Here is a 57671-nt window from a genome sequence, read left to right on the forward strand (position 1 = left end):
CCAGCGCGACGAGACTGTAGGCGCTGATGTCATGGGCGATGCGGAAGCCGTCACGTGTAGTGACCTCGGTGAAGTCGCCGTCGAGCTGATCGCCCGGAGCAAAGCCGACTGAGTGAACGATACCGTCCAGACCGTCCCACTTTTTGCCGAGCTCTTCGAATACCTTGACGATCTCGTCGTCGCTGGCGACATCACAAGGAAAGCACAACTCCGGCCCCGAGCCCCAGCCAGCAGCGAACTCCTCGACGCGGCCCTTGAGCTTTTCATTTTGATAGGTGAAAGCCAGCTCGGCGCCCTCACGATGCATGGCCGCGGCGATTCCGGAGGCAATCGACAGCTTGCTGGCGACGCCGACGATCAATACGCGCTTACCGGTTAGAAAACCCATGTGCTTGTCCCTCTTCTGGTTGTTCATCAGTAGCTGGGACCATGAACGCTGATTCCAGTAACTGTTGTGTATATGGATGTTGGGGAGCAGCGAAGATTGCTTCTGCCATTCCCTGCTCAACGACCTTACCTTGCTTGACCACCATCATCTGATGGCTCAGCGCCCGAACCACTGCCAAGTCGTGGCTTATGAACAGGTAGGTCAGGTTGTACTTGGCCTGAAGTGAGCGCAGTAGCTCGACTACTTGCCGCTGTACGGTTCGATCCAATGCCGAGGTTGGTTCATCAAGCAGGATCAGATCAGGCTTGAGGACCAAGGCCCTGGCAATGGCGATTCGCTGCCGTTGGCCTCCCGAAAACTCATGGGGGTAACGGTGCCGACTTTCTGGGTCGAGTCCAACCTCGACCAGTGCATCGATGATTGCTTGCGCTTGCTCCTCGGCCGAACCCAAGCCATGGATACTGAGCCCCTCTCCAACGATCTGCCCCACCGACATGCGAGGGCTCAGACTGCCGAAAGGATCCTGAAACACGACCTGCATTTGCCGGCGCAATGGACGTACTGCCCGTTGTGACATCGCCTCAAGCGCATGGCCCTGGAAGCGGATTTCGCCGCTGCTCGAAAGCAGACGCAGAATAGCCAAACCCAGCGTGGATTTCCCCGAGCCGCTTTCGCCGACAATGCCCAGCGTCTGACCTTTCGGCAGGTTGAACGTGACGCCATCGACTGCCTTGATATGGTCCACGGTGTGCCTGAAAAGCCCCTTTTTGATTGGGAACCAGACCCGCAGATCATTCACTTCCAGCAGTGTTGGCGACGAGGACTCAACCGGCACCGGTCCGCCGCTAGGTTCTGCCCCGAGCAGTTCCCGTGTATAGGGATGCTGCGGTGATCGGAACAATTCCTCGCAAGGTGCCTGTTCGACGACACAACCGCTCTTCATGACACATACATGGTGAGCGATTCGGCGAACCAGGTTCAGGTCGTGACTGATCAGCAGCAGAGCCATGCCTAGTCGGGCCTGCAGCTCTTTGAGCAGCTCGAGTATTTTCAGTTGCACTGTGACGTCCAGCGCAGTGGTGGGTTCGTCGGCGATCAGCAACTCGGGTTCGTTTGCCAGAGCCATGGCGATTACCACGCGCTGGCGCTGGCCGCCCGAAAGTTCGTGAGGGTAGGCTCGGATTCGCTTGGTAGGCTCGGGTATTCCAACCAGCTCAAGCAGCTCAAGGGTACGTGCTGTAGCTGCCTTGCCGTTGAGCCCCTTGTGAATCTGCAGCACCTCATTGATCTGCTTGCCAATGGTGTGCAGTGGGTTCAGCGAGGTCATCGGCTCTTGGAACACCATGGCGATGCGGTCGCCGCGTATGCCGCGCATGCGTTTCTCGCTCGCTTTGAGCAAGTCCTCACCACCGTAGCGAATTTCTCCTACCGGATGCTGTGCGAGGGGGTAGGGCAGCAGCCGCAGGATCGAGTGCGCCGTGACGGATTTACCGGATCCGCTTTCGCCAACCAGCGCAAGCGTCTCGCCTTTGCGGATATCGAAGCTCACGCCCGTCACCACGCGCTGGGCCTGACCATTTGTGACGAACTCGACGGCCAGATCGCGGACCTCGATAAGGTTCTCGGTCATGCTATTTCCTTGGGTCGAAAGCATCGCGAGCAGCCTCTCCGATAAACACCAGGAGGGTCAGCATGACGGCTAGCACCATGAATGCGCTGATGCCCAGCCACGGCGCCTGCAGATTCGCCTTGCCTTGTGCGACCAGCTCACCCAGCGAAGGGGCGCCAGGCGGCAAGCCGAAGCCGAGGAAATCCAAGGCGGTCAGGGTGCCGATCGCTCCTGTAAGGATGAATGGCATGAAGGTCATGGTCGACACCATTGCGTTGGGCAGAATGTGGCGGAACATGATTGCGCCGTTGCGCATGCCCAGGGCGCGTGCTGCCCGTACGTATTCGAGATTACGGCCGCGTAGGAACTCAGCCCGAACTACATCGACCAGGCTCATCCAGGAGAACAACAGCATGATGCCGAGCAGCCACCAGAAGTTCGGCTGCACAAAGCTTGCAAGGATGATCAGCAGATAGAGCACCGGCAGGCCGGACCATATTTCCAGGACTCGCTGACCAACGAGGTCGACCCAGCCGCCGTAGAAACCCTGCAGCGCGCCGGCAATTACGCCGATCACCGAGCTGATAAGTGTCAGGGTCAGCGCAAACAAAACCGAGATCCGAAAGCCGTAGATGACTCTTGCGAGCACGTCGCGCCCCTGGTCATCGGTGCCTAGCCAGTTCTCCCAGGATGGCGGGGCGGGAGCGGGTACCTGCAGATCGTAGTTGATACTGGAATGATGAAAGGGAATCGGCGGCCAGACCATCCAGCCACCTTTCTTCTCGATCAGTTCCTGAATGTAAGGTCCTTTGTAGTTGGCCTGCAGTGGAAACTCGCCCCCGAAGACGGTCTCTGGATAGCGCTTGAACACGGGCACATACCAGTCGCCATCGAAACGAACCACGATCGGCTTGTCGTTGGCAATCAGCTCGGCGCCTAGGCTAAGTACGAACAGGGTCAGAAAGATCCACAGTGACCACCAGCCGCGCTTGTGGGCCTTGAACAGGGCGAACCGGCGCTGGTTCAGCGGCGACAGCTTCATCTCAAGCCTCCCTGCTTTCGAAGTCGATTCGAGGATCGACGAGCGTGTAGGTCAGGTCGCCGATGAGCTTGACCACCAGACCGAGCAAGGTGAAGAGGAACAGCGTGCCGAACACGACGGGATAATCCCGATTGATGGCTGCCTCGAAACTAAGCAGGCCAAGGCCGTCTAACGAGAAAATGACCTCGATCAGCAGTGAACCGGTGAAAAACATGCCGATAAATGCCGAGGGGAAGCCAGCAATGATGATCAGCATTGCGTTACGGAATACGTGTCCGTACAGCACGCGATTTTTGCTCAAGCCTTTAGCGCGTGCTGTGATGACGTACTGCTTGTTTATTTCATCGAGGAAGCTGTTTTTCGTCAGCAAGGTGAGCGTCGCGAAATTTCCGATCACCAATGCCGTAACGGGAAGCGCAAGATGCCAGAAGTAGTCGATGATCTTGCCGGTGAGCGAAAGCTCTTCGAAGTTTCCGGAGGTCAGCCCCCTCAGTGGGAACCAGTTCCAATAACTACCTCCGGCGAACAGCACGATCAGCAGGATGGCGAACAGGAACGCAGGTATTGCATAGCCAATGATGATGGCCGAACTGGTCCAGACGTCGAATGCACTGCCATGTCGAGTTGCCTTGGCAATCCCCAGTGGGATCGATGCCAAGTACATGATGAGCGTGCTCCATAGCCCCAGCGAGATCGACACCGGCATTTTTTCGATAATCAGATCGGTCACGCTGGCATCGCGGAAAAAGCTTTCACCGAAATCCAGCCGCAGGTAGTTGCTGAGCATGATCCAGAAACGTTCTGGTGCCGGCTTGTCGAAGCCGTACAGGCGTTCGATTTCGGCAATCAGGTCAGGGTCCAGGCCTTGCCCGCCTCGATAGCTGTTGCTCCCAGTCGCGACTTCGGATCCTCCGCCTGCGATCCGGCTGGTTGCGCCTTCGAAGCCCTCAAGCTTGGCAATCGCCTGTTCGACGGGGCCGCCAGGTGCGGCCTGAATGATGATGAAATTGATCAGCAAGATGCCGAACAGAGTTGGGATGATCAGTAGTAGGCGCCGGAAAATGTACGCGAGCATGCCTATTGTTCCGTCGCACGGGTGACGCTGGTATCCGTTTCGGTCGCTGGCCTGTCTTCAAGCGGTTCCGGCTCGGGCTTGTCTACGTCTGGCTTGTTCCACCAGGTCATCAGGGCGACATCGTAACGTGGCGTTATTTCTGGGTGTGCGAGATGGTTCCAGTACGCGACACGCCAGGTTTTGATGTGCCAGTTCGGAATTACGTAGTGACCTGCGAGCAATACACGGTCCAGCGCACGAGTACGTGTAATCAACTCGTCCCGCGAGTCAGCGGCAATCAGCTTTTCGACTAGCACATCGATGGCGGGGTCTTTCAGCCCGATGTAATTGCGGCTTCCTGGATTATCGGCACTCGCCGAATGCCAGTATTCACGTTGCTCATTGCCTGGCGAGCTCGACTGGCCGAACCCGCTGACAATCATGTCGTAGTCACGAGAACGCAGCCGGTTGATATATTGCGATACGTCGACGCGGCGGAGCTCAAGGTCGATGCCCAGGCTGGCGAGGTTACGCTTGTAGGGCAGCAGCACGCGCTCGAAGTCTGCTTGCACTAACAGAAACTCGAGTTTGACCGGCTTGCCCTTGGCGTCCACCATCTGGTCGTTTTCAATCTTCCAGCCGGCTGCCGTAAGCAGCTCGTAGGCCCGGCGCTGCTGTGCTCGGATGATGCCATCGGCGTTGGTTTGTGGCAGTTCGAAAGGTTTTTCGAATACCTGATCCGGAATTTTGCCGCGTAGTGGTTCGAGGATGCTCAACTCCTGCTCACTGGGCAGGCCCGAGGACGCCAGCTCGGAGTTATCGAAATAGCTGGTGGTGCGTGAGTAGGCACCATTGAATAGTTGGCGATTTGTCCATTCGAAATCGAAGAGCAGCGCCAGGGCTTCTCGAACCCTCGGATCCTGCAATCGGTCTCTGCGGGTGTTGTATATGAATCCCTGCATGCCTTGGGGATTGTGATTGGCGATCTCCTCTTTGAGGATCCGCCCGTCTTTGACGGCCTCGATATCATAGGCAGTGGCCCAGTTCTTCGCGCTCGTCTCCAGCCAGTAATCGAAGTGACCAGCCTTGAAAGCCTGGAGCGCTACGGTGTTATCGCGGTAGTAATCGATGTTGACGTGATCAAAGTTATAGAAACCTCGGTTCACCGCGAGGTTTTTGCCCCAGTAATCTTCGACGCGGGCATAACGGACTGAGCGACCCGCTTCTGCTCGCTCGATGCGATAGGGCCCGCTGCCCAACGGGGCTTCCATACTGCCGGCGGCGAAGTCTTTGTCTGCCCACCAATGCTTCGGCAGGACGGGCAGCTGGCCGAGGATCAGCGGCAGCTCTCGATTCCCAGCGTGCTTGAAATCGAACCGGACGCGACGCGGGCCTTCGATCACGGCTTTTTCGACGTCAGCGTAGTAGCCACGGTAATGCGGCGCGCCCTTGCTGATCAGCGTTTCGAAAGTGAACACAACGTCCTCAGCTTCAACCGGCTCGCCGTCATGAAACTTCGCTTCGGGCCGCAGGTAGAAACGCACCCACTCATTGTTTGGCCCTTTCTCGATCTTTTCTGCGAGCAGGCCATAAACCGTGAAGGGCTCGTCAAGGCTGTTAGTCGTCAGCGTGTCATAGACGAGGCCTATATCATCGGCAGCTACGCCTTTGTTGATGAACGGGTTGAGCGAATCAAAACTGCCGAAACCTGCCTGGCGCAGCGTTCCCCCTTTGGGGGCGTCCGGATTGACATACTCAAAATGAGAAAAGTCAGACGGATATTTGGGCTGCTCACCATACAAGGTCAGCGCATGCTGCGGTGCCGCTTCGGCCAGGCCCGTGAGGGAGAGTAGGGCGAAGGTGCCCGCTTGTAGAAACACCCGACGTATCTTGCTTGTCATTGAGCCTTCTCCTCCAGGTCCTTCAACCACCACGCGCGCAATCCCAGCGTGTAGGGCGGTGTGGTGACGTGAGCAAACCGATTACGGTATGCCAGACGGTGGTAACTGATGTACCAATTGGGGATGGTGTAGTGATTCCAGAGCAGAACGCGGTCGATAGCGCGTGTGGCGGCTATCTGCTCGTCACGGGTCTTCGCCGCAAGCAGCTTCTCGATCATTGTGTCGACGATGGGGTTGGCGACGCCGGCGTAGTTGCGACCGCCCTTTACGTTCACCTGGCTTGAATGGAAATACAGCCACTGTTCCAGCCCAGGGCTGAGACTCTGCCCGAGTGTGGTCAAGATCATGTCGTAGTCATACTGATCAAGCCGCTGCTTGTACTGAGCGCCATCGACAGTTCGCAGGCGGGCTGATATGCCGATCCGCGACAGGTTTTCCACATAGGGCTGAAGTATCCGCTCGAGCCCCGGATTGACCAGCAGAATCTCGAACCTAAATGGACGCCCCGCCTTGTCGCGAAGGCCGTCGGGGGTCAGCTTCCAGCCGGCATCCCCGAGCAAAGCCAGCGCCTTGCGCAAAGTGTCGCGTGGAATTCCGCGCCCGTCCGTTTTCGGTAATTTGAACGGCTCGGTGAAGAGCTGCGCTGGGAGTTGCTCCCTGAATGGCGAGAGCAGGAGCCATTCCCCACCTTCTGGTGTGCCGGTCGCGGAGAACACGCTGTTCGGATAGTAGCTTTCGCTGCGCTGGTAGGCCCCATAGAACAGGGCGCGGTTAGTCCACTCGAAGTCGAACATCATGCCCAAAGCCTGCCGCACCCTGATGTCGGCAAAGGTCGAACGACGCGCGTTCATGAACATTGCCTGGGTCTGGGTAGGGATTTCGTGCGGAATCTCTGCGCGAATCACGTCACCGCGCAGAACCGCCAGGAATTGATAGCCATTGGCCCAGTTTTTTGCCTGGTGCTCGATGTAGTAGTCGAACTCACCGACCTTGAAGGCTTCGAAGGCGACGGTCGTGTCGCGATAGAACTCCACGTCGACCCGATTGAAGTTGTACTTACCGCGATTGGCCGGGAGATCGCTACCCCACCAGCTCTTCACTTTCTCGAAGGTGACGCGCCGTCCTGGCTGAACATCGCTGATTCTGTAAGGGCCACTGCCCAATGGTGGCTCGAACGTGGTTGCGCGGAAATCCCGGTCCTTCCAATAGTGTTGCGGCAGCACCGGCAATTCACCCAGGCGCATAATCAGCAACGGCTGGCCCGGTTTGTCGAACACGAAACGAATGCGATGGCGATTGAGTATGTCGACGCGATCAACGCCCTGCAGATCGGTGCGGTAGCGTGGGTGACCATCTTTGATCAACAGCCGATAAGAAAATGCAACGTCGTAAGCCGTGATCGGGCGACCGTCGTGAAAGTGCGCCGAGTCACGCAGGTTGAAAACCACCCAACTATGGTTGTCGCTGTACTCGATGGTCTCGGCGATCAGGCCGTACGCTGAAGCGGGTTCGTCGCCTGATGGATCATAGACGCCTGTCCCAACCATCAGCGGCTCGTTCAGTTCAGAGACGCCATACTGGAAGAAGCCAGGTGTTGCGGTTGGGCTGGTTCCCTTGAATGTGTAAGGATTCAGCGTGTCAAACGTGCCGGAAGCCATCAGCCGCACGTTGCCACCCTTAGGCGCATCGGGGTTCACCCAATCGAAATGAGTAAAGTCTTCCGCATATTTAAGGGTGCCGAACTGCGCATAACCGTGGCTTTCGCTGATGGTGGCGAACGACGGAAAGCTCAGTCCCAGACAGCTCAACAGTATTAGGATGGGTCGCATCAAACGGTGAATCCGATCCATGGCGCTTTCGGTCTTTTCGGCCGGCTACAGTAACAGCTTGTATCCGCTGGAAAAAGGCCGGCCATCTGGGCAAACTGCCTTTCCCTTCAGCCGCCCGATCCTTGGGTGAGGTCTCAAATTTTGAGTGAAACCAGTTACGGTCTGCAGGTGTGGATAGACCGCCTGAACCAATCCGAACTGCCTGCATTGGCAGCGGTCGTGCAGGATCTTCAGCGGATTACCGAGCAAGAGCATGCGTCCGTCCAGCAGCTGGCAGACGTACTCTTGCGCGATGCAGCCCTGACGTCGAAGGTGCTTCGGGTTGGCAATAGCAGTTACTACAACCCGTCCCAGGAAACGATCAAGACCATCTCTCGTGCCATCGTCATGATCGGCTTTGATAACGTTCGGTTGATCAGTCTTTCGGTCAGCCTGATCGATGGTTTGCTGGATCGTACGCCGCGACAACAGCTGCAGGAATTGCTCGCCCGGTCCTTTCATGCGGCGGTGCAGGCACGCAACATTGCCGGCTACGTTCTGACTAAGCATGAGGAAGAGGTTTTCATTGCCGCGTTGCTGCACGAAGTGGGCGAGCTCGCGTTCTGGGGCTGCGGTGGCCAGCAGGCCGATGAGCTGGGTGATGCCTTGGCGGCCGGCACGGACCACGATCAAGCCGTCGAACAGGTGCTTGGCACCAGTTTTCGCCAGCTTAACCTGGGGCTGATCAAGAGCTGGAATATCGGTGAGTTGGCCAGTTTCGCTCATGGGGCTGGGAATCTGCGGGACCCCGCAGTGCACTCCGTAAGCCTGGGGGTTCGCATTGGCGCAGCGGCCTTGAATGGGTGGGGCTGCCCGGAAATGGAAGGGCTGGTCAAGGAGTTGGCCGATTTCAGCGGCATCTCTGAAGCGGATGCGATGCAGCAAGTCCTTGCTAGCGCGGACGAGGCGGTGAACGTAGCGGCTACTTTCGGCGCCAGTCGACTGTGCAAGCTGATACCGTCCACTGACCCGGAACAGGTTCAATTGCAGCAGGCACAGCGCGCCGCGAGCCTCTTGCAGCCTGACCTGCTACTGATGCAGCAGGCCATGCAGGACCTCGGCATGATGGCCACCAGTCGGGGTGATGTCGGTTTGATACTCGATACGTTGCTCAAGGGGCTGCACCAAGGCGCAGGGCTGGAGCGCGTTATGCTCACCGTACTTGCCGATCAGCAGCGGTCGTTCCGTGCTAAGTGTGCAGTGGGTGATCAAACTCAGTCCTGGCTTGAGCAATTCGTGCTGCCCGTTGATCCGTCAGGCCAGTCGCATATCTTCAGTTATGTGCTGCGCCAGCGCCAGCCACTGTGGATGGGCATTCCGGCAAGCTATAACCTCGACGAGCTGGTGAGCTTGCCGCTTCGCCAACAGTTGGGAAAAGGCATGTTTTTTATTGCGCCATTAGTGGCGGGCACGCGTGAGATCGGCGTGCTCTATGCCGACAATCGCGTATCTGGAAGAGCGCTCAAACACGAGCAGTTTGTCGCCTTTCAGCGATTTACCCAGCTGGCCGGGCGCTGTCTCGATGCACTGAGCAAGCGCAATTGAGCAGGGCCGCCTAAACCTTTGCGCGCCGCAGCTCAGTGTGGAATGTACAGCGTAAGGGTCTGGCCCGGTTTGAGCATCGCGCTGTCTCTGGGGTTCCAGGTCTTCAAGTTGTTGATTTGAACATTGAAGCGTTTGGCGATCACATAAAGCGAATCACCTTTCTTGACCTTGTAATAGGTCGGCGCGGGTTTGGTCTGCTGGTTATTGCCGGCAGCCTGGAGAAAGAGTGCCTGGCCGACCTTGAGATTGCTGCCTGACAGGTTGTTCCAGCGCTGCAGATCACGGACCGAAACCTTCTGTGCTTTGGCGATATCCCAGAGGCTGTCACCTTGGCGCACGCGGTAGCTACGCGGTGCCGGCTGGCTTCTCGCAACCGCGTGGAGCAATTCCTGAGACTGTGACGCGCCGGCTGATTGCGGAATGCTCAGCACTTGCCCGATCTGCAGGTGATCGCTGCGCAGGCGATTGATATCACGAATGATGTTGACTGATAGGCGATGCCGGTTGGCGATTGCGCCCAGCGTGTCACCAGGACGTACCTTGTATTGCTGCCAGTCAACCATATCCTGCGGTTTCATCAGCGCAAGGTTTGCCGCAAACATCTCGGCTTTGTCGCTTGGGACCAGCAGGTGCTGCGGGCCGTCCAGTGTAATTCGCCGAGTAAACGCAGGGTTCAGCTGGTAGATCTCGTCTTCGTCCAGGTCCACCATGTCTGCGACCCTGGCGAGCTCCATGCGCTGTTTCAACGCGACTACTTCAAAATAGGGCTCGTTAGCGATGGGGTTCAGATTCAGTCCGTATGCATCAGGGCTTTGCACCATCTGCGAAAGTGCCAACAGCTTTGGTACGTAATCGCGAGTTTCTCGAGGAAGGGGCAGATTCCAATAATCGGTCGGCAGGCCGAGCTTCTGGTTTCGCTCGATGGCGCGGCTGACGGTTCCCTCGCCGGCATTATAGGCAGCCAGCGCAAGCAACCAATCGTCGCTAAACAGGCCGTGCAGATAGGTCAGATAGCGCAGCGCTGCGGTGGTAGACGCGGTGATGTCGCGTCTGCCGTCATACCAGCTGGTCTGTTGCAGATTAAAGTGGCGGCCTGTCGAAGGAATGAACTGCCAAAGGCCGACTGCCTGAGCTGGAGAATAAGCAAACGGGTTGTACGCGCTCTCGATAATGGGCAGCAGTGCCAGCTCGAGGGGCATGTCGCGTTCTTCGAGCTGTTCCACGATGTAATGGATGTAAGGGCTGCCTCGCTCGCTTGCCATCTCGATGGAATTCGGTCGGCTGGAAAAAAGGAGGCGCTGTTGCTCGATGCGCGGATTGCTTTCCAGATGGTCCTGTAGCTTGAATCCATGCCTGATGCGATCCCATATGTCCGCATGGGTCGGCTCTGCCGGCGCTTTCTCCGTGAGCCACAGGGTGTCCTGCACCATCGGCACTGCCCTGGTACGGGCATCGCTGTCCGTCGGGGCTCGGGGGGAGGTGCTCTGGCAGCCGGTTATAGCGAGACAGATTGCTAGCGCCAGGGCCCGGCCGGAGGCTGCCAAGGCGTCCGGCTGTGGGCTGTTCGTAGAGTCAGACGGCATTGGCTGATGGGCTCCCTAGGCGCAAATTCGAGGGAGTGTAAGAATGCCGCTCCGGTGGGTCAACCCGACGCCTCGGTTTTTGGCGACTGGTCGATCTTCATTAAAAGCTGTCTTTCCACCCTCGAAGTACCGAGAACACGGCTTCCGCTGTCTCCAGTGGCCGATCGGCATGCCGACTTGCTGCGGCTACCACTCCGGGCTCCCAGCAGCGCAGGAAGGGGTTGGTGGTTTGTTCGATACCCAAGTCGGAGGGCAGCGTGATGCGTTCTGCCTCACGCAGGCGGACGACCTGTTCGAGACGTTCAGCGATATCAGGGTTTTCCGGTTCGACTGCCTGAGCAAACCGCAGATTACTCAGCGTGTATTCATGGGTGCAATAGATCTTGGTAGCTGCAGGCAGTGCGGCAAGCCGTTGCAGTGATGTGAACATTTGGGTGGCGGTGCCCTCGAACAGGCGGCCACAACCTGCGGCAAACAGCGTATCGCCGCTCAATAACCAGGGCGCTTGGGCGTCATCATGAAAATAGGCAATGTGACCGCTGGTATGCCCCGGAACCTCAAAAACTTCTAAATCCTGGCCGAGAATGCGGACGCGCTGCCCGTCGACCAGCGCATGATCTCTGGCCGGTATATTTTCGTTCGCTGGGCCATAGACCGTCGCGCCATATTGGGCCTTGAGCTGCTCGACGCCGCCTACATGGTCGTGGTGGTGATGAGTGATCAGAATGTCAGTCAATTGCCAGCCGGGGCGAGCGTCCAGCCATTGCTGAACAGGGCTAGCCTCACCCGGGTCTACCGCTGCGCAGAGACGCCTTTGAGGATCCTGAAGCAACCAGATGTAGTTGTCGGTGAAGGCGGGCAGAGCGTCTATCTTCAACATATGCACGGGTCGCCAAGTCATTTGCAAAAGCGCATCCTAACAGCCGAACTGGAGAGTTGAACCGATAGGGCGTATTGATCGGGTCCGCCAAACCGACGAATGGAGGCTAGCCATGAGTGAGTCTTGTGCAAAGTCGGACGAACGCTGGCTGTCGCTGATGGACAATGCCAGTGCTTGGTTCGCTGGTCCGTCAGGGCGACAACTGCTTGAACACGAGCAGTTAGTGATCAATCAGCAGCTGTCGCGGTGTTTTGGCAGCTACCTGGTGCATTACGGGCCATTTGCCAATACTGCGATCGAGCCGCAGAAAATCAAACGCAGCGTCCGCCTAGGGCCGCCACTTGCAGGTGTTGAAATCATCTGCGAGGAGCAATCCTGGCCGATCGGCGAACATGCTGCTGACGTTGTTGTGCTTCAGCATGGTCTGGATTTCAGCCTGTCGCCGCACGCCCTGCTGCGTGAAGCCGCCCGCAGCGTCCGGCCGGGAGGGCATTTGCTGATCGTCGGGATCAATCCTTGGAGTGCCTGGGGTGCGACACGCTTGCTGTCACGCAAGGCGTTTCGCCACGCTCGTTGCATCCGTCCGACGCGAGTAGGTGACTGGTTGAACCTGCTTGGATTCTCGCTGGAGAAACGGCAGTTCGGATGCTATTGTCCGCCGCTTTCGTCGAGCCAATGGCGGGCGCGGTTATCCGGTCTGGAGAACGCGGCACAAAGGTCGCAATTGCCTACGGGAGGTTTCTACCTGCTTGTGGCGCGAAAGCTTATGGTAGGTCTGCGACCTGTGCGGCAAAGCCGCCGTGAGCGCATGGGGCAGCTGCTACCGATGCCTGTGGCGAAGGTCAGTCGCCGGGACGCCGAACAGTAATAGGCAAAGAATTTCTCATGAGTGACGAAACGGTCGAGATCTATACCGACGGTGCCTGCAAAGGCAATCCTGGCCCGGGTGGCTGGGGTGCGCTGTTGCTCTACAAGGGCGTGGAGCGTGAGCTCTGGGGTGGCGAGGCGGAAACCACCAACAACCGCATGGAGTTGACGGCTGCCATCCGTGCACTGGAAGAGCTGAAGCGGCCTTGCCAGGTAAAGCTGGTAACCGACTCCCAATACGTTATGCAGGGCATCAATGACTGGATGCCCAACTGGAAGAAGCGCGGCTGGAAGACCGCCGCCAAACAACCTGTCAAAAATGCTGATCTTTGGCGGCTGTTGGATGAGCAGGTCAACCGCCATGAGGTGAGTTGGCAGTGGGTCCGCGGACATACGGGGCACCCGGGGAACGAGCGCGCCGATCTCCTGGCCAATCGCGGCGTAGTACAAGCCAAACGACAACCTGCCTGAGTAATGTGAAATATGCGTAGCGTAGTACTCGATACCGAAACCACTGGTATGCCAGTAACCGATGGTCACCGGATCATCGAGATAGGCTGTGTTGAGGTCATCGGTCGTCGCCTTACCGGCCGGCATTATCACGTCTATCTGCAGCCGGATCGTGAGGTGGACGAGGGCGCGATCGCTGTTCACGGGATCACCAATGAGTTCCTGACCGATAAGCCTCGGTTCAGGGAGGTTGCCGATGAGTTCTTCGAATTCATAAAAGGCGCCCAGCTGATCATCCATAACGCAGCGTTCGACGTTGGATTCATCAATAACGAGTTTGCCCTGCTCGGTCAGCAGGATCGTGCCGAGCTAAGCGATCACTGCAGCATCCTCGATACCCTGCTGATGGCCCGTGAACGGCATCCTGGCCAGCGCAACAGCCTTGATGCGTTGTGTAAACGCTATGGGGTCGACAACTCGGGTCGCGATCTTCACGGCGCGCTGCTCGATGCGGAGATCCTCGCCGACGTCTACCTGACAATGACGGGTGGACAAACCAACCTGTCCCTGGCGGGTGATGGCGCCGGTTCCGAGAGTGGCGGCCGTCAGCAGCCTACGCCTATCCGCCGGTTGCCAGCTGACCGCCCCGGTACCTTGGTGATCCGCGCCAATGCGGAAGAAGTCGCTGCGCATGCGGCACGCATGCAGGCTATCGAGAAGGCAGCGGGTGCCGTGCCCCTCTGGGTTCAGTTGGAGCAACCCGTCCCCAACGAGGCGGAAGCATTGCCGGCCTGAGGCGTCGACGCGCTCACAGACGCTTCGGCGCGGCGCAATAAATTCTAGCTTGGTGCTTGCGGGTAGAGCCTCTACGCTGGAGAGGACTCCCCCCAGGACGCCCTCATGTATAAAGACCTCAAATTCCCCATCCTCATTGTTCACCGTGACATCAAGGCCGATACCGTCGCTGGCGAGCGAGTACGAGAAATAGCAGCCGAGCTTGAGCGGGACGGCTTTCATATTCTCCCGACGGGAAGTGCTGCAGAGGGTCGAATTGTCGCGTCAACCCATCACGGGCTGGCCTGCATCCTGGTTGCTGCAGAAGGCGCTGGCGAAAACCAACGGTTATTACAGGATGTTGTGGGGCTGATACGAGTCGCACGCCGGCGTGCGCCTCAGCTACCAATTTTTGCGCTTGGTGAGCAGATCACCATCGAGAATGCGCCAGCTGAGGCGATGGCGGACCTGAACGAGCTGCGCGGGTTGCTCTATCTGTTCGAGGACACCGTCCCGTTTCTCGCCCGGCAGGTCGCTCGCGCCGCGCGGAGCTACTTGGATGGGTTGTTGCCGCCGTTTTTCCGCGCGCTGGTGCAGCATACGGGGGACTCCAACTACTCGTGGCACACGCCTGGCCATGGCGGTGGTGTCGCTTTTCGCAAGAGCCCGGTCGGCCAGGCATTCCATCAATTCTTTGGCGAGAACACGCTGCGCTCCGACCTGTCAGTGTCCGTGCCTGAGCTTGGCTCGCTGCTCGACCACACTGGTCCGTTGGCAGCGGCCGAGGCCCGAGCGGCCCGAAACTTCGGTGCAGATCACACGTTTTTCGTGATCAACGGAACCTCTACGGCAAACAAGATCGTTTGGCACTCAATGGTGGCCCGGGACGACCTGGTGCTGGTGGATCGTAACTGCCACAAGTCGATACTGCATTCGATCATTATGACCGGCGCAATTCCTCTTTATCTAACGCCCTCACGCAACGAACTCGGAATCATTGGTCCGATTCCACTCGAGGAGTTTTCCCCGGAATCGATTCAGGCCAAAATCGATGCCAACCCACTCACCCGTGGGCGCTCGCCAAGAGTGAAGCTGGCGGTCGTGACCAACTCCACCTACGACGGCCTTTGCTACAACGCTAACCTGATCAAGCGGACCCTCGGCAATAGCGTAGATGTCTTGCATTTTGACGAGGCCTGGTACGCCTACGCCGCGTTTCACGAGTTCTACGACGGGCGTTACGGGATGGACACTCGCGAGCAGGGGCCGCTGGTATTCACTACCCATTCGACACACAAGGTGCTCGCGGCTTTCAGCCAGGCATCAATGATTCATGTCCTCGACAGTGAGCAGCGACAGCTGGATCGTGATCGCTTCAACGAAGCCTTCATGATGCATATCTCCACTTCCCCGCAGTACGGCATCCTTGCCTCGCTCGATGTCGCCTCGGCGATGATGGAAGGTCCCGCGGGTCGCTCACTGATCCAGGAAACCTTCGACGAGGCGCTGAGCTTTCGCCGCGCATTGGCTAACCTGCGACAGCATCTGGCGCCAGATGACTGGTGGTTCAGCATCTGGCAGCCTGCTTCGGCAGATGGGGCGGACGAACTGGTCACCAGCGACTGGCTGCTGCAGCCGGAAGCGGATTGGCATGGTTTCGGAGATGTCGCCAATGATTACGTGCTGCTCGATCCGATCAAGGTCACCCTGGTAACGCCCGGGCTGACCGCCGGTGGCAAGTTGAGCGAGCGGGGCATTCCAGCGGCAGTGGTCAGCAAGTTTCTTTGGGAGCGGGGGCTGGTCGTCGAGAAAACCGGTCTCTATTCGATCCTGGTGCTGTTTTCCATGGGTATCACCAAGGGTAAATGGAGCACGTTGCTCACCGAGTTACTGGAGTTCAAACGACACTACGACGACAACGTACCGTTATGCGATGCGTTGCCGACTGTGGTGCAGGCAGGCGGCAGCCTATACATGGGGATGGGGCTGAGGGATCTATGCGACTCGCTCCATGATTGTTACCGCAAGAACGCCACCGCAAGAGCCATGAGGCGGATGTACACCGCGCTGCCTGCGTTGGCAATGAAGCCGGCCGAGGCTTACGACAAGCTGGTACGCGGCGAGGTTGAGGCAGTCTCCATTGAGGCGTTGGAAGGGCGCATCGCCGCGGTCATGCTGGTGCCGTACCCGCCAGGGATTCCCCTGATCATGCCGGGCGAGCGCTTCACCTCCGAAACGCGCTCGATTCTCGATTATCTAGCCTTCGCTCAGCGGTTCGCCGCGCAATTTCCTGGATTCGATGCTGATGTACATGGACTGCAGCACGCGGAGCATCCTGACGGGATAGGTTATACAGTCGACTGCATCCTTGAGGAGTAGCCCATGACTCGGCCCATCCAGCCGGTATCGCAGCTTGTCAAAGAAGATCATGTGCGAGGGCGTGGGCTGCTTCACATCGTCCCGCATCGACTTTCACTCGGCTGTTGTTATAGTTGTTCGGCTGAGAACAGTCCTCCCTGCGGGGGCTGTCGAACCCGTTCAGGCACTGAGTGCCTCGGCTGTCGAGGATGATAGCGTGACCGACTACCAAGCCTTCCGTGTGGAGTTGAAGAACAAGATCGCCCATGTAGCGATTAACCGACCTGACAAGGTCAACGCCATGAATGCTGCATTCTGGAGCGAAATTGTCGATATCTTCCAATGGGTCGATGATACGGACGACATTCGGGTAGTGGTGCTGTCGGGCGAGGGAAAGCATTTTTCAGCCGGTATTGATCTTCAACTGTTAGCGCAAGCCGCGACCCAGATGGGCAGCGATGTGGGCCGCAACGCCGAACGCCTGCGTCGCCAGATTCTCAAGCTTCAGAGCTCGTTCAACGCGGTGGATAATTGCCGCAAGCCGGTCATAGCGGCCATCCAAGGGTACTGCATCGGCGGTGCGATCGATCTGATCGCTGCCTGCGATATGCGTTACAGCACGCTCGATGCGCAGTTTTCGATCAAGGAAATCGATATGGGGATGGCGGCGGATGTCGGTACGCTGCAGCGACTACCGCGAATCATCGGCGACGGCATGATGCGCGAGCTCGCATACACCGGGCGTAACGTTGACGGGCAGGAAGCGAAGGCCATCGGCCTAGTCAATCAAACTTACACCGACCAACCATCCCTTATGGCTGGGGTTTTCGCTCTGGCGGCCGATATCGCCGCGAAGTCACCAGTCGCCATTCGCGGGACCAAGGAGATGATTCGCTATATGCGCGACCACCGTGTCGATGATGGCCTCGAGTACATCGCCACCTGGAACGCAGCGATGCTTCAGTCGGCTGACCTGAAGGTCGCCATGGCTGCCCATATGAGCAAGCAGAAACCGGATTTCGCTGACTGATGCATCATTCAAACGTTGCGCGGGAGGCGCGCTAGGCATGGTTACCGGAGCTACTTCACTCAGCCTGGTTCGCGATGAGTTGTTCGCTACCATGGAAGAAGCCGAGCAGAGCCTCGAGCATTTCATCATCGACAGAAACAATAGCGGTCTGTTGCAGCAGGCTGTCGAGAATCTCAAGCAGGTTCGCGGTACGCTGCGGCTCATCGAGTTGACCGGCGCCGAACTGCTCGCGCAGGAAATACTCCAGCTGGCGACAGACATCCCCGTCGGAGCGGGGGAAGATCGAGACAGTCAGTTGGCAGCGCTGAGTAACGCGCTGTATGTGTTAGGACGTTATCTCGAAAGCGTCGACGCCAGCCGGCAGGAAATGCCCGAACTGCTGCTGCCGCCAATCAATGCGTTGCGGTTGGTTAGTGGCCAGTCGCCGTTACCCGAAAGCTTCTTCTTTAGCGTCCGCCTCGATCATGCGCGTCCGCCAATCGAGGCTGCGGTGCGCGAGCCCGCTGCGCGTGCGGCAGAGGCGCGCAGGTTGCGTCAAATGTATCAGGTGGGCTTGCTCGGCTTCATTCGTGAAGACAATACCTCGGCCAGCCTTAAGCTTATGGCGCGTGCGCTGGGCCGGTTGGATCTGCTGTTCGCAAACTCGGCGGGTGGTCGCCTGTGTTGGTTGGGGAGCGCAGCTTTGGAGGCCCAGCTGGATGGCCAACTGTTGCCGCGCCAATCACGCAAGCAATTGTTTTCCAGGCTTGACCGTGAACTTCGTCAGCTCAGCAGTCATGAGGCCTACGAACCACCGCGGGTTCTGCTCAAGGAGCTGCTGTATCTCGTTGCATTAGCCGAAAGCAATGGGCCATTAGCAAGTCAGGTACGGGAGACGTTTTCGCTTGGTTCGTTACCCTTCACCGACCATCTTCTTGAGGATGAATCCCAGCGGTTGGCGGGCCCCGGGCAGGCTGTAATGCGCTCGCTGTCGTCTGCGATCCGTGAAGAGCTGGCGAGTCTCAAAGACTTACTGGATCTCATCGAGCGCCAGACCGCACCGGCTGAGTCGTATCCAAACCTGCATAGTCTGCTAGGCAAACTGGCGAAGACGTTGGGAATGGTGGGCTTGTCCTCGGCATCGAGTACCTTGCATGCCCAGCTCTCGGTGGTGTCCGGCTGGAGCGTCGAACAACTGCCCGAGCCCCAGGCGCTGTTGAAATTGGCCGATGCGGTGCTCTATGTCGAGAGCATGGTGGCTAGCCTGGAGCGCGGCGAGCGCTTTGATGCGCGTCCACAGATTGCGCAGCCAGGCCAAGAGGCTGAGGCATTCGCCAACCATCAGCTCACCGAAGCTTGCATCGTGGTGATCGGCGAGGCGACCGCAGGTTTGGCCTTGGCCAAGCGCGCCATCACAGCGTATCTGGAATCAAACGGGGAAAAGTTACACTTGGCCAATGTTCCCTTCAGTTTGATGGCTGTTCGTGGCGGGCTGCGTTTTCTAGAACAGGATCGCGCCGCTGAGTTGATTGGTGCCTGTGCCGACTTTATTCAGAAGCAGATGCTCGAGGGCGTGCAAATGCCACCAGAGCAAATGCTTGAAACCCTGGCCGACGCGTTGACCAGCCTCGAATATTATCTCGACGGCGGAGCGATACTGCGGCGCGACGAATCACGGATCAGCGTGTTGGATCTCGCGACCGAAAGTGTGCGGGCACTGGGTCTCCCGGTGGCTGCCTGATGAGTTTACGGTGGCAGCCAGCACTGCTTGATCCGGCAATGGGCGGTGGATGGGCCGTCGTTCATTGCCAGCAGGGGTTTCTTTGTGACGCAAATGGCGTGCTGTTTCCCAGAGATTGGCTGAAACGCCTCGACCTACCGTTGCTCAGCGAGCAAGGCTTGGGTTTTTTCGATGGCGACCAAGTGTTTCTAATGGAGTTAGCGCACCCGGTCGAAGTGCCCGGCGCTGGCTGGCAGGGGCTGCGTCAATTTATGATGCATGATGACGATACCGAAAGGTTTCGTATGCTCGGCTTCGCTGCGCAGATTAGCACCTGGGCAAGCCATCATCGCTTCTGCGGCAGCTGCGGCAACCCGATGCGCCAGCATGCTACGGAGCGTGCGATGCAGTGCGAGAGTTGTGGCATTCATCACTACCCTCGCATCTCGCCGAGCATGATTGTTTTGGTAACGCGAGGCGACGAGCTGCTACTGGCACGTTCACCGCGCTTTGCCCCCGGGGTATACAGCACTCTTGCTGGGTTCGTTGAGCCCGGCGAGTCAGTCGAACAGTGCGTCAGGCGGGAAGTCCACGAGGAGGTTGGGGTGTCTATTCATGAGCCCCAGTACATCTGCAGTCAGGGATGGCCGTTTCCACACTCGTTGATGCTTGGCTTTCACGCAGAATATGCGTCAGGAGAGATTGTGATGCAGCCTGAAGAGATTGAGGATGCGGGCTGGTTTTCTATCCATGATCTGCCTGCGCTGCCTGCTCACAAATCCATCGCCCGCTACTTGATTGATCTGTATCTGGCACGACGTCTAGGCCGTACCGAACCAATGCTGCCAGGCTAGCCGCAGACTCAGTGCCAGCACCACGGATATAAAGATCGGTCGGATGAATTTTGATCCGCCCTGGATTGCTGTGCGCGCACCAAGGTATGCGCCGACCATCAAGGCGAGCCCCATGCCGATGCCTAGCCCCCAGGCCACCTGCCCGCCAGCGATGAATACGGCAAGTGCAACACCGTTGCTGACGAAGTTCATGCTGCGAGCCACGCCGCTGGCTTTTAGCAAGTCGAGCGGGTAGAGCAACATGTTGCTGACGGTCCAGAACGCTCCCGTGCCGGGCCCCGCTATGCCGTCATAGAAGCCTAGGGTCAGGCCTTGTGGCCACTGTCGATGTTGGGCTATTGGCTCAGCGCCCGGTCGAGGTGTGGTTGGCATACGCCCGAAAAGCAGATATAGCCCGCAGGCAAATACCACCAAAGGTAGTGCCTGATTGAGCCAGCGTGCCGGGATCATGTGTGCCAAACCCGCGCCCAGCGCTGCCCCTATAGCAGTCGCTAAGAGCGCGGATCGCCATTGCTGTGGATGAAATAGTTTTCTGCGATAGAAAGTGAAGCTTGCCGTAGCTGAGCCAAAGGTTGCGCACAGTTTGTTGGTGCCTAGAACCAGATGCGGCGGCAAGCCCGCGGTCAGCAGAGCGGGAAGCGTCAATAGGCCACCTCCGCCGGCTATGGCATCAATAAAGCCGGCAAGAAAGGCGACGGCCATGAGGGCGGCCAATACCAATGGGTCCGTCGCAAGCTCAAAGGTCAGCATGTGAGAACACTCATAACAAAATCGGTAACGGAGATGGCGCATCATGCCGGTTGCGCTTTTGTAAAGCCAACGCCAAGCTCCTCCTAGTACTGCGGTACGGGTTGGTTGAGCGAATGGCAAACAGCAGAATGTCGACTCGTCTCCAGTGTTCCTTTCTGGTGCTGGCTGCTCTGATTGACCGTATCGATAATGCTCCGTCGGATTTCGGTGGATTTGTGGGCAATGCAATATATAGGGCTTGCGGTGGTTGTCGCGTTACTTGCACTGCTCAGTGGCTTGGTCGCGGTGCGATTACTTGTGGGTGGGCACTGGTTGCTCGGCTGGTTGCGTGGCACCCTCGGAATGCTGGTACTTTCGCTGGCTGGCCTGGTTGGCCTAGTCGCCTGGGACGTCACGACCTATCAGCCGTTGAGTGATGGCACGCCGCTGGCTTCGCTGACCTTTCAGGCCGATGGTCATCAGCGTTATCGGGTGCAGGTGCAAGAGGGGCAGAGCACTCGCTTTGTCACGCTTGAAGGCGATCTCTGGCAGCTCGACTTGCGCGCACTTCACTGGAAGGGGCTGGCGGCGCTCATTGGGTTGGAGCCTGGCTATCGGTTGGAGCGCCTTTCAGGTCGCTATCTGGCCGTCGAGCAACAGGATCAGGCGCGTCGTCCCTATGTGCAGCTGGGAAACAGCCGGGCGGGAGTGGATTTCTGGGCGTGGTTGCATCGGTGCGAGTGCACTCCGCTAATGCTCGATGCGCAACTGCGCCGAGTTAGCTATCTACCGATCGCTGACAATGCCGTTTATACAATCGAGATGACCCCTGCCGGGCTGTTGGCGAAACCGGCGAGCGTCGCAGCAGAACAGGCGATGAAGGGCTGGTAGCCAGAAAGCTCCGAAAAAAAAAGGGAACCTAAATGGTTCCCTTTTTTGTATAAGTCGCTTGATCAGGCGAGGTAGCCGCCGTCTACATTGAGCGACAGACCGGTGGTGTAGCTCGATGCATCGCTGGCGAGATAGAGCACAGCGCCCGCCATTTCGCTGGGGTCCGCAACACGGTGTAGTGGGATATGACGTAGCGCTTCTTCGCGGATCGAGTCGTTCTTGACCAGGGCCGAGGCAAACTTGGTGTCCGTGAGGCCTGGCAGCAGGGCATTGCAGCGAATGCCCTGGGGCGCGCACTCTTTGGCGAAAGCCTTGGTCATGTTGATCACCGCTGCTTTGGTGACCGAGTAAATACCCTGGAAGTTGCCCGGCGTGACGCCATTGATCGAGGCTACGTTGATGATGCTGCCGCCACCATGCTCACGCATCAATTTACCGGCCTCAACGGACATGAAGAAATAACCTCGGATATTCACATCAACCGTTTTCTGAAAGGCTGACACGTCGGTATCCAGAATATGGCAGAACTGCGGATTGGTAGCCGCGTTGTTGACTAAGATGTCCAGCCGACCGAACTGTTCGCGAATTTGAGCGAAGACAGCCTGGATCTGTTCGAGCTCACCGATATGGCAGGCGACGGCTGTGGCCTTGCCACCGTCAGCGTTGATCGCATCAGCAACCGCCTGGCAGCCATCAATTTTGCGGCTTGAAACAATAACCTGGGCGCCTTGCTGGGCCAGCAGTTTGGCGATGGCTTCGCCAATGCCACGGCTGGCGCCGGATACGAAGGCAATCTTGCCGTCCAAGTCAAATAGGTTGGTCTTAGTCATGGAGTCGGTTCCTCTTGGTGAGCTGTGTTACAGCTTCGAGTTGTTAATAACCTGCAGGCTCACTTGCTCGAGCAGGGCGTTCATTTGTACGAACTTGGCGAACCGCTTGTCCTGGGTCTGACCGTGGAAGTAGCGGTAGTAGATTTGTTGAACAATCGCCGCCAGGCGGAACAGGCCATAGGTGTAGTAATAGTCAAAGTTGTCGATGCGGATACCCGCGCGCTCGGCGTAGTAGTCAACAAATTGCTGGCGAGTCAGCATGCCGGGCGCGTTGCTGGGCTGTTTGCGAATCAGCTGCATCGGCGCCGGGTCCGTCGCTTCTATCCAATAGGCAAGCGTATTGCCCAAATCCATTAGAGGATCACCCAGCGTAGTCATCTCCCAATCCAGAACGCCGATGATCTCCATGGGGTTATCCGGATTGAGGATTACATTATCGAAGCGGTAGTCGTTGTGGATGATGCCCGGCTTGGGGTGATCGGCTGGCATCTTGTCCCGCAGCCAAGCCTTAACCGGCTCCCATCCAGGCGCGTCAGCCGTGATCGCTCGCTCGTACCGATCGATCCAGCCATTTATTTGCCGCTGGACGTAACCTTCGGGCTTGCCCAGATCACCTAGGCCACAGGCGTTGTAGTCAACATTGTGCAGGTCGACGAACTTATCGATGAAGCTCTTGCACAGCGCGGTGGTCTGCTCCGGCGTGAATCCAAGTTCGGCGGGCATGTCCTCACGAAGAATAATGCCCTTGACCCGCTCCATCACGTAAAACTCGGCCCCGATAAGCGTCTCGTCGGTGCAATAGGCGTAGGCTTTCGGGCAGTACGGAAAGCCAGCGTTGAGCTGGTTGAGTATTCGGTATTCACGTCCCATGTCATGTGCGGACTTGGCCTTGTGACCAAAGGGAGGACGGCGGAGCACGAATTCCTGTTTCGGGTATTCCAGCAGATAGGTCAGGTTGGACGCCCCCCCTGGAAACTGCGAAATACTCGGCATACCTTCAAGTCCCGGAATGTGGGCTTTCAGGTACTGGTCGATGGCCTCGGTGGGCAGTTCTTCGCCGTCACGTATACGGCTGGTCTGATCAGTAAGCGCCATGCTTGTCCCTTTTCTATTATCGATGCCTTAATGGCCAGCTATGGCAGGCTTGAGCCGCTGCGCCATTGACCATCCGACGACCCTAATCTAATGCCCGCATTGAGCATCACCAAGGGAAGTCGGCCGTTATTGGCCGGGGTGTTGCCGCGTAATCAAGGCGCCTGATGCTTGGAAAATCCTACAAAAAGCGCATAAAAAAGCCGAAGTCGTGGGACTTCGGCTTTTTACGTCAAGGTAGATCAGGCCGGAAACAGCTCGCTCAACTTCAGCGCCAGCATCATGTCGCCTTCGGCTCGCAGCTTGCCTGCCATGAAGGCCTGCATGCCGTCGGTTTCACCGCTGATGACGCCCTGCATGGTTTCGCTATCCATGATCAGCGTAACGTTGGCATCAGCCGATTCGCCCTTATGAAAGTCACAGGTACCGTCTTTTACGACCAGGTAGTAGTTCTCGGCATCGGTGATATTGAACTGAAAAACCAGATCCAAGCCGGCCGCAGCGCTGGGGTTGAATTTGGCCTTCATGCCCTGGATGGTTTCGTCGACATTGCTCATCGGATATGACCCTTTATTGTCGTGGGGAAAAACGTGCGGCTATGGGGCCGCGGTCGGCTGGAGCTTATCGATAGGTGACGAGCTCCGGATTCTTCAGCAATTCTAGGTGTGCGTGGCTATTGAATGATGCCAAGGCGACGTCCTGATCACGAAACTTCAGGCGGCTGATTGACGTATTGACGATCTGCCAGTTCAGTTCGAACGCCTTGATAGGTGGTACGCCGACGATCAATTGCAGCAACGCTGTGATCGTACCGCCAGACGTGAACACGGCGATGTGATCTTTTTTGCTTGCCTGTTCGAGCAACCGGCTCAATCCGGCCTGAACGCGGCTTACGAAACTCTGCCAGCTTTCAAGCCCCTGCTTTTCGTGATCGCCAGAGACCCATCGCTGAATGACATATTTGAACAGTCGCTGAAACTCCGCACGATGATTAGCTGCATTGCCAAAGACCTGAATGGCCCCTGGCTCAACGGCCAAGAGATCGTCCATATGTGCGCGAATCACTTCGTCGGCGCGAAACTCATTGAAGGCAGCGTCAATCTGTATAGCCGGCAGTGGGCTTCCGAGAGGAGGAGTCATTCGCTGGAGCGTTGCGCGCGCGGTGTCCAGTTGTCGATTCAACTCCCCACTTACGCAGCGGTCAAAGCGAATACCCATCTGCTCCAGATAATCACCTAGGGCTGCCGATTGCTGGAAGCCGACTGGAGACAGTACGTCATAGTTCTCTGCGCCAAATGACGCCTGGCCATGTCTGATCAGGTAGATACTGCCCATGCGTTGCTCCGGCACCCAGTTTTCGCGAGCGTAGGGGCATCGTAGTGGAGTGTCAACGATAAATCATACGTTCGTTTGAATCTGGTTCCGCTGGCTCAGCCGGTAATGTAATCGGTATGCTTGAGCAATTTTCGCCAACTCGGGTTCCTGCTGGCGACCGTGGTTAATTGAGGAGGGTCTGTGGAATTTCTTGCTGACTATGCAAGCTTTCTGGCGAAGACGGTAACGCTGGTAGCCGCTGTCTTGGTGGTGCTGGTGGTGCTTGCTTCGCTGCGTCGTGGGCGGTCCAAGCAAACGGGTGGACATCTGGAAGTACACAAGCTCAACGATTTCTACAAATCGATGCGCGAGCGTCTCGAGCAATCAATGATCGAAAAGGATCAGTTGAAACTGCAGCGCAAACAAGAAACGAAGGCAGCCAAGCTGGCCAAGAAAAACCCAGAAAACCGTTCCCGAGTCTTTGTGCTCGATTTCGACGGCGACATCAAGGCATCGGCCGTCGACAGTCTTCGTCACGAAATCACTGCTCTGTTGACCATGGCCACACCGAAAGATGAAGTCGTTCTACGGCTCGAAAGCGGCGGTGGTATGGTTCATGGCTATGGACTTGCTGCTTCACAGCTGGTGCGCATTCGCGATGCCGGCGTGCCGCTAACGGTATGTGTCGACAAGGTTGCTGCGAGTGGCGGCTACATGATGGCCTGCATCGGTCAGAAGATTCTCAGCGCGCCATTTGCGATCCTCGGTTCCATCGGTGTAGTTGCGCAACTGCCCAATCTGCATCGCCTGCTCAAAAAGCATGACGTGGATGTCGAGGTGCTGACCGCCGGTGAGTACAAGCGCACCCTGACCATTTTCGGTGAAAACACTGAGAAGGGTCGGGAGAAATTTCAAGACGATCTGGAAACCACTCACGAACTGTTCAAGAACTTTGTCGCGCGGTATCGCCAGCAGCTGAGCATTGATGAGGTCGCTACGGGTGAGGTGTGGCTCGGGATCGCGGCGCTCGGCAAACAATTGGTTGATGAATTGCAAACCAGCGATGAATACCTGGCCTCCCGGGCCCGTGAGGCTGATCTGTTCCAGCTGCATTACGCAGAGAAGAAAAGTCTGCCTGAGCGATTCGGCATGGCTGCAAGCACGGTCCTCGAGCACGGTGTGCTGAAGGGCTGGACGCGTCTTAATGAACAACGTTTCTGGCAATAAGGGGTTTACTAATGGCTCGCTTCAAAGCACTGCAAACCAATGAAAACGGTGGTCGTTTCGAAACAAGCCTGATGGAACGGGACACTGACGAGTTGCCGGCAGGCGAAGTACTGATCCGAGTCACCTACTCGTCGCTCAATTACAAGGATGCCTTATCGGCGAGCGGCAATCGCGGCGTCACTCGCAGCTTTCCACACACGCCCGGTATCGATGCGGCAGGGACTGTTGCCGAGTCAAGTGTGGCCGACTTTTCCATAGGTGATGAAGTGATCGTCACCGGTTATGACCTTGGAATGAATACCGCTGGTGGTTTCGGTCAGTACATTCGGGTTCCGGCAGCGTGGGTCATTAAGCGCCCGGTAGGGCTTTCGCTGCGTGAGGCCATGGCCCTCGGCACGGCTGGCCTGACCGCTGCACTGTGCATAGATAAACTTGAGCAAGCAGGTCTCGAGCCAACTGACGCGCCGATTCTGGTAACGGGCGCGACCGGCGGGGTCGGCAGCATTGCGATAGCCCTGTTGTCCCGCCTGGGATACAAGGTGGCTGCAGTGACGGGCAAGGCCGAACAAGGCGACTTTCTTCGCAAGCTTGGGGCGACCCAAGTCGTTGAGCGTAGCGCGTTACAGGCTGGCACCGAGAAGCCCCTGCTCAAAGAGCAATGGGCGGGGGCGGTCGATACTGTCGGTGGCGATATTCTGTTCAACGTGGTGAAGTCGCTGCAGCGTGGTGCGAGCGTGGCATGTTGCGGCTTGACCGCTGGGACGCATTTTCAGGCTAACGTACTGCCGTTCATCTTGCGTGGGGTAAATCTACTGGGCGTCGATTCGGTTGAGATCCCTCTGGTCGTCAAAGCTTCGATGTGGGACAAGCTTTCAGTGCAGTGGAAGCTGCCTAATCTAGACGACCTGGTGCAGGAGATTTCGCTGGAACAGTTGCCTGAAGCGATCGAGCGTACCTTAGCTGGTCAGCAAACCGGAAGGATGTTGGTTCGACTCGACTGAGCGTATAGGCAGACGCGACGCTATTAGCGTTTTGCTTGTTGAGCATAGTAAAAACCGATTTCTCCGCTGTTATCGATTGAGAGAAGCTAACGCTACTTCAACGCAGCAGGAGCCGCTCATGAAAACACTGGCAGAGAAAATCAAGGCAGCCTTCGGTAGGAACTCTACCACCGCAATCGAGCGGATAGAGCATCCGAACTTTTGGATGTACCAGTAATGAAAAACCCGCCAAACAGGCGGGTTTTTTACAGCGTAGCGTTGGGTCTGCCTTATCTGCGGCGAAACAGCGGAAGAGGTTCGTCTGCGGCGGCCTGGTAAGTGACTGAGAAATCATTCAGACCTTCCAGCGCATCATGAGGGTCGCGATCAGGGCGCACGGCAAAGGCATCGAAGCCGCAACGGCGCATGTAGAATAGCTGATCACGCAACACGTCTCCGATGGCGCGGATTTCGCCTTTGTAACCGTAGCGATCTCGTAGCAGTCGCGCAGTCGAGTAATGACGGCCGTCGGTGAACGCGGGGAAGTTCAGTGCGATGACCTGAAAATTTTCCAGGTCATCGGCAATCTCCTCCACGGCCTCGTCGGAATCCAGCCAGACTCCGAGACCGCCGTCACGAACCTTGAGGGCATGAGCATGATCGAGCCATAGCTGGAAGGGTACGATCAGATCGTCGCAATTGGACAGGCCATCGAGGGTCACGTCCTTGGGCAGCAGGTGCCAGGTTTCGTCGATAACCTGGCCGTCCTTAATGATTCGCTGCATAAACGCGCTCCTTGAAGGGGTCGATACCGATTCGGCGGAAAGTATCGAGAAACTGTTCATCTTCCGTACGGCGCTCCACGTACACACCGATCACCTTTTCGATCACGTCGGGCATGACGTCCTGGGCAAAGGACGGACCGAGGATCTGACCCAGGCTCGCGTTACGACCGGAGCTGCCGCCGAGTGAAACCTGATAGAACTCGGCGCCTTTTTTGTCTACGCCAAGAATGCCGATGTGACCCACATGGTGGTGTCCGCATGCGTTCATGCAACCGGAGATGTTCAGGTCGATATCGCCGATGTCAAACAGGTAATCCATGTCATCGAAGCGGCGTTGAATGGCTTCGGCGATCGGGATCGATTTGGCATTCGCCAGGGAGCAGAAGTCGCCACCTGGGCAGCAGATGATGTCAGTCAGCAAGCCGATGTTCGGCGTGGCGACTCCGAGTTCGCGTAACTCGTGCCACAGCTCGAACAGACGTGATTGCTCGACATCGGCCAGGATCATGTTCTGCTCGTGGGAGTTGCGTACTTCGCCAAAGCTGTATCTATCCGCCAGATCGGCAATGGTCTCGAGCTGCTTGTCTGTAACGTCACCTGGCGCTACGCCAGTGCTTTTCAGCGACAACGTGACCGCTGCGTAACCGGGTTTCTTGTGAGCGACAACGTTGCGCTCACGCCAGCGAGCGAAGCCTGGGTGCTCGGCATCAAGCTGGGCGAGCACAGCGATCTGATCTTCAAGAGACTTGTACTCCGGGTCGACGAAGAATTTGCTGACCCGCTCGACTTCGGCTTCGGTCAAAGTATTCGCGCCGTCTTTCAAATACGACCACTCGGCCTCTACACGCTCGGCAAACACTTCAGGCGTTAGGGCCTTGACCAGAATCTTGATGCGCGCCTTGAACTTGTTATCACGACGACCATAGCGGTTATACACACGCAGAATCGCATCGAGATAGGTCAACAGGTGCTGCCATGGCAGGAACTCATTGATAAAGCTGCCCACGATCGGCGTACGGCCAAGACCGCCACCCACGGATACGCGGAAGCCCAGCTCGCCTGCCTCGTTGTTGACCGCTTCGAGCCCGATGTCATGGACCTCAATGGCTGCACGGTCACTTGCAGCGCCGTTTACCGCAATCTTGAACTTGCGTGGCAGGAATGCGAATTCTGGATGGAAAGTCGACCACTGACGAATGATCTCGCACCAGGGGCGGGGGTCGACTAGCTCGTCTTTGGCCACGCCGGCGAACTGGTCGGTGGTGGTATTGCGGATGCAGTTGCCGCTGGTCTGGATGGCGTGCATCTGCACGGTTGCCAGTTCGGCGAGAATGTCAGGGACATCCTCCAGCTCGGGCCAGTTGAGCTGCACGTTGGTACGGGTACTGATGTGGGCATAGCCCTTATCGTACCGACGGGTGATGTCGGCCAGCTTGCGGATCTGAGTAGACGACAACAGCCCATAAGGCACAGCAATGCGCAGCATCGGCGCATAGCGCTGGATGTACAGACCGTTCTGCAGGCGAAGAGGCAACAATTCTGCGTCAGTCAGTTCACCGGCGAGATAGCGGCGAATCTGGTCACGGAACTGACGCACGCGATCCTCGATGATGTGTTGGTCATACTGGTCGTATACGTACATAAATGTCCTGTTTTTTCAGGCTGTCTACAGCTTCTGCGCGCACGGCCGCGCACCCGTTGATGGGAGGCCGGCACGATACCAGCTAGCGTTTATGCGCAAAAGTGATGTTTGGGAATATGTTTAGAACGAAACGCTGCTTTTCAGACATTTCAATCGCCGGCCTTGAGCGCTCCGTTTGCATGGTCTTAACTGCAATCAATGCGATCCTCAACAACAAGGTACGCCCCTGTGTCAGAGCATTTGAAACGCCATGATAATGACAGCTGCGCAGATGCCGCCGCGATCTTCTTTCTGATCCTGCTCGCGGTGGCGACAGCAGTGTTCTGGGTTAGCCACCAATAGCCTGGCGGCCTCTACATAACCGGGTCAAACGCCGACTAGATAGAGCACCAGCTTGACGACCCCCAGAATCACCAGGACGAACGCTACGGTGAAGCCGACCCCGAGCAGAATGAAATGGCTGGGTTTACCGTGGCTGAAGTCCCGCACCCGATTCTTCCCGCTCTGCACGCCCAAAGCGCCGGCCAGCATACTTTGAAGCATCTGCCGTAGCGTGAGCGATTTGGGTTGCCTATCGTCGTCCATAAGTGTCTCCGTGAGGCTGACTGCCTTGAAGTCTAGTCAGCAATCCTGATTCTGGAGAGATCAATGTGATGTCCAGCGACGTCAACGGGTCGTCACGCTTGTTGTTGCTTGAGCTTGCCTAGGTCGGCGCCTAAGGTTCGCGCCTCGGCCGCCCAGCGGTTGAACAATTGAAGTGCGTGGTGCCCGGATCATGGTCCGGGTTAAATGGGAAATCAATGCAAGCTGATGCTGCCCCCGCAACGGTAGAGTCGATTCGACCGAACCCGATACCAGCCCGTACTTCCCAGGAACTGTCGCGGTGGGCGACGTCCTCAGTTTTGTCGCTGTGCCGGTTTGGCTAGGCGCCTTATCTGTTGCCCACTGCACCCGGATGAAATGGGCATGTCTTTCGCCTTTCGCTGCGTGGCACTAGCGCTTCTGTTACTGACGCAAGTGGCGCCGGTCAGTGCCAGTCAGATCAACGCGATCATTTCCCAATACAGCGCTGCCGAGTTCGCTTCAGCTGCCGCTTTGCTAAAGCAACGATTCCCTGAGCGTACCGTTAGCGCCCGGACTCCGGAGCAACTGGCAGAGCTGGACGACGCCGCGATCGTCCAATGGTTGCCAGTGGAAGGCGCTTGCTCGTGGTGGGCGTATTCGGGACGGAAGTCGACCATTTGCAACCGTTGATCGAGCGATACAGCACGGGCGAGCGCTTCATCATGCACAGCGACCAGGCGTTGGTGGCGATGAGCCGCACCAATGACCGCATGGTATTTGCAACCATCCGATCCGTACGCCGGAGGCGTTACCGACCGGGCGCAATTTCCATGCGCTCGACAGTAGCCTGATCCCGAGTCGCATCCGCTGGAGTATCGGTAGCGAGCTGGCCAACTGTGCGCGACAGCGGCCAATGGAGCAGGGCGGACGCGAGGCCGTCATTCTCTGGGCATCCGATACCGTCCGTGATGAACGCGCCATGATCGCCTTCGGACTGGCCCTGCTTGGCGTAGAGCCTGTGTGGAACAGCCGGGGCATCGTCGAAGGCATCAAGCGATACCTGCTTTAAACCGGGCGCGAGCGACGCGAGCTGATGTTCACCACCTCCGGTTTGTTTCGCGATCTCTATGCTGATCAGCTTGCAGTGCTCGAATGCGTACACGCGCTTGGAGTCGATGCCTTTCTCGAGAAGGGCGCCAACGTCCATGTCAAAAGCAACATGCTCGCAATCATGCTGGTGGCGATTCAGAAGGGCTTTTGGAAGGCCGGCGAGGCGACCCATCACGCGCTGGCCGAGCAGTTCGCAGCCCTGGTTGCTGAGCACGGCTTGCCGGGAAGTGGGCATACCCGGCCGGTTCGAGTGGCTGTTGCCGAAGCTATCTGACCCATTGCGCGACGCACTGCAGGCTCGGCTCGATTCGGCACTGCGCGCGGTGCCGCAAACGAACGCACCGAGCAGTATCAGCGAGATTCAGCCGGAGGCGACGGACACGCCACCAGCCGCGCCAGATCAAGCTGAAACCCAAGGTGATCAAAGCGCCAGCCGATACCTTTAGCTGGCTGCGCTGATCGTTCTGCTGCTATTGGGGCTTGGCATCTGGCGTGGTCGTGGGCCTCGGCCGAGGGGAGTTGCGTAGCGTGTTCGACAATCAATTGTTCAGTTGGCTGCTGCGGAGATCGTTGCAGACTCTTCATCTGCAGGCCTGCTATCGGTCATCCTTTGAACCAATCCCACAGCCCCAGCGAATAGTTCGGCAGCAGATTGATTCCGAGTGCCGACTTGACCAGATAGAGCGCGACCAGGCCGATCAGTACCGAGAAGAACAGAAACGCCGTGATCGCTCCGGCTTTGGCCGCTAGCGACAGGCTCCGTTGGGCTCGGCTCAGGCTGCGCTTGTTTCGCCCGCCAACCAACACGAAATAGTACTGGTTGCTCCACAGGCTAAAAGTACTGCGCAGATCAAGCTTGTGCCTGGCCCACGAGCGGGTGGCGAAGGCATTGCGTAAAGCATCCAGTTGCTGCGGTGTGAACGTCTCGCGCAGCTCTTCAGGAAGCCGTTGCTTGAGTCCGACCACGAACGGGTCCTGGTCGAGCGTGACGGTTTCCTGGGTGCTGGCGTAGCATTCAGATGCTTCATCGGGTTTTGATTCTGGAGCGAGCATAGCGTCAGGTTGCCGTCGGGAAGCGAGAGGGACGATGGCTTATGCAACTACCCGGCCGAAACGCTCTGTTGCGCTGTTATTTGCTGCAACTGCTCGACCAGCTGGTCGAAATCGGGGCGGTGGCTGGGGTTTTCCTGCATGCATTGACCCTGCAGGGTGGCGAGGGTCGTCAAGCGCTCGTCCTGACCGTATGCATCGCAGCGGTCCAGTAATTCCTCGAGCAAACAGCCGAACGCACGCGCTTCAATACGCCTTAGCGCCTGACCCGCAGTGGTTTCCGGATCGAAGAACGAGGCGGCGCCGAAATCGCTGAGCAGCGCTTGGCCGCGCGAATCGACCAGCAGGTTATGTGCGTAGAGGTCGCCATGCAGGATGCCGCGCGTGTGGAGGTGGCTGGTTGCAGAAGCTGCACCTGTCGCGATCCGCAGCAGCTGTTCGGCGGAGAACCGCTGCCCGGGTGCGTAGCAGTCACGGGTGCAACTGGCTAATGATGGCGGATCGGCGAGCACCCGGTAAGAAGGATCGATGAGCTCCATCAGCAAGCCCGGTAGCGCATCGGTGTGCTCGGCCAGTGGTCCGGCAATGCCGATCAGGTTGGGATGTTCGCCCGCGGCAATACAGGCCGCCATCTCGCTGTGAGGCAGCCCATCGCTGGTCAGGCTGCCTTTGAACAGTTTGGCTGCCATGGCACGGCTCGGCTGGCCGGGCGCTTGCCAGTCAGCACGATGAACGACGCCCGATGCGCCCTGGCCAAGCACGTCGCCGAACGTGATCTGCCTGCGGTCGACCGGTGGCAGCGGATGCTGCGCCAAGGTCTGCGATTCCAATGCATCGCTGAACGGGTTGCCGGCGAACGCCAGCCAACTGAGACGCGGCATAGACAACAGCCACTGCGGCAATGCTGGCAAGTGATTGGCGGCGATGCGCAGCAATTCCAACTGGCGGCAGCGAGCAAGCGATTCGGGCAATGCGGCTAGCTGGTTGCCGGCGAGCATCAGCTTCTGCAGGCGGTCGCAGCGTCCAATCTCGTCAGGCACCGCTTCGAGCTGGTTGTCGGTCAGGATCAGCCAGCGCAGCCTGGGCGGCAGCGCTTCAGCGGGCACGTGGCGGATGCGATTGGCTTTGAACCCAACCATCTCCAGACTGGCGCAGTGGCCGATCGAGGCGGGCAGCTCGGTAAACGGGTTGTCCGAGCAGAATAGGATGCGCAGCTTATGCAGGCGCGACAAATCGTCAGGCAAACTGCTGAGCTGGTTCCCTGATAGGTTGAGAATTTCCAGGCTATCAGCCAGGTCGAATATGGCTCGAGGGAAAGTCTCGAGCTGTTCTGACAGGTCCAGGCGGGTCGTTCCGGCGAGATCGCCGCGTTCAAGTTGTGCCAAGGTGTGCATGCGTGTTCTCGCGTCCGGTCGGAGCCGGGAATTGGGTCAATGCGCTAGGACACTGCACGCGGTAACCCGTTCAATTCGCGTCTAGCACGGGCGATTCAGCCGGACGCTGGCGTGCACGGATCACACGCTCCGCACGGGCGCGCAGTTGTCCGCAGCCGCCATCGATGTCCTGTCCCGCCGAGTTGCGCACCTTCGTCAGCACCCCGTTTTCATGCAGATAGCGCATGATCTGATGGATCCGATCAGCATCTGGTCGCTGAAACTCGTCGTCATCGAGGCTGTTGTAGGGGATGACGTTCATGATCGCGAACTTGCCGCGCAGCAAGCGGATGATCCCGTCCATCTCGTCCTGGCTGTCATTGATGCCTTTGAGCAGCGTCCACTGATATTGAATCGGATAGTCGACGAGGCGGGCATAGGCTTCGCCCAGCTCGACAAGCTCGGCGGGATCGAACTGAGGCGCCCGCGGCAGCAACTCGCGGCGCAATACGGCGTCCGTGCTGTGTAGAGACAGGGCCAGAGCGGGTTTCACTTTCTGCAGTGGCAAGCGCTCGAATACGCGCCGGTCGCCAACCGTGGAGAACACCAGGTTCTTGTGCCCGATGCCTCCATCGGTGCCCAGCAAGTCGATGGCGTCGAGCACGTTGTCCAGGTTGTGAGCAGGCTCGCCCATGCCCATGAAAACGACTTTCTTGACCGGGCGGAAACGTCGTGCGAGGGCGACCTGGGCGACGATCTCGGCGCTGCCCAATTGGCGCAACAAGCCACTCTTGCCGGTCATGCAAAAGACGCAGCCCACGGCGCACCCGACCTGACTCGATACGCAGAGACCCGCTCTGGGCAGCAGCACGCTCTCGACCATCTGACCGTCAGCCAGCGCCACCAGCAACCGTGCGGAACCATCCGAGCCCGGATGCTCAGAACTCAGGCGGGCCAGCCCTTCGATTGACTGGCTGACCTCATGCAAGCCGTTGCGTACGGACAACGGGAGGAAGTCTTCCGTCCGTTGGTGGCGCGTGCCGGTATCCAGCGGTGTGCCATTCAGCCAGGCACGGGTCACCCGGCCAATGTGGATGGGCTTGGCGCCGATCGAGGCGAGCTGCTGGTGAATGTCTTGGATACGCATAGGCCGCGCATTCTAGCCAAACGTCATTGACCGGTCTGTAGCTCTCTGCGCGATGCTGGTGCCAGACCTCGTGCTCCACACCTCATGCTCCGCAGAGCGGTTAGTCTCTGAACCAATGGCTCCCAAGCGCTAGCATGATCAACAGCGCCGCGAGCAGGGCGAAGGCCAGCGTCAGCGATGCGAAGTGAGCAATCACGCCGATCAGCGCCGGCCCTGCGAGCACCCCTGCGAACCCGATGGTGGTCGCTGCGGTAATGGCTTGATGGACAGGCATGGCGTTCTGTCGGCTCAACGACGAAATCAATACCGGCGAGACGTTGGCGCAGCCAAGCCCGCAGAGCCCATAACCGAGCAGGGCAAGCCCCCAATGCTCGGTGAGAATGGTCAAGCCAATGCCGAATGCAGCCAGCAATCCGCCCAGGCCGATCACTTTGGCGGTGCCCAGGCTGTTGACCACCGGCGCGCCGGCGAAACGTCCGACTGTCACCATCAGGGCGAAGCTGGCGTATCCCAGTCCGCCTTTGGCGGTTTCCAGTGCCTTCTGCTCAGTCAGATAAAGTGCGCTCCAATCTAGCACTGCGCCTTCGGCCAGATAGACGACGAAGGTCATGGCGCCGACCAGCAGCACCGCGCCTGTCGGGCGGATGAAGGCGACTCCGCCGGCTGGCGCCTTGTCCCGTAGATAACCAGGGCTCACTGCGAGATTGGCGAGGGCAATGACTGCGATCATCAGCAGGGTGCCGGTGGCAGGGGCGAGGCCAAGCGTCAGCGCGCCGGTAAGTGAAAGCGCGCCGCTGATCGAACCTAAGCTGAACATGCCGTGAAAATTCGACATGTGGCGCTTGCCCGTGTCTCGCTCGATTACTACGCCCTGAATGTTGAGCACTACGTCGATCACGCCAAGGCTGCCACCGAAGCAGAAAAGCGCGAGGGCCAGCACCGCGAGCGACTGGCTGAAGGCCATGCCCAACAGGGCGAACAGCAGCAGGACGACACTGCAGAGCACCACCGGACGGATGCCGCGTCGTGTTACGAGCAGTCCGGACAGTGGCATCCAGGTCAGCGAACCGACACCGATACACAGCAGCAACGTACCGAACACTGCGTCGCTCATCTCGATGCGTTCGCGCACGTACGGCACCAGCGGTGCCCAGATCGACAGACCGAATCCGGCCATGAAAAAGCCGATGCGTGTCGCGCGGCGCGCGATAGGTGAGGTTGCATTAACGGGCGTAGTAGCCGCAGGCATCTCAGGTGTCCTTGCTCTAACGGAGGGCCGCGTTCATACGATCGAGTGATCGGCTGCGGCGCGCATTGTGTCAAAGAACTGCGACGGCAGCCGAACCTTCCGCAGTGCAGCTAGTGCTAGTTGGATCTGCCCGTTCAAACCATCGAGCGGGCCGGACGCTCATGGTAATCTTCGCCTTTGCCAACACGCGGCCCCGGAGCGGTACATGAAGTTCATTCACCAGCGCGAACACCTCAATGAAGACGATTTCGTGATTATTGAATGCTCGCAGCCTTGCAACATCCGCCTGATGAACGACAAGAATTTTCGTAGTTTCAAGAATGGCGGGCGACACATCTATCACGGCGGTGCGTTCGACAATTTCCCGGCACGGATCAAAGTGCCCAACACCGGCTTCTGGAACATCACCATTGATACGGTGACGCGCAGGGCCGTCAGCGTCACGCGCAAGCCGGCCTTGACCCACTCGATCAAGATCGTTCGCAACTCGCCCTCCGAGCTCCGCTGAAAGCCTCCTAGTCTCCCTTTAGTGCGCTGAGCGCTCCGTTGCGACTCGATTGATGGCCATCCATCGATCGGGCCCGCGCCGGTGTTCCGGAAGCTTGCTTCTTTCGATGCGCCAGATTATCTTCACGTGAAGATTCTTGTTCTGGAGCTATCTATGTCAGAGAGGCAACGCAGCGACCATGTGGATCGCGTGCTCGCGCAATGGCGCGCCGTGCAACCCGGCGCGGATGTATCGCCCATGGCGATATTCACCCGCCTGTACCGCCTTTCCAAATACCTCAATCGCAGCGTGGCCTCGGTGTTCCGTCGACATGGATTGCACGATGGCGAGTTCGACCTGCTCGCCACCCTCTACCGCAGCGGACAGCCGCAGGGGCTTACGCCCAACGCGTTACGTCACGCCGCGGTACTCAGCTCAGGAGCGATGACCAATCGGCTAGATCGCCTTGAAGCTGCCGGGTTAATTCAGCGAGTACCGAATCCGGAAGACCGCCGCAGCTTGTTGATTCGTCTGAGCGATGAAGGGCAGAAGGTACTGCTCGGGTGCCTTGATGAATATCTCGCCACCCTGCACGAGATGCAGGCTCCGCTGGATGCCCAGCAAAAACAGGCGTTGGCGGCCGGGTTGCGCACTCTGCTGTTCGCGCTGGAGGAGGGCAACAATGACTGAGACCAGGCGGAGAGTCACGCTCGCGCATCTTGGCATGTTGCTCTGGGCGCTTTTTGTCGGGTTGTCCTTTCCGGCGGTGGGGCTCATGACCGAAGGTTTGCCGCCCCTGTTACTAACGGCGATTCGCTTCATGATTGCCGCCTTGGCGCTGTTCCCGTTGTTATGGCGACAGCCCGAGCGATGGCCAAGTCTGCGCGGGCTGCTGCTCTACGCGCTGATGGGGCTGAGCCTGGCTGGGTTCTTCGGCACCATGTTCTGGGCGGCCCATCGAATCAGTGCTTTGTCGATGGCGACGTTATTTGTCAGCGTGCCGCTGCTTGCCTATTGCATCGGGCGCGGGCTCGGCGTGGAGCAACCAGCCGGACGATTGCTTGCCATCCTTGCGTTGGGCGCCGTTGGCGCATTGGGTCTGGCCTGGGCCGAGAACGGCGGTCACTTTTCGGGATTGCAGCTGGGTTTCGGCGAGCTGGCGTTCTTCTTCGGCTGTGTGGCGTCCGCACTGTATCCAGTGCTGAGCAAATGGGGATTGCACCGTGGCTGGCTGGCGCCGCAGGCCGTGCTGCGGACCTTTTGGAGCCTGCTGATGGGCGCATTGCTGATCGGCGCCTTGGGCTTGATCTGGGAGCGGCCCAGCGCGCTCGCCTACATGACGACCGAGGACGTCGCGCTCGTGGCGTACCTTGGTGTCTTTTCCAGCGGCATGACATTCTTTCTGCAGCAGCGCGCGACCGCTGTCCTGACGCCGGGTGCGGTAACCGCTTATAGCTATCTGGTGCCTTTCGTATCGATGGTGCTGCTGTTTGTAGAGCAGCCGCAACGAATGGGTTGGCAGTGGCTACCGGGCAGCTTGTTAGTCATTCTCGCTATCGGACTACTGCTCAGGCGCGGTTCGACATCTGCCTGACGGCGCAATGCTTTCGACCCAATCCTTGGGCTATTCCTGAGGCAGTAGACGGGTCGCGGTTCACTCGTCGTCGGCGCTTGCGCTCACCGCGCCAAGACAGCGAAGGCGGCTCTGAGGTGCGCTGCCAACGGTCCAATACTGATTATCCTCGCAGTACACTGCTTCCATCACACTGTTATAGCTGAACGACCATTGGCGCCGCTCACGGCCGTCAATCGACTCGATTTGAATAACGATTTCATCACTGGCGAAGGGCTCACCTGCGACTGCGGCCGCGTCGGCACGGTCCAGTAGCGCATCGTTAAGGGTGAATTGCCAGGCGTGCAAACCGTCGACTTCGAGCATGTCGGCGGTTTCCAATTCATCGAGCAGGTAACGGGGTTCGGTAGACATTGCGCGCTTCGCATGGGTTTGTTGATTTCAGTCGCAAGGCCGCCTCATAGAGATGCGGCGGCCAGCGGTAGTCTAGTTGTCGTAGCCGAGGTTCGGCATCAGCCAGCGTTCGGTGACGGCGATGTCTTGACCTTTGCGAGTGCTGTAGCGCTCGGCCTGGTCCTTGTCGATCTTGCCTACCGCGAAATATTGCGCCTGAGGATGCGCGAAGTACCAGCCACTGACTGCAGCTGTCGGGAACATGGCGTAGTGCTCGGTCAGGGTGACCTGGCTGATGCCGTCGGCATCGAGTAGCTGGAACAGCGTGCCTTTCTCCGTATGGTCGGGGCAGGCGGGATAGCCTGGCGCTGGGCGGATACCTTTGTACTGTTCTTTGATCAGCTCTTCGTTGCTCAGCTGTTCTTCCGGGTCATAGCCCCACCATTGCTTACGGACCTGCTGATGCAACCACTCGGCACAGGCCTCGGCGAGGCGGTCGGCCAAGGCCTTGACCATGATCGAGTTGTAGTCGTCGCCGGCGTCCTGATAAGCCTTGGCCACTTCCTCGGCACCGATGCCCGCAGTGGTAATGAAACCGCCCACGTAATCAGTCACGCCGCTGCTTTTCGGTGCGACGAAGTCGGCTAGCGAGAAGTTCGGCTTGCCGTCGGTCTTCACCGTTTGTTGCCGCAGGTGATGCAGGGTGGCGAGGGCTTCGCCGTCGTCGCCATAGACTTGGATATCGTCTTCGTCGACCTGATTGGCAGGCCAGAAGCCGAAGACGGCGCGGGCCCTGATCAGCTTTTCGTCGACCAGCTTGGTGAGCATCGCCTGGGCATCGTTGAACAGCGACGTAGCTGCTTCGCCAACGATTTCGTCTTCAAGAATGCGTGGATACTTGCCAGCGAGATCCCAGGAGATGAAGAAGGGCGTCCAGTCAATATAGTCCACCAGCGTACGCAGATCGATGTCCTCCAATACCTTGCGGCCGGTGAAGGTTGGTTTGACTGGTGAGTAATCGGTCCAATCGAACTTGGGCTTGACCGCAATCGCTTCGGGGTAAGTCAGACGTTCGGTGCGTGCGCTGCGGTTGGCGGTACGCTCGCGGATCATCGCGTACTCTTCGCGGGTCTTCTGGACGAAAACCGGCTTCAGCTCCTTCGACAGCAATGTTGTCGCGACCCCGACGGCGCGCGACGCGTCGGTCACATAGACCACCGCATCGTTCTTGTAATGCGGATCGATCTTAACCGCCGTGTGAGCCTTGGAGGTGGTCGCGCCGCCAATCATCAGCGGCAGGTGGAAGTCCTGGCGCTGCATTTCACGCGCAACGTGCACCATTTCGTCCAGCGACGGCGTGATCAGGCCGGACAGGCCGATGATGTCGCACTTCTCGGCGATGGCGGTCTGCAGGATTTTTTCCGCCGGCACCATGACCCCCATGTCTACGACGTCATAGCCGTTACAGCCGAGCACCACGCCGACGATGTTCTTGCCGATGTCGTGGACGTCGCCCTTGACCGTGGCCATGAGAATCTTGCCCTTGGCTTCGGGCTTGTCGCCTTTCTCGGCTTCGATGAAGGGAATCAGGTGCGCAACGGCCTGCTTCATAACACGGGCTGACTTAACCACCTGCGGCAGGAACATCTTTCCAGAGCCAAACAAATCGCCCACCACGTTCATGCCCGACATCAGCGGGCCTTCGATAACCTCAATGGGCCGCGCGCACTGTTGGCGGAACTCTTCGGTGTCCTGAACGATGTAAGTGGTGATGCCCTTGACCAGCGCATGCTCCAACCGCTTCTGGACGGTAAAGCCACGCCATTCTTCGGTTTCCGCTTCCTTAACGCTGCCGTCGCCCTTGAACTCGTCGGCGATGGCCAGCAGCGCCTCGGTGCCGTTAGGGGTGCGGTTGAGCACCACGTCCTCAACAGCGTCGCGCAGCTTCTTCGGAATCTCATCGTAGATTTCCAACTGGCCGGCGTTGACGATGCCCATCGTCAGCCCGTTCTGGATCGCGTAATAGAGGAAGACCGAATGGATCGCCTCGCGCACCGGGTTATTGCCGCGGAACGAGAAGGACACATTCGATACGCCGCCCGAGGTCAGGGCGTAGGGAAGGTTGTCGCGGATGTAGGCGCAGGCTTCGATGAAGTCCACGGCGTAGTTGTTGTGTTCCTCGATACCAGTGGCGACGGCGAAAATGTTCGGGTCGAAAATAATGTCTTCCGGCGGGAAGCCCACTTCGTCTACCAGAATATCGTAGGAGCGCTGGCAGATTTCACGCTTACGCGCGGCTGTATCGGCCTGGCCGGCTTCATCGAAGGCCATCATCACCACAGCCGCACCGTAGCGCTTGCACAAGCGCGCGTGGTGCTTGAACGCCTCGACGCCTTCCTTCATGGAGATCGAGTTAACGATGCCTTTGCCCTGGATGCACTTGAGTCCGGCCTCGATCACCTCCCACTTGGAGGAGTCGATCATGATCGGCACGCGGGAGATGTCAGGCTCGCCGGCGATCAGATTGAGGAAGGTCACCATGGCCTTCTTCGAATCCAACATGCCCTCATCCATGTTGATGTCGATCACCTGAGCGCCGGCTTCTACCTGCTGCAGGGCGACCTCCAGGGCCTCGGTGTAGTTGTCTTCGCGGATCAGGCGAGCAAAACGGGCGGAACCGGTGATGTTGGTCCGTTCGCCCACGTTGACGAACAGCGAGCTGCGATCAATGGTGAAAGGCTCAAGGCCCGACAGGCGACAGGCCTTGGGAATTTCAGGGATGACGCGTGGCGGATACTTGGCAACCGCATTCGCAATCGCCTCGATGTGTGCGGGCGTGGTGCCGCAACAACCACCAACGATGTTGAGGAAGCCACTGGCGGCGAATTCCTCGACGACCGATGCCATTTCCGCCGGGCTTTCATCGTACTCACCAAAAGCGTTGGGCAAGCCGGCGTTAGGGTGCGCCGAAACGTGGGTTTCGGCCTTGTTCGACAGCTCTTCCAGATAAGGGCGCAGCTCTTTCGCACCCAGTGCACAGTTAAGGCCTACCGAGATCGGGTTGGCGTGGCGTACCGAGTTCCAGAAGGCCTCGGTGGTCTGGCCGGACAGGGTGCGGCCAGAGGCGTCGGTGATGGTGCCGGAAATCATGATCGGCAACTCGAAACCGATCTCTTCGAAGACTTCCTGCACGGCGAAGATCGCCGCTTTGGCATTGAGCGTATCGAAGATGGTCTCGATCAGGATGAGGTCCGAGCCGCCTTCGATCAGGCCGCGGGTGGCTTCGGTGTAGTTCTCCACCAGTTCGTCGAAGGTGACGTTGCGGTAGCCTGGATTATTCACGTCTGGCGAGAGCGAGCAGGTGCGGCTGGTCGGGCCGAGTACGCCAGCGACGAACCGCGGGCGGTCCGGCGTTTCAGCTGTCTTTGCATCGGCGGCCTGGCGGGCGAGGCGGGCACCTTCGACGTTGAGCTCGTATACGAGTTCTTCCATGCCGTAGTCGGCCTGAGAAACGCGGGTGGCGTTGAAGGTGTTGGTCTCGACGATATCCGCTCCGGCATCGAAGTAGGCTTTTTCAATGGCGCTAATGGCGTCCGGCCGGGTGAGGATCAAAAGGTCGTTGTTGCCCTTGAGATCTTGTGGCCAGTCAGCGAAGCGCTCGCCGCGATAGTCCGACTCTTCCAGTTTATAGCTCTGGATCATCGTGCCCATGCCGCCGTCGAGAATCAGGATGCGCTCCTTGAGGGCCTGCTGGAGTGCCTGGAGCCGGGCGTTGCGGTCGAGCATGGGGACTACCTGAAGCTGGTTACGAGGACCGCGAATAATAGCAAAGCTGCACGCTTTTTGATCATTCGGCGATTTACATGAGCAATGCTCATGTTGGTGCGGCGTCGTGTATAACTGGCAGGACTCTGTGGTCGGCGTGACTGATCGGGTTACGCAGTGGTATCAGGTATCGCGTCCCTGTTCGGATACGGGTACCGCTAGCAACCTATCTTAGATATTTTGAGGGTCCGATCTGGTGTACTGAGAAACTACCTTTCTATCAGGTAATTCCTACTAAAACGCTAGGACTTTATCCAGCGCAGTGGTTGGCGTACACTGCTGGGCATGTATGAGAGGAGTTCCCATGAGCGCCATTACCATTACCGAAGCTGCACATGATTACCTGGCCGACCTGCTTGAAAAGCAGAACACCACCGGGATTGGCATCCGGGTCTTCATCACTCAGCCCGGCACGCCCTACGCTGAGACCTGCATTGCCTATTGCAAGCCGGGAGAGGAAAAGCCGGACGACATCGCGATCTCGCTGAAAAGCTTCACCGCTTGGATCGACGGTATCAGCGAGCCCTTCCTGGAAGACGCCCTGGTTGACTATGCCACCGACCGCATGGGCGGCCAGCTGACGATCAAGGCACCCAACGCCAAGGTGCCGATGGTCAACGAAGACAGTCCGCTCAATGAGCGCATCAATTACTACCTGCAGACCGAAATCAATCCCGGTCTTGCGAGCCATGGCGGGCAGGTGACATTGATTGATGTCGTGGATGAGGGCGTGGCGGTACTCCAGTTCGGGGGCGGGTGCCAAGGCTGTGGACAGGCTGATGTAACGCTCAAGGAAGGTATCGAAAAGACCTTGCTGGAGCGGATTCCGGAGCTGAAGGGCGTTCGTGACGTGACCGACCACACCAATCGGGACAATGCTTACTATTAAGTGGTAACAGCCTAAACGGTGGTCGTATCGGTCACTTTGATGGCAAAATGACACTATCTTCATGTGTCCCCACCACGGCGCTCGTTAGCTGAGATAAGCTGTCCAGGTTCCAGAGGCCTGGCCAAGTGAGCGAGCGCTGCATGTCTGCCGTTACCGTACTGATTTGCGATGATTCAAGCCTGGCGCGCAAGCAATTGCTGCGCGCGCTGCCGGCTGCGTGGCCGCTGGACATTCTTCAGGCTGCCAGCGGTCGCGAGGCGCTGGAACGAATTCGTGAAGGCGGCGTGGACGTCTTGCTGCTTGATCTGACCATGCCTGACATGGACGGCTACCAGGTTCTGGCTGCTCTTCGCCAAGAGCAACTGGGATGCAAGGTCATCGTGATATCGGCGGACGTTCAAGAAGAGGCGGTGCGCCGAGTGCTCGGGCTGGGGGCGCTGGCATTCATCCGCAAGCCTGCCGATCCGCTGCATTTGCAACAGACCCTGGCGGGCCTCGGGGTCGCGGGTGCCGAACTGCCAGCACTCGGGGAGCGGAACGCGGGGCAGGTCTCGTTCCGCGACGCCTTCCGCGAGGTGGTCAACGTTGCGATGGGGCGCGCGGCAGCGTTGCTCGCCAAGGTGTTGGGGGTGTTCGTACAGCTGCCGATTCCCAATGTGAATATCCTCGAAGTCGGCGAGTTGCACATGGCGCTGGCCGATGCGGCTCAGGGCGACAAATTGTCAGCGGTGTGCCAGGGCTATATCGGCGGGGGCATCGCCGGCGAGGCGCTGTTGATCTTCCATGATTCCGAGATTGCCGATATGGCGCGCCTGATGCGCACCGACGATTATCTCGAGCTCGAGATGCTGCTCGATCTTTCCAGTCTGCTGATCAGTGCGTGCCTCAGTGGCATCGCAGACCAAATCGATGTGGTGTTTTCTCAAGGTCACCCGCAGGTGCTGGGCCAGCATGCTTCGATCGACGAGCTCATTCGCGTCAACCGGCAACGTTGGAAAAACACCCTGGCGGTGGAGATCAGCTACAGCCTGGAAGGTCACGACATTCATTTCGACCTGCTCTTGCTGTTCACCGAAGACTCGGTTGAGTTGCTGTCGCGCAAACTCGCCCTTGAGATGAACTGACCATGTCCGACTCGAACGATCTGAGTGAACTCCACTGGTTGCTGGCTATCGTCCAGAGCATTGACGTCGGTGTCGTGGTGCTTGATCGCGAGTACCGCATCGATGTGTGGAATACCTTCATGGAGAACCGCTCCGGACGGTTGCCGGAAGAGGCGCGCAAGAAGACTTTTTTCGAGCTGTTCCCCGAAGTCGACGAGCAATGGTTTCGGCGCAAGGTGGAAAACGTGGCGACACTCGGGACGCCATCGTTCACCATCTGGGAACAACGACCTTACCTGCTGCGATTCAAGAATTACCAGCCGATCACCGGGCTGGAAGACTTCATGTACCAGAACACCACCTTGATGCCGTTGAAGGCGCTCAATGGCAGCATCGAGCAGGTCTGCCTGATCATCTACGACGTCACCGACGTAGCGACCAACCGCCGCCAGTTGCAAGCGGCGAATCAAGAACTGCAGCGCCTCTCCAGCACCGACCGCCTGACCGGCCTGTTCAACCGGGGCCATTGGGAGGAGATGTTGCGTCAAGACTACGCCCGGCATCGGCGCTACGAGCGCAATGCGGCACTGGTGATGTTCGATATCGACCACTTCAAGAAGATCAACGACAGCTACGGTCATCAGGCGGGTGATGCGGTCATCCAGCAGACTGCCGAACTGGTTCGACAGTGCACGCGCGATGCGGACATTGCCGGGCGCTACGGCGGTGAAGAGTTCGTGGTGCTGCTGCCGGATACCGATAGCGAGGGAGCGGTGACTTTTGCCGAGCGGCTACGGCAATCCATCGAAGCGCATGAGGTTGTTCACGAAGGGCGTAGTATTCGCTTTACCGTCAGTCTCGGGATTGCGGATCTCAGCGAGCCCACCAATGGCTACGCACAGCTGATCGAACGAGCGGATATTGCCCTGTATTCTTCGAAAGCCTCAGGGCGCAATCAGGTCACCCTGTACCGCTAGGATGATGCGGTGGGCGCAGTGCGGCTGCTCAGGAATTTCAGCAAGGTGACTTCCTCGCTGCTCATCCATTTGCGCTTTCTGGCCTTGCCCAGCTGTGCCAGTTCGCCAGCAGCAAAGGCTTCAAGCACGTCGGGATGAATGTAGCACTGGCGACACACGGCGGGAGTATTGCCGAGCTGGTGAGACACCAGCTTGACCACTTCGACCAGATTGCGCCGCGCCACCGTCTCTGGTCGCCACTCACGTTTGCGCAGATAGTCCAACGCCAGCGCACTGCCTGCCCAAGTTCGATAATCTTTGGCCGTGAAGTCGCCCCCGGTCATCTCGTGGATGAACGCGTTGACGTCGCTTGAGTTCACTGGGTGCCGCATCCCGTTTTCGTCCAGGTATTGAAACAGGTGCTGGCCGGGTAGCTCCATGCAGCGGCGCACAATGCGCGCCAGCCGCTGGTTCCTTAGCGTTACGCGATGCTCTACACCGCTTTTGCCACGGAACTGAAAGCGGATCGCAGAGCCTCGTACATCGACATGACGGGTTCGTAGAGTGGTGAGCCCGTAGGAACGGTTTTCCTTTGCATAACGTGGGTTGCCAACTCGGATCAACGTCGACTCAAGCAATTGCACCAGCAAGGCCATCACTTTTTGTCGCGGCATGCCGCGCAAAGCCAAGTGCTCCTCCAGGCGCTCGCGCATCCGCGGAAGGGCAGTACCGAACGACAGAACCCGCTCATACTTGTTGCCGTCCCGGATCTCTCGCCAGCGGGGGTGATAACGATATTGCTTGCGTCCGCGAGCATCTCGTCCAATTGCTTGCATATGGCCTTGCGGATCCGGGCAGATCCAGACGTCAGAGTAGGCCGGGGGAATGGCCAGCTTGTTGATGCGCGTTATCTCATGCGTATCCCGAATACGTTCTCCGGTCGGCAGGAAGTAGGCGAATTTGCCTCCGAGCTTTCGTCGACTGATACCGGGAACGTGGTCGTCTACATAGTGCAGATCGGCTGGTAGCTCAGGGCAGAGGGCGGTGCCGGTGTCCATTTGCTCTTCCGCCGGAAGCGGTCGCACACCTTCCGCTAAGTGCAAAGCCGTCTCGCTGTCCTGGTCGATCAGCATGCATGCTCCTGAAAAGGACCACAGCCCAGCATGGCAAAGCCTGGCCGCATTAACGAATATTAAGATGACTGCAGCCAGGCTATCCCTTGGTAGATGGTGGCGAGCTCGCAGGATTCATGGCAGTAGTCAGTCTTCGCTTTCCTGGCTGTTACGCATCAACAGCCTTATCGCGGCAACCAGTTCGTCAATTGCCTCTCGATAGATAGCTGGGTCTGCCTTGGTTTCTGCGCTGTCGGCGAGTCGTCGTGCACTTTCCAGATGGTCATTTATCGAGGAATAGTCTCCGATCATGTAAATACTCCTGGGTTGCGGATGAGAAAGGCAGCTGTGCTGAAAGGGAGGGCACAGTGCTTGTCTCAATAAGAGACCGACGCAACTGAAAGGGGTTCGGACCGCGTGTCGAGCGCCGGTGTGCACGGTTTGGTGCGACCGCGCAACGCTTCTCGTTGACACAGCCTAACGATCAGCACGCCCCGCCCGATTATGCTGAGGCTATTGGTGGCAGTGTAAAGACCAGTCGGCTGTACGGACGATGCTTACGAGCTCGACGTGTTCCCGTCACGCTGGGCTGCGCAGGCGTAGACCACGCGCTTAACTGGACGCCATTCTTGCTCAGTTGGAGCCGGGCGTTCTCCAGCAAGCCAGCAAGGCGATTAGGTGTTGCGTACGTGGACCGCGCGATATGCGAAATCGACAGGGGTTAGTCACCCGCTGCGTTGTGACTCGTAGCGAGAACCTGCTGTCCTCATGGTCGGCTGAGAGGTTGCACGGCAGACCAAGAAGGACATCGCGCTGATGCGCCTGGCTTCATCAACTGCACGGTGTTGAGCAGTCATCAGCACGCTTCGCCGAGGGGATTGTTTATTTCGCCGGTGCGACGTCGAAAACGAGGTTTATCCCATCGCCGCTGCCGTCTCCCACGACCGAGCCCTGTACCGGTCTGTGTGTCACCTGGCGGTCTTTGTAAAATTCGCTCAGACGTTTCTGCGCCACATCACGGATATGGGTGATCAGCCCTGTGGACTGTGTGTCGCGAGGGATGATGAACTTCAGAGAAACGCAATGGCCCTGGACACCCTCCGGCAAATCGGCCAGTCCGCTGCTGTGCCATTGATCGTTGACGTAGGCTTCTGCACCTTTCATGGATCACTCCTTCGTTTATTCGCTTATTGCTGGGACCGTTAAACAATCGAATGGGTCCGTTTTTCCTAGCGGCGCCATCATTGGTGGCCAAGCGAAATGCAACGAAAAAGGCCCGGCGCTTGCGCAACCGGGCCTTATCAAGAAGGAGTGACTTACTCAGGCATCTGCCAAGGCGCGAGATGCATGCCCTGACGACTCAGATCGGCGCGTGCTTGCTCCAGCGACTGACCGAGCTTGATCGGGTCGGAGTAGACGTTGCTCGCCAATTTGCAATGGCCTACGGTGCGCGATTCGCTGCCATCCATGACCGTGATGCTGAGTTCGCCATTGCCTTCGAGCAGCGTCCAGGCGACGCACTGGAACGGCTTGAACGCACGGTCAGTGATAAGGAGGGCGTCGTTGAAGCGAAGCGGGCTGTTCATCAGGCATGTCTCTCTGTGTGGTAACCAAAAATCGGATATTGAGCCTGCCGCCAGGCTGCCGGCGTTGGCCTTACATATCCATTGATGTACACAGAGGACTGATAAGTCACAGGGTCGTTTCGTGTTTTGTGATTTTTTTTGCAATTAGCCAAAGGTCTAGCATTAGGCGCAACTTGGATGGTCGGCTTAATCTCGGTCTAACTATCTGTTTTCGTTGGCTTTGCTGGTTGGGCTAAGAGCAATGCATCTTAGAGCCCATCAATCTACCCCCCTTTGCGCTGTGGCGAAAAGCCGCAACCGGCGTGGCAAAAGAAAACGGCCAGCTCCGGTTCGGGAGCTGGCCGTTGTATACAAAGTCCGCTTGTAGGGCTTGGCTAGACTTTGAACTGCTTGAGCAGACGATTCAATTGCTCGGCCAGCTCGCCTAGTCGCTCACCCGCCGCACTCGATTGTTCCGCCGCGTGGGTGCTTTGCTGAGCCAATCCGGCTGCCTGGGTAACGTTCTGATTAATGTCTTCAACGACGTGGGTCTGTTGCAGTGTTGCGCTGGCTATCGAGGCATTCAACCCCGACAGGTTGCGCAGCGCCTGGGCAATCTGAACGAGGCTGGCTCCGGCTTGGCTGGCTTGTTCAACGGTGGCTTGGGATGCTCGGCTGCTTTCCATAATCACGGTAACTGCAGCGCCCGAATTCTTCTGCAAGCGCTCGATCATCGTGTGAATCTCAGCCGTTGAGGTCTGGGTGCGTTGCGCGAGCAGGCGAACCTCGTCGGCCACTACAGCAAAACCGCGGCCTTGTTCGCCAGCACGGGCAGCCTCAATCGCTGCGTTCAGCGCGAGGAGGTTGGTCTGATCGGCAATCGATCCAATGACCTCAAGCACTGACCCGATCTTCGTGGTTTCGTCCGCTAAGGATTGTATGACCCCGACAGCTTCGTTAATGGTGATCGAAAGCTGATCTATTTGCTGCAGGCTGGCTTCGATATTCCGCTGCCCCAACCCAGCCTGCTTCTCCGCGTCACCCACTTCGTTCGATGCCTGCTCGGCATTCTTTGCCACTTCCTGAACGGCGTAGGTCACCTCGTTGACGGCAGTAGCGACCAGCTCCATCTGTTGCGATTGTTGCTGACTTTGCTTGTGCGCTTGCCCGGCCAGCCCCCCCAAGGCGTTAGAGGAGGATTCCAGTGAGTCGGAGGTTTCGAACAACTGGCCGATCACTGTGCGTAGTTTTTGGGTGAATGTATTGAAGTCGCGGCTAAGGGTGGTCAGTTCGTCATTACCCGATACGTCAAGATTCCGCGTCAGGTCGGCTTCACCGCTGGCGATGTTGGCCATGGCCTGCATAGAGTGACGCAGCGGCTGTGTGATGCTGCGGATAAGAATTGCGACCAGTACGGCCATCAGCGCAGCGATTGCCATACCGATGAGCGAGAAACGCACCAGATAGTTCTGGAATTCCGCCTCGACATCGTCGACATAGATTCCCGAACCGATAATCCAGCCCCATGGCTTGAATAGTTCGACGTAGGAGATCTTCGGCACAGGGTCTTTTTCGCCGGGCTTCGCCCATTGATAGTCAACCAGGCCAGCTCCTTTGAGTTGAGCTACCTTGACCATTTCGTTGAACAGCGCTTTGCCGTTCGGATCTTTGACCTTGGAGAGATCCTGTCCCTCTAGCTCCGGCTTTATCGGATGCATGACCATGACCGGCTGCATGTCGTTGATCCAGAAGTAGTCATTCTGGCCATAGCGAATCATGCGAACCTGGTCCATCGCGGCTTTCTGCGCCTCGGCGGTCGTCATGCTTCCGCTGGCTTCGAGCTGCTGATAGTAGGTCAGCACGCCGCGCGCCGTCTCGACGATGTTTTGCGTCATGACCTGCTTGCCCCGGTACAGGTCGGTACGAACCTGCTGAATCATCAGCAGGCCAAGCACGAAGAGCATGGCAACCGCCACTAGCGGAATCAGCCAGAGACGCTTGCTGATTGGAAGATTTCGTAGCAGATTCATAGGGTTGTATGCTCCTGTTGATACTTGTGTTCTTTATTATTCGAATAGAGGGGTGGAGCGCGGCGACACGGCCTGCCTTGAAAATCAGCTATGGCAGTGGTTGTTTGTCATGGCCCATGCATAGGGTTTCGGCCGTTGCTGAAAAAAGATGAGGGCGGCCGTGTCGGCTCAATGAATTTACTCGCCTCAAGCGAGTCAGAACAGCGCTCAGATGGCTATCTGACATATACCTTTGTTGTATTCAGCCGCGGTGAGTTGCACCGTTATTGGGGAATAGATGGACCTTTGGATTGCCTTTCAGGCGTTGCTTCTTGGGGTGGTGGAAGGCATTACAGAATTTCTGCCGATATCCAGCACCGGGCATCAGATCATCGTGGCCGATCTGATTGGGTTTGGCGGCGAGAGGGCGCTCGCGTTCAACATCATCATCCAGTTGGGTGCGATCTTGGCGGTGGTGTGGGAGTACCGTCGTAAGATTTTCGATGTGATCGTTGGTTTGCCAAGGGAGAAACAGGCGCAGAAGTTCACCGGGAATCTGTTGGTCGCGTTCTTCCCTGCGGTAGTGCTGGGAATTACCTTCGCTGATCTCATTCACAAATACTTGTTTAATCCGATCACGGTAGCGACGGCGCTGGTCATTGGCGGGGTCGTGATGCTCTGGGCAGAGAAGCGCCAGCATGAAGTACAGGCCGAAACCGTCGACGATATGCACTGGTCCCATGCCTTGAAGGTTGGCTTCGCGCAATGTCTGGCGCTCATCCCCGGCACTTCACGGTCCGGCGCGACAATCATCGGTGGGCTGTTGTTTGGGCTGTCCCGCAAGGCGGCCACCGAGTTTTCGTTCTTTCTGGCCATGCCGACTATGGTCGGTGCCGCAGTGTATTCCGGTTACAAGTACCGCGACCTGTTTCAGCCTGGGGACTTGCCGATCTTTGCGATTGGGTTCATCACCTCGTTCATTTTCGCCATGCTGGCGGTGCGCGCCCTGTTGAAATTTATAGGCAACCATAGCTATGCCGCATTTGCCTGGTACCGGATCATCTTCGGCATCATCATCTTGGCTACTTGGCAGTTCAGCTTGATCGACTGGAGTACCGCGGCGGGCTGACGCGCAACGCACACAGCAGAGGAGTGCCCTGTGCACGCATTCGAACACCGACTGTTGCCCATCAATGGCATCACCCTCAGCCTTTACTGCGCCGGGCCTGAGCAAGGCCCGGTGATCTGGTTGCTCCACGGATTTCCCGAAAGCTGGTACTCGTGGCGTCATCAGATCCAGGCGTTGGCGGATGCAGGCTACCGTGTGGTGATTCCGGAGATGCGCGGCTATGGCCAAAGCAGCGCGCCGGATGATATCGCCAGCTATGACCTGATAACCGTTTGCGCGGACATCCAGGCGGCAATGGACCTGCTTGGTCACCGCTCGGTAGCGGTTGTGGGCCATGATTGGGGCGCACCGGTGGCTTGGCATCTGGCCTTGCTCGAGCCGCAGCGAGTCAACGTTGTCGCGGCTATGGCGGTACCTTATGGCGGCCGTCCGAAGAGACCCGCGATCGACATCATCCGTAGCCAGTTCGCCGATCGCTTCAACTATATTCTGTATTTCCAGCAGCCCGGCGTTGCCGAGGCCGAGCTTGATCAGGACATTCCGCGTACTTTGCGGATGATGATGCATAACACCTCGGCAGCGGTCCCCAAGGATTTGTTCCTGCAGGACAAGCCGGTCGGCAGTTCGCTCTATCAAGGCATGCAAGACCCGGGCGCTCCGCCGGCTTGGTGCGGCTCGGACGCGTTCGCCGTCTACGTCGCTACGTTCGAGGGACGCGGCTTTCATGGTGCACTGAACTGGTACCGCAATTTCGAGCGGAACTGGGAGCGCACTGCACCGTTAGCCGAGCGCAAGGTGGAGCAGCCTGCGCTTTTCCTACTAGGCGACAAGGACCCGGTCGGCACTCTGGAAGCTCATACGCTGCAGAAAATGCCCAGCTGGGTACCGGACCTCGAGCAGCATCTCATCGAAGACTGTGGCCATTGGATACAGAGCGAGCAGCCCGAGCAGGTCAATAGGCTGCTTCTCAGTTTTCTTGAGCGCCGCTACATCCCTGCCCGATAGCTGCTTGCGGCTCGTAGCTCCAAAGGGAAGCGGCTAGAATCCCCGATTTGCCCGCCGGGTCACATGCCATGGAACTACGCGGTCAGCTGAAAAGCTGGAACGATCAGAAGGGGTTCGGTTTCATTCGGCCGGAACAGGGTAGCGAGGAAATCTTCGCGCATATTTCGGCTATGCGCGGCGCTCGCCGCCCGGCGCAGGGCGACCGGGTGCTCTATATCAGCGAACGGGACGAGAACGGGCGCCTGGGTGCCACGCATATCCGTCTGGATTCGGGGCTGTCTCTAGACGAGCCGGCGATTCGACGAAAACCACCTGCGGTAGCGATCCAGTCCGCACAAAATAGAAGCTTCAAGGCACGCGCTAAGCCCAAAGCGCGGCCACGGCAAAATGGGTCGATAAGGTGGCTGCTACCGAAGCTCCTAGGGCTCGTCCTGCTCTGTCTGTTACCGGCGCTCGGACTTACTCGTTTGGCGGGGCAGGGTAGTTACTGGCCGCTCTATGCCTATCTCTTGGGTAGCCTGTTGGCTTTTGGCTTTTACCTGCACGACAAGCGCAGCGCACTGCGTCGCGGCTGGCGTACGCCCGAGGCTCGCCTGCATCTGGTTGAGCTAGGTGGCTGGCCGGGGGCGTTGATTGCTCAACAAGCGTTTCGCCACAAGACCCGCAAGTTGTCGTTCCAGCTGGTGTTCTGGCTGATCGTCGTCGTGCATCAGCTCGCATGGCTCGACTACCTATATGTCCAGCGGCTGTATCGGTTGTTGCTAGAAATTTGAGCATTGACCGAGTCGTACGCGCTGACGGTTTGTCGATGCAAAAACGCCCCGCGGTTGCGGGGCGTTTCGTTACCTCAACGAGGTTTAGAACACGCCAAGACTGCGCAAGTAGTCGTCATAGGTGCCGCTGAAGTCGGTCACGCCCGAGTCGGATAGCTCGATGATACGGGTCGCCAGAGAGCCAACGAATTCCCGATCATGGCTGACGAAGATCAGCGTGCCCGGATAGTTCTCCAGCGCTAGGTTCAGCGCCTCGATCGATTCCATATCCAGGTGGTTGGTCGGTTCGTCCATCAGCAGCACGTTGGGCTTCTTTAGGATCAGCTTGCCGAACAGCATGCGGCCCTGTTCACCACCGGAAATCACCCGAACCGACTTCAGGATCTCGTCGTTGGAGAACAGCATGCGGCCGAGGGTGCCGCGCACGACCTGTTCGCCGCCTTGCGTCCACTGACTCATCCAGTCGAACAGGGTTACGTCGTCCTCGAAATCATCTGCGTGGTCCTGGGCGTAATAGCCAAGCTCGGCACTCTCGGTCCACTTCACCGCACCGGCATCGGGCTGCAGCTCGCCAACCAACGTGCGCAACAGGGTCGTCTTGCCAATGCCGTTGGGGCCGATGATAGCGACGCGCTCACCGGCCTCGACGGTGAAACTGAAGTTCTTGAACAACGTTTTGCCGTCGAAGCCTTTGGCAACGTTTTCCACGGTTACCGCCTGGCGATGCAGCTTCTTGGTCTGCTCGAAGCGGATGAAAGGGCTGACGCGGCTGGATGGTTTAACTTCAGCTAGCTGGATTTTGTCGATCTGTTTGGCGCGTGAAGTGGCCTGCTTGGCCTTCGAGGCGTTCGCCGAGAAGCGGCTGACGAAAGTCTGTAGCTCGGCAATCTGTGCCTTCTTCTTGGCGTTATCCGATAGCAGCTGTTCGCGAGATTGAGTAGCCGCGGTCATGTACTCATCGTAGTTACCAGGGAACAGGCGCAGCTCGCAGTAGTCCAGGTCGGCCATGTGCGTGCACACGCTGTTCAGGAAGTGCCGGTCGTGGGAAATGATGATCATGGTGCTGTTGCGCGCCGTGAGTATGTTTTCCAGCCAGCGGATGGTGTGAATATCCAGGTGGTTGGTCGGCTCGTCGAGCAGCAGCACTTCCGGATCGGAGAAAAGCGCCTGCGCCAATAGCACGCGGAGCTTCCAGCCGGGTGCAACTTCGCTCATCGGGCCGAAATGCTGATCCAGCGGAATACCCAGGCCCAGCAGCAGCTCACCAGCTCGGGACTCGGCGGTGTAGCCATCCATCTCGGCGAACTCGGTTTCCAGTTCTGCCACCGCCATGCCGTCGTCTTCGCTCATCTCAGGCAGCGAGTAGATGCGTTCGCGTTCGGCCTTGACCTTCCACAGTTCCTCGTGACCCATGATCACCGTGTCGATGACATTGAAGTCTTCGTAGGCGAACTGATCCTGCCGCAGCTTACCCAGGCGCACGTTCGGTTCGAGCATGACCTGACCGGCCGATGGCTCCAAATCGCCACCGAGAATTTTCATGAAGGTGGACTTGCCGGACCCATTGGCCCCGATCAGGCCGTAGCGATTGCCGTTGCCGAACTTGACTGACACGTTTTCGAACAGCGGCTTGGCGCCGAACTGCATGGTGATGTTAGCGGTGGAGATCAAAGGGGTTTACCTATCAATAACTTGGAGCTTGCAGATGGTGCTAAATGGTGCGCGATACTGCGGAGTCTGAAGTGACCCGGCGGACAGGCAGTAGCGGCAGCCGCGGCGCATTATGGCGAGTTGTTAGAAGAAATGCGGGGGTTGATGCCAGACATTGGGCGCCATTGTCGCATAGGTCTGTCGGCAGTTGCATGACACTCCGTAAAAGCAAACGCCCCGAACCAGTCGGGGCGCTTGTTTTGCCTGCGTGACGCGTCAGAACATCAGACAGCGACCACGTCGATCTTTGCTTTGGCCGCAGACTCGCGGAACTCGGCAATCTGATCGAAGCTCAGGTAGCGGTAGACATCAGCCGCCATGGTGTCGATCTGAGCAGCGTAGACCATGTACTCCTCAACGGTCGGCAGGCGACCCAGGATCGAGGCGACTGCTGCCAGTTCGGCAGAAGCCAGGTACACGTTGGTCGCATCGCCCAGACGGTTAGGGAAGTTACGGGTCGACGTGGAGACCACTGTCGAGCCGGTCTCAACCCGTGCCTGGTTGCCCATGCACAGCGAGCAACCTGGCATTTCCAGGCGTGCACCGGCACGGCCGTAGATGCCGTAGTAGCCTTCTTCGGTCAGCTGGTGCTGGTCCATCTTGGTCGGCGGAGACAGCCACAGGCGAGTTGGCAGAGCACCTTCAACCTTATCCAGCAGCTTGCCAGCGGCGCGGAAGTGACCAATGTTGGTCATGCACGAGCCGATGAATACTTCATCGATCTTCTCGCCCTGAACGGTCGAGAGCAGACGCGCATCGTCCGGGTCGTTGGGTGCACAGAGCACAGGCTCGGTCACTTCGGACAGGTCGATCTCAATGATCTCGGCGTATTCGGCGTCAGCATCGGCAGCCAGCAGTTCCGGCTTGGCCAACCAAGCTTCCATGGCCTGAGCACGACGCTCCAGCGTACGAGCATCACCGTAACCTTCACTGATCATCCAGCGCAGCAGGGTAATGTTCGACTGCAGGTACTCAGCGATAGCAGCTTCCGGCAGTTTGATGGTGCAACCCGCAGCGGAACGCTCGGCAGAAGCGTCAGACAGCTCGAACGCTTGCTCGACGGTCAGGTCGTTCAGGCCTTCGATTTCGAGAATACGGCCGGAGAAGATGTTCTTCTTGCCTTTCTTCTCGACGGTCAGCAGACCTTTCTGGATCGCGTAGTAGGGAATCGCATGAACCAAGTCACGCAGCGTGATGCCAGGCTGCATCTTGCCCTTGAAACGGACCAGTACCGACTCCGGCATGTCCAGCGGCATGACGCCAGTGGCAGCGGCGAAGGCGACCAGGCCGGAGCCGGCCGGGAAGGAGATGCCCATCGGGAAGCGAGTGTGCGAATCACCGCCGGTACCGACAGTGTCCGGCAGCAGCATGCGGTTCAACCAGCTGTGGATGATGCCATCGCCCGGACGCAGGGAAACGCCGCCGCGGGTCATGATGAAGTCCGGCAGGGTGTGATGCGTGGTGACGTCGATCGGCTTCGGATAAGCCGCGGTGTGGCAGAAGGACTGCATGACCAGATCGGCGGAGAAGCCCAGGCAAGCCAGGTCTTTCAGCTCGTCGCGAGTCATCGGGCCAGTGGTGTCCTGGGAGCCGACGGTGGTCATCTTCGGTTCGCAATAGGTGCCCGGACGGACGCCTTTGCCTTCCGGTAGACCGCAGGCGCGACCGACCATCTTCTGTGCCAGGGTAAAGCCCTTGTCGCTCTCGGCAGGGGCTTCGGGCTTCTTGAACAGGTCCGTTGGGCCCATGCCCAGCTCGGCACGTGCTTTCTCAGTCAGGCCACGACCGATGATCAGCGGAATACGGCCGCCAGCGCGAACTTCGTCGAGCAGGACGTCGGTCTTCAGCTCGAAGGTGGTGACCAGCTCATCGCTGCCGTGGCGGCGTACTTCGCCTTTGTAGGGGTAGACATCGATGATGTCGCCCATGGCCAGATCGGAGCAATCGAACTCGATTGGCAGTGCGCCGGCGTCTTCCATAGTGTTGTAGAAGATCGGAGCAATCTTGGTGCCGAAGCAAAAACCGCCGGCACGCTTGTTCGGTACGTTGGGGATGTCATCACCGAAGAACCATAGCACCGAGTTTGTAGCCGATTTGCGGGAAGAACCGGTACCCACCACGTCGCCCACGTAGGCGATCGGGAAGCCTTTGGTAGTCAGTTCTTCCATCTGCTTGAGCGGGCCGACCGAGCCAGGAGCGTCAGGGGTGATGCCGTCGCGAGCCATCTTCAACATCGCCAGGGCGTGCAGCGGGATGTCAGGGCGCGACCAGGCGTCAGGAGCCGGCGACAGATCGTCGGTGTTGGTTTCACCGGTGACCTTGAATACGGTCAAGGTGACTTTTTCGGCAACCGGGGCGCGGTTCTTGAACCACTCGCCTTCAGCCCAGGACTGCAGAACGGCTTTGGCGTTTGCGTTGCCAGCCTTGGCTTTCTCAGCAACGTCGTGGAACGCGTCGAACATCAGCAGGGTGTGCTTCAGCTCTTTTGCAGTAGTGTCGGAGAGTTCTGCGTCGTCGAGCAGGTCGACCAGCGTGACGATGTTGTAGCCACCTTGCATGGTGCCCAGCAGTTCAACAGCGTGCTGCTTGCTGATCAGCGGTGAGGTGGCTTCGCCCTTGGCGATAGCGGCGAGGAATCCAGCCTTGACATAGGCGGCTTCGTCCACGCCCGCGGGAACGCGGTTGGTGATCAGGTCGAGGAGGAATTGTTCTTCGCCAGCTGGCGGATTTTTCAGGAGTTCGACCAGGCCTGCGGTCTGCTCGGCGTTCAGCGGCTGGGGCACGACGCCCTGAGCGGCACGCTCTTCTACGTGTTTGCGATAGGCTTCAAGCACAGTTTTATACCCTCATCATTGGTCCCATGGGTGTCTCGGGACGCGCATCCGGAAGCTGTTTTCAAAGTTTTACGCCGGGTTTAATGCCGGGTACGCAGGTTAGAGGGATCTGCGCACCCGGAAAGTAGCCGGTCAACTGTGCTCGTGACGCTTTGAAAACAGCTTCTTGCGGATTATGGCGCCTAAAACGGCGGGCCGATTCTACTGGAACGTGCCCGCAAAGTTAAGTGAAACGCCAGGGCACAGCGATGGCGAGGCCGCCAACGGACATGTCGCAGTTTCGGCTTAGGCCCGCAATCTGTGGGCTGCAGACCCTCTTTTTGAGGCATGGTCCGGATTGGTCAGTGACCCGGCTTGGACAAAAGTCTAAGATGCGGCGCTGTCCTTCGATTCATCGTCCGTCATGTCCAATCAGCGAATCAA

52 protein-coding genes and 1 riboswitch (2 of these 53 cut by a window edge) are annotated in these 57671 nt (G+C 58.2%); of the genes, 23 read left to right on the top strand and 29 right to left on the bottom strand.

The annotated features are described in order from the left end of the window. The 6 genes in view from fabI to ACIGHL_RS06880 are tightly spaced (at most 2 nt apart) and all read right to left on the bottom strand, a layout consistent with a single transcriptional unit that may run on beyond the window. On the bottom strand, positions 1–388 hold the beginning of the coding sequence (gene fabI / locus ACIGHL_RS06855; RefSeq protein WP_045427639.1) for an enoyl-ACP reductase FabI. It extends 407 nt beyond the left edge of the window; only the first 388 of its 795 coding nucleotides appear in the window; its start codon is at positions 386–388; its stop codon lies off the left edge, out of view. Continuing rightward, on the bottom strand, positions 369–2018 hold the full coding sequence (locus tag ACIGHL_RS06860) for an ABC transporter ATP-binding protein (RefSeq protein ID WP_128121339.1): 1650 nt from the start codon (positions 2016–2018) through the stop codon (positions 369–371). The genes fabI and ACIGHL_RS06860 overlap by 20 nt, the downstream gene beginning before the upstream one ends. Before the next feature lies 1 nt (position 2019). Next, positions 2020–3039, bottom strand: coding sequence for an ABC transporter permease (locus ACIGHL_RS06865; RefSeq protein WP_045427634.1), 1020 nt, complete (start codon positions 3037–3039; stop codon positions 2020–2022). Between the two features lies 1 nt (position 3040). After that, complete coding sequence (locus ACIGHL_RS06870; protein WP_045427631.1) at positions 3041–4114, bottom strand: microcin C ABC transporter permease YejB; 1074 nt, start codon at positions 4112–4114, stop codon at positions 3041–3043. A 2-nt stretch (positions 4115–4116) separates the two neighbouring features. Beyond that, a complete protein-coding gene (locus ACIGHL_RS06875) occupies positions 4117–5994 on the bottom strand; it encodes an extracellular solute-binding protein (protein WP_128121338.1) in 1878 nt (625 codons plus the stop codon). Next, positions 5991–7823 (bottom strand): extracellular solute-binding protein, encoded by a 1833-nt coding sequence (locus ACIGHL_RS06880; RefSeq protein WP_128121372.1) that lies wholly within the window; start codon positions 7821–7823, stop codon positions 5991–5993. The genes ACIGHL_RS06875 and ACIGHL_RS06880 overlap by 4 nt, the downstream gene beginning before the upstream one ends. Positions 7824–7964: 141 nt before the next feature. On the opposite strand from ACIGHL_RS06880, the gene ACIGHL_RS06885 reads away from it, so the two are divergent. Continuing rightward, positions 7965–9407: an HDOD domain-containing protein gene (locus ACIGHL_RS06885; RefSeq protein WP_241509236.1), complete on the top strand. Its 1443-nt coding sequence runs from the start codon at positions 7965–7967 to the stop codon at positions 9405–9407. Positions 9408–9439: 32 nt separating this feature from the next. Here the strand turns inward: ACIGHL_RS06885 and ACIGHL_RS06890 are convergent, their stop codons facing one another. Continuing rightward, the gene (locus ACIGHL_RS06890) at positions 9440–10990 is read right to left on the bottom strand and encodes a lytic transglycosylase domain-containing protein (RefSeq protein ID WP_181690033.1); all 1551 of its coding nucleotides are present in this window, start codon (positions 10988–10990) and stop codon (positions 9440–9442) included. A 100-nt stretch (positions 10991–11090) separates the two neighbouring features. Next, entirely contained in the window at positions 11091–11870 is a 780-nt protein-coding gene (gloB, locus tag ACIGHL_RS06895; protein ID WP_128121371.1) for a hydroxyacylglutathione hydrolase, read from the bottom strand. A 112-nt stretch (positions 11871–11982) separates the two neighbouring features. Between gloB and ACIGHL_RS06900 the strand changes: the two genes are divergently transcribed. The 7 genes from ACIGHL_RS06900 (at position 11983) to nudC (ending at position 19902) form a co-directional block, all read left to right on the top strand. Then, entirely contained in the window at positions 11983–12738 is a 756-nt protein-coding gene (locus ACIGHL_RS06900) for a class I SAM-dependent methyltransferase (RefSeq protein ID WP_128121336.1), read from the top strand. 17 nt (positions 12739–12755) lie between these two features. Continuing rightward, a complete protein-coding gene (gene rnhA / locus ACIGHL_RS06905; RefSeq protein WP_128121335.1) occupies positions 12756–13208 on the top strand; it encodes a ribonuclease HI in 453 nt (150 codons plus the stop codon). Positions 13209–13220: 12 nt separating this feature from the next. After that, entirely contained in the window at positions 13221–13982 is a 762-nt protein-coding gene (gene dnaQ / locus ACIGHL_RS06910) for a DNA polymerase III subunit epsilon (protein ID WP_128121334.1), read from the top strand. Between the two features lie 105 nt (positions 13983–14087). Next, positions 14088–16340, top strand: a complete 2253-nt coding sequence (locus ACIGHL_RS06915) for an Orn/Lys/Arg family decarboxylase (protein WP_128121333.1) — start codon at positions 14088–14090, stop codon at positions 16338–16340. A gap of 196 nt (positions 16341–16536) precedes the next feature. Next, positions 16537–17349, top strand: coding sequence for a crotonase/enoyl-CoA hydratase family protein (locus tag ACIGHL_RS06920; RefSeq protein ID WP_128121332.1), 813 nt, complete (start codon positions 16537–16539; stop codon positions 17347–17349). Positions 17350–17386: 37 nt separating this feature from the next. Then, a complete protein-coding gene (locus tag ACIGHL_RS06925) occupies positions 17387–19069 on the top strand; it encodes a FimL-related protein (RefSeq protein ID WP_128121331.1) in 1683 nt (560 codons plus the stop codon). Next, positions 19069–19902 (top strand): NAD(+) diphosphatase, encoded by an 834-nt coding sequence (gene nudC, locus ACIGHL_RS06930; RefSeq protein ID WP_128121330.1) that lies wholly within the window; start codon positions 19069–19071, stop codon positions 19900–19902. Before ACIGHL_RS06925 ends, nudC begins: the two co-directional genes overlap by 1 nt. On the opposite strand, the gene ACIGHL_RS06935 is transcribed toward nudC, so the two are convergent. Continuing rightward, the gene (locus tag ACIGHL_RS06935; protein WP_128121329.1) at positions 19870–20652 is read right to left on the bottom strand and encodes a TSUP family transporter; all 783 of its coding nucleotides are present in this window, start codon (positions 20650–20652) and stop codon (positions 19870–19872) included. The genes nudC and ACIGHL_RS06935 overlap by 33 nt on opposite strands. 222 nt (positions 20653–20874) lie before the next feature. Here ACIGHL_RS06935 and ACIGHL_RS06940 point away from each other — a divergent pair, with 222 nt between their 5' ends. Beyond that, entirely contained in the window at positions 20875–21522 is a 648-nt protein-coding gene (locus ACIGHL_RS06940) for a hypothetical protein (protein WP_128121328.1), read from the top strand. Between the two features lie 62 nt (positions 21523–21584). Here ACIGHL_RS06940 and ACIGHL_RS06945 read toward each other — a convergent pair whose 3' ends face one another. The 4 genes from ACIGHL_RS06945 to ACIGHL_RS06960 all read right to left on the bottom strand — a co-directional run bounded on the left by ACIGHL_RS06945 (position 21585) and on the right by ACIGHL_RS06960 (position 24779). Further along, on the bottom strand, positions 21585–22352 hold the full coding sequence (locus tag ACIGHL_RS06945) for an SDR family oxidoreductase (protein ID WP_128121327.1): 768 nt from the start codon (positions 22350–22352) through the stop codon (positions 21585–21587). A gap of 27 nt (positions 22353–22379) precedes the next feature. Continuing rightward, complete coding sequence (locus tag ACIGHL_RS06950; protein WP_128121326.1) at positions 22380–23447, bottom strand: phosphotransferase family protein; 1068 nt, start codon at positions 23445–23447, stop codon at positions 22380–22382. A gap of 239 nt (positions 23448–23686) precedes the next feature. Next, positions 23687–24001, bottom strand: coding sequence for an SCP2 sterol-binding domain-containing protein (locus tag ACIGHL_RS06955; protein ID WP_045427587.1), 315 nt, complete (start codon positions 23999–24001; stop codon positions 23687–23689). Positions 24002–24065: 64 nt separating this feature from the next. Further along, a complete protein-coding gene (locus ACIGHL_RS06960; protein WP_128121325.1) occupies positions 24066–24779 on the bottom strand; it encodes a histidine phosphatase family protein in 714 nt (237 codons plus the stop codon). Between the two features lie 180 nt (positions 24780–24959). On the opposite strand from ACIGHL_RS06960, the gene sohB reads away from it, so the two are divergent. Both sohB and ACIGHL_RS06970 read left to right on the top strand, forming a co-directional pair. Next, positions 24960–25985: a protease SohB gene (gene sohB, locus ACIGHL_RS06965; RefSeq protein ID WP_128121324.1), complete on the top strand. Its 1026-nt coding sequence runs from the start codon at positions 24960–24962 to the stop codon at positions 25983–25985. Between the two features lie 11 nt (positions 25986–25996). Further along, entirely contained in the window at positions 25997–26986 is a 990-nt protein-coding gene (locus ACIGHL_RS06970) for a YhdH/YhfP family quinone oxidoreductase (protein WP_128121323.1), read from the top strand. 269 nt (positions 26987–27255) lie between these two features. Here ACIGHL_RS06970 and ACIGHL_RS06975 read toward each other — a convergent pair whose 3' ends face one another. The 3 genes from ACIGHL_RS06975 to ACIGHL_RS06985 form a co-directional block, all read right to left on the bottom strand. Continuing rightward, positions 27256–27750, bottom strand: a complete 495-nt coding sequence (locus tag ACIGHL_RS06975) for a DUF934 domain-containing protein (RefSeq protein ID WP_128121322.1) — start codon at positions 27748–27750, stop codon at positions 27256–27258. Next, positions 27734–29392, bottom strand: a complete 1659-nt coding sequence (locus ACIGHL_RS06980) for a nitrite/sulfite reductase (RefSeq protein WP_128121321.1) — start codon at positions 29390–29392, stop codon at positions 27734–27736. The genes ACIGHL_RS06975 and ACIGHL_RS06980 overlap by 17 nt, the downstream gene beginning before the upstream one ends. A gap of 366 nt (positions 29393–29758) precedes the next feature. Next, positions 29759–29977, bottom strand: coding sequence for a DUF2970 domain-containing protein (locus ACIGHL_RS06985; RefSeq protein WP_128121320.1), 219 nt, complete (start codon positions 29975–29977; stop codon positions 29759–29761). Between the two features lie 159 nt (positions 29978–30136). Further along, a riboswitch (cobalamin riboswitch) is annotated at positions 30137–30269 on the top strand. An 89-nt stretch (positions 30270–30358) separates the two neighbouring features. Between ACIGHL_RS06985 and ACIGHL_RS06990 the strand changes: the two genes are divergently transcribed. After that, positions 30359–30646: a hypothetical protein gene (locus tag ACIGHL_RS06990; RefSeq protein WP_128121319.1), complete on the top strand. Its 288-nt coding sequence runs from the start codon at positions 30359–30361 to the stop codon at positions 30644–30646. Between the two features lie 100 nt (positions 30647–30746). Beyond that, complete coding sequence (locus ACIGHL_RS06995) at positions 30747–31025, top strand: cobaltochelatase subunit CobN (protein ID WP_241509238.1); 279 nt, start codon at positions 30747–30749, stop codon at positions 31023–31025. Between the two features lie 644 nt (positions 31026–31669). On the opposite strand, the gene ACIGHL_RS07000 is transcribed toward ACIGHL_RS06995, so the two are convergent. From ACIGHL_RS07000 to ACIGHL_RS07015, 4 genes are all read right to left on the bottom strand, one after another. Continuing rightward, positions 31670–32119 carry a 3-phosphoshikimate 1-carboxyvinyltransferase gene (locus ACIGHL_RS07000; RefSeq protein ID WP_128121318.1) on the bottom strand — a complete coding sequence of 150 codons (450 nt, stop codon included), beginning with the start codon at positions 32117–32119 and terminating at the stop codon, positions 31670–31672. A gap of 47 nt (positions 32120–32166) precedes the next feature. Next, the gene (locus ACIGHL_RS07005; protein ID WP_128121317.1) at positions 32167–33510 is read right to left on the bottom strand and encodes a leucine-rich repeat-containing protein kinase family protein; all 1344 of its coding nucleotides are present in this window, start codon (positions 33508–33510) and stop codon (positions 32167–32169) included. 70 nt (positions 33511–33580) lie between these two features. Beyond that, positions 33581–34636: an RNA methyltransferase gene (locus ACIGHL_RS07010; protein ID WP_128121316.1), complete on the bottom strand. Its 1056-nt coding sequence runs from the start codon at positions 34634–34636 to the stop codon at positions 33581–33583. Positions 34637–34736: 100 nt separating this feature from the next. Continuing rightward, entirely contained in the window at positions 34737–35885 is a 1149-nt protein-coding gene (locus ACIGHL_RS07015) for an MFS transporter (protein ID WP_128121315.1), read from the bottom strand. Positions 35886–36090: 205 nt separating this feature from the next. Between ACIGHL_RS07015 and ACIGHL_RS07020 the strand changes: the two genes are divergently transcribed. The 3 genes from ACIGHL_RS07020 to ACIGHL_RS07030 all read left to right on the top strand — a co-directional run bounded on the left by ACIGHL_RS07020 (position 36091) and on the right by ACIGHL_RS07030 (position 37966). Further along, positions 36091–36393, top strand: a complete 303-nt coding sequence (locus tag ACIGHL_RS07020) for a DUF1883 domain-containing protein (RefSeq protein ID WP_045427559.1) — start codon at positions 36091–36093, stop codon at positions 36391–36393. Between the two features lie 153 nt (positions 36394–36546). Next, entirely contained in the window at positions 36547–37062 is a 516-nt protein-coding gene (locus ACIGHL_RS07025) for a MarR family winged helix-turn-helix transcriptional regulator (protein ID WP_128121314.1), read from the top strand. Next, positions 37055–37966 carry a DMT family transporter gene (locus ACIGHL_RS07030; protein WP_241509234.1) on the top strand — a complete coding sequence of 304 codons (912 nt, stop codon included), beginning with the start codon at positions 37055–37057 and terminating at the stop codon, positions 37964–37966. The genes ACIGHL_RS07025 and ACIGHL_RS07030 overlap by 8 nt, the downstream gene beginning before the upstream one ends. A gap of 60 nt (positions 37967–38026) precedes the next feature. Here ACIGHL_RS07030 and ACIGHL_RS07035 read toward each other — a convergent pair whose 3' ends face one another. Continuing rightward, positions 38027–38359 carry a DUF5629 family protein gene (locus ACIGHL_RS07035; RefSeq protein WP_128121312.1) on the bottom strand — a complete coding sequence of 111 codons (333 nt, stop codon included), beginning with the start codon at positions 38357–38359 and terminating at the stop codon, positions 38027–38029. Positions 38360–38431: 72 nt separating this feature from the next. Next, entirely contained in the window at positions 38432–42124 is a 3693-nt protein-coding gene (gene metH, locus ACIGHL_RS07040) for a methionine synthase (RefSeq protein WP_128121311.1), read from the bottom strand. 343 nt (positions 42125–42467) lie between these two features. Between metH and nfuA the strand changes: the two genes are divergently transcribed. The 3 genes from nfuA to ACIGHL_RS07055 all read left to right on the top strand — a co-directional run bounded on the left by nfuA (position 42468) and on the right by ACIGHL_RS07055 (position 45132). Next, the gene (gene nfuA, locus ACIGHL_RS07045; RefSeq protein ID WP_045427552.1) at positions 42468–43052 is read left to right on the top strand and encodes a Fe-S biogenesis protein NfuA; all 585 of its coding nucleotides are present in this window, start codon (positions 42468–42470) and stop codon (positions 43050–43052) included. A gap of 140 nt (positions 43053–43192) precedes the next feature. After that, entirely contained in the window at positions 43193–44176 is a 984-nt protein-coding gene (locus tag ACIGHL_RS07050; protein ID WP_128121310.1) for a response regulator, read from the top strand. 2 nt (positions 44177–44178) lie between these two features. Further along, on the top strand, positions 44179–45132 hold the full coding sequence (locus ACIGHL_RS07055; RefSeq protein ID WP_128121309.1) for a sensor domain-containing diguanylate cyclase: 954 nt from the start codon (positions 44179–44181) through the stop codon (positions 45130–45132). On the opposite strand, the gene ACIGHL_RS07060 is transcribed toward ACIGHL_RS07055, so the two are convergent. From ACIGHL_RS07060 to ACIGHL_RS07080, 5 genes are all read right to left on the bottom strand, one after another. Then, positions 45129–46244, bottom strand: coding sequence for a DNA topoisomerase IB (locus tag ACIGHL_RS07060; protein ID WP_128121308.1), 1116 nt, complete (start codon positions 46242–46244; stop codon positions 45129–45131). The genes ACIGHL_RS07055 and ACIGHL_RS07060 overlap by 4 nt on opposite strands. 126 nt (positions 46245–46370) lie before the next feature. Further along, positions 46371–46535: a hypothetical protein gene (locus tag ACIGHL_RS07065; protein ID WP_164863208.1), complete on the bottom strand. Its 165-nt coding sequence runs from the start codon at positions 46533–46535 to the stop codon at positions 46371–46373. 570 nt (positions 46536–47105) lie between these two features. After that, entirely contained in the window at positions 47106–47387 is a 282-nt protein-coding gene (locus tag ACIGHL_RS07070; RefSeq protein ID WP_128121307.1) for a hypothetical protein, read from the bottom strand. 152 nt (positions 47388–47539) lie between these two features. Next, positions 47540–47809 carry a hypothetical protein gene (locus ACIGHL_RS07075; RefSeq protein ID WP_128121306.1) on the bottom strand — a complete coding sequence of 90 codons (270 nt, stop codon included), beginning with the start codon at positions 47807–47809 and terminating at the stop codon, positions 47540–47542. A gap of 374 nt (positions 47810–48183) precedes the next feature. Beyond that, the gene (locus tag ACIGHL_RS07080; protein WP_128121303.1) at positions 48184–49818 is read right to left on the bottom strand and encodes a methyl-accepting chemotaxis protein; all 1635 of its coding nucleotides are present in this window, start codon (positions 49816–49818) and stop codon (positions 48184–48186) included. Positions 49819–50095: 277 nt separating this feature from the next. On the opposite strand from ACIGHL_RS07080, the gene ACIGHL_RS07085 reads away from it, so the two are divergent. The 3 genes from ACIGHL_RS07085 to ACIGHL_RS07095 all read left to right on the top strand — a co-directional run bounded on the left by ACIGHL_RS07085 (position 50096) and on the right by ACIGHL_RS07095 (position 52704). Next, positions 50096–50926 carry an undecaprenyl-diphosphate phosphatase gene (locus tag ACIGHL_RS07085; protein ID WP_128121302.1) on the top strand — a complete coding sequence of 277 codons (831 nt, stop codon included), beginning with the start codon at positions 50096–50098 and terminating at the stop codon, positions 50924–50926. A 30-nt stretch (positions 50927–50956) separates the two neighbouring features. Beyond that, entirely contained in the window at positions 50957–51931 is a 975-nt protein-coding gene (locus tag ACIGHL_RS07090) for an alpha/beta fold hydrolase (protein ID WP_128121301.1), read from the top strand. Between the two features lie 68 nt (positions 51932–51999). Beyond that, the gene (locus ACIGHL_RS07095) at positions 52000–52704 is read left to right on the top strand and encodes a DUF1294 domain-containing protein (RefSeq protein ID WP_128121300.1); all 705 of its coding nucleotides are present in this window, start codon (positions 52000–52002) and stop codon (positions 52702–52704) included. Positions 52705–52788: 84 nt separating this feature from the next. On the opposite strand, the gene ACIGHL_RS07100 is transcribed toward ACIGHL_RS07095, so the two are convergent. Then, complete coding sequence (locus ACIGHL_RS07100; RefSeq protein ID WP_045427527.1) at positions 52789–54375, bottom strand: ABC-F family ATPase; 1587 nt, start codon at positions 54373–54375, stop codon at positions 52789–52791. Between the two features lie 263 nt (positions 54376–54638). Next, on the bottom strand, positions 54639–57248 hold the full coding sequence (gene acnB / locus ACIGHL_RS07105) for a bifunctional aconitate hydratase 2/2-methylisocitrate dehydratase (protein ID WP_128121299.1): 2610 nt from the start codon (positions 57246–57248) through the stop codon (positions 54639–54641). A gap of 403 nt (positions 57249–57651) precedes the next feature. Here acnB and ACIGHL_RS07110 point away from each other — a divergent pair, with 403 nt between their 5' ends. Then, on the top strand, positions 57652–57671 hold the 5' portion of the coding sequence (locus ACIGHL_RS07110; protein WP_045427522.1) for a DUF1289 domain-containing protein. Its footprint extends 448 nt past the window's final position; the window shows 20 of its 468 coding nt (coding positions 1–20); the start codon lies at positions 57652–57654; the stop codon falls past the right edge of the window.

The organism is Pseudomonas sp. NPDC077451 (genome assembly GCF_044543345.1).
Lineage (GTDB): Bacteria > Pseudomonadota > Gammaproteobacteria > Pseudomonadales > Pseudomonadaceae > Stutzerimonas.

Excerpts from the sequence above, each read along its gene's own strand:
- ACIGHL_RS06860 (WP_128121339.1), bottom strand. The coding sequence starts at position 2,018 with ATGACCGAGAACCTTATCGAGGTCCGCGATCTGGCCGTCGAGTTCGTC.
- ACIGHL_RS06865 (WP_045427634.1), bottom strand. The coding sequence starts at position 3,039 with ATGAAGCTGTCGCCGCTGAACCAGCGCCGGTTCGCCCTGTTCAAGGCC.
- ACIGHL_RS06870 (WP_045427631.1), bottom strand. The coding sequence starts at position 4,114 with ATGCTCGCGTACATTTTCCGGCGCCTACTACTGATCATCCCAACTCTG.
- ACIGHL_RS06875 (WP_128121338.1), bottom strand. The coding sequence starts at position 5,994 with ATGACAAGCAAGATACGTCGGGTGTTTCTACAAGCGGGCACCTTCGCC.
- ACIGHL_RS06880 (WP_128121372.1), bottom strand. The coding sequence starts at position 7,823 with ATGCGACCCATCCTAATACTGTTGAGCTGTCTGGGACTGAGCTTTCCG.
- ACIGHL_RS06890 (WP_181690033.1), bottom strand. The coding sequence starts at position 10,990 with ATGCCGTCTGACTCTACGAACAGCCCACAGCCGGACGCCTTGGCAGCC.
- gloB (WP_128121371.1), bottom strand. The coding sequence starts at position 11,870 with ATGTTGAAGATAGACGCTCTGCCCGCCTTCACCGACAACTACATCTGG.
- ACIGHL_RS06900 (WP_128121336.1), top strand. The coding sequence starts at position 11,983 with ATGAGTGAGTCTTGTGCAAAGTCGGACGAACGCTGGCTGTCGCTGATG.
- rnhA (WP_128121335.1), top strand. The coding sequence starts at position 12,756 with ATGAGTGACGAAACGGTCGAGATCTATACCGACGGTGCCTGCAAAGGC.
- dnaQ (WP_128121334.1), top strand. The coding sequence starts at position 13,221 with ATGCGTAGCGTAGTACTCGATACCGAAACCACTGGTATGCCAGTAACC.
- ACIGHL_RS06915 (WP_128121333.1), top strand. The coding sequence starts at position 14,088 with ATGTATAAAGACCTCAAATTCCCCATCCTCATTGTTCACCGTGACATC.
- ACIGHL_RS06925 (WP_128121331.1), top strand. The coding sequence starts at position 17,387 with ATGGTTACCGGAGCTACTTCACTCAGCCTGGTTCGCGATGAGTTGTTC.
- nudC (WP_128121330.1), top strand. The coding sequence starts at position 19,069 with ATGAGTTTACGGTGGCAGCCAGCACTGCTTGATCCGGCAATGGGCGGT.
- ACIGHL_RS06935 (WP_128121329.1), bottom strand. The coding sequence starts at position 20,652 with ATGCTGACCTTTGAGCTTGCGACGGACCCATTGGTATTGGCCGCCCTC.
- ACIGHL_RS06940 (WP_128121328.1), top strand. The coding sequence starts at position 20,875 with ATGCAATATATAGGGCTTGCGGTGGTTGTCGCGTTACTTGCACTGCTC.
- ACIGHL_RS06945 (WP_128121327.1), bottom strand. The coding sequence starts at position 22,352 with ATGACTAAGACCAACCTATTTGACTTGGACGGCAAGATTGCCTTCGTA.
- ACIGHL_RS06950 (WP_128121326.1), bottom strand. The coding sequence starts at position 23,447 with ATGGCGCTTACTGATCAGACCAGCCGTATACGTGACGGCGAAGAACTG.
- ACIGHL_RS06955 (WP_045427587.1), bottom strand. The coding sequence starts at position 24,001 with ATGAGCAATGTCGACGAAACCATCCAGGGCATGAAGGCCAAATTCAAC.
- ACIGHL_RS06960 (WP_128121325.1), bottom strand. The coding sequence starts at position 24,779 with ATGGGCAGTATCTACCTGATCAGACATGGCCAGGCGTCATTTGGCGCA.
- ACIGHL_RS06970 (WP_128121323.1), top strand. The coding sequence starts at position 25,997 with ATGGCTCGCTTCAAAGCACTGCAAACCAATGAAAACGGTGGTCGTTTC.
- ACIGHL_RS06975 (WP_128121322.1), bottom strand. The coding sequence starts at position 27,750 with ATGCAGCGAATCATTAAGGACGGCCAGGTTATCGACGAAACCTGGCAC.
- ACIGHL_RS06980 (WP_128121321.1), bottom strand. The coding sequence starts at position 29,392 with ATGTACGTATACGACCAGTATGACCAACACATCATCGAGGATCGCGTG.
- ACIGHL_RS06985 (WP_128121320.1), bottom strand. The coding sequence starts at position 29,977 with ATGGACGACGATAGGCAACCCAAATCGCTCACGCTACGGCAGATGCTT.
- ACIGHL_RS06990 (WP_128121319.1), top strand. The coding sequence starts at position 30,359 with ATGTCTTTCGCCTTTCGCTGCGTGGCACTAGCGCTTCTGTTACTGACG.
- ACIGHL_RS07000 (WP_128121318.1), bottom strand. The coding sequence starts at position 32,119 with ATGCTCGCTCCAGAATCAAAACCCGATGAAGCATCTGAATGCTACGCC.
- ACIGHL_RS07005 (WP_128121317.1), bottom strand. The coding sequence starts at position 33,510 with ATGCACACCTTGGCACAACTTGAACGCGGCGATCTCGCCGGAACGACC.
- ACIGHL_RS07010 (WP_128121316.1), bottom strand. The coding sequence starts at position 34,636 with ATGCGTATCCAAGACATTCACCAGCAGCTCGCCTCGATCGGCGCCAAG.
- ACIGHL_RS07015 (WP_128121315.1), bottom strand. The coding sequence starts at position 35,885 with ATGCCTGCGGCTACTACGCCCGTTAATGCAACCTCACCTATCGCGCGC.
- ACIGHL_RS07020 (WP_045427559.1), top strand. The coding sequence starts at position 36,091 with ATGAAGTTCATTCACCAGCGCGAACACCTCAATGAAGACGATTTCGTG.
- ACIGHL_RS07025 (WP_128121314.1), top strand. The coding sequence starts at position 36,547 with ATGTCAGAGAGGCAACGCAGCGACCATGTGGATCGCGTGCTCGCGCAA.
- ACIGHL_RS07030 (WP_241509234.1), top strand. The coding sequence starts at position 37,055 with ATGACTGAGACCAGGCGGAGAGTCACGCTCGCGCATCTTGGCATGTTG.
- ACIGHL_RS07035 (WP_128121312.1), bottom strand. The coding sequence starts at position 38,359 with ATGTCTACCGAACCCCGTTACCTGCTCGATGAATTGGAAACCGCCGAC.
- metH (WP_128121311.1), bottom strand. The coding sequence starts at position 42,124 with ATGCTCGACCGCAACGCCCGGCTCCAGGCACTCCAGCAGGCCCTCAAG.
- nfuA (WP_045427552.1), top strand. The coding sequence starts at position 42,468 with ATGAGCGCCATTACCATTACCGAAGCTGCACATGATTACCTGGCCGAC.
- ACIGHL_RS07050 (WP_128121310.1), top strand. The coding sequence starts at position 43,193 with ATGTCTGCCGTTACCGTACTGATTTGCGATGATTCAAGCCTGGCGCGC.
- ACIGHL_RS07055 (WP_128121309.1), top strand. The coding sequence starts at position 44,179 with ATGTCCGACTCGAACGATCTGAGTGAACTCCACTGGTTGCTGGCTATC.
- ACIGHL_RS07060 (WP_128121308.1), bottom strand. The coding sequence starts at position 46,244 with ATGCTGATCGACCAGGACAGCGAGACGGCTTTGCACTTAGCGGAAGGT.
- ACIGHL_RS07065 (WP_164863208.1), bottom strand. The coding sequence starts at position 46,535 with ATGATCGGAGACTATTCCTCGATAAATGACCATCTGGAAAGTGCACGA.
- ACIGHL_RS07070 (WP_128121307.1), bottom strand. The coding sequence starts at position 47,387 with ATGAAAGGTGCAGAAGCCTACGTCAACGATCAATGGCACAGCAGCGGA.
- ACIGHL_RS07075 (WP_128121306.1), bottom strand. The coding sequence starts at position 47,809 with ATGAACAGCCCGCTTCGCTTCAACGACGCCCTCCTTATCACTGACCGT.
- ACIGHL_RS07080 (WP_128121303.1), bottom strand. The coding sequence starts at position 49,818 with ATGAATCTGCTACGAAATCTTCCAATCAGCAAGCGTCTCTGGCTGATT.
- ACIGHL_RS07085 (WP_128121302.1), top strand. The coding sequence starts at position 50,096 with ATGGACCTTTGGATTGCCTTTCAGGCGTTGCTTCTTGGGGTGGTGGAA.
- ACIGHL_RS07095 (WP_128121300.1), top strand. The coding sequence starts at position 52,000 with ATGGAACTACGCGGTCAGCTGAAAAGCTGGAACGATCAGAAGGGGTTC.